Source organism: Pelagimonas sp. (assembly GCF_058892305.1).
The window spans coordinates 1-56,109 of the sequence record NZ_JBZXVN010000011.1; the positions used below are offsets into that span (position 1 = coordinate 1).

The following is a 56,109-nucleotide window of genomic DNA, read 5'->3' on the forward strand; positions in this document are numbered from 1 at the left end:
GAGCCCTTCTCAAGCAAAACCACTTCAAGGTCGGCATTCAATTGCTTTAGGCGGATCGCTGCAGATAGGCCTGCTGGCCCGCCGCCTACGATCACAACATCATATTCCATCGACTCGCGTTGCACGTCGCTCATGCCGGTGTCCTCCCGGGAATTGGCTATTTTTGTTCCGGTGCAGAGGTAGCGCGGCAGCGCAGCATTGGTCAATCCGAACACGGCGTCGGTTTGGACGAATGCAACAGAATGTTAAAGAAAAACCACGTTTTCAGGTAATTTCCTTGCCCGCCCACCGAAACTGACGCCGCGCGCACTTCAAATGCCCCCTATGAAAATGGCTGGGGATTCGCACGCTGTGGCACATATGCCCCTGGTTTTCTTAGGGTCAGGACCCCTGAAATATTCGAACTTAACAAAGAAAACATCACGAGATCAGAAGCTTGCTGGCCGAAGTCCTGACATCTTTTATGACGAGAGAGGCACGCCGTTAAGGTCGTACAACTCCCTTTTCCCGTTGGGTGGCGTGGAATTGGCACCCAAATTCGCCATATCACCTTGAAAAAGAACACCTATACCCGCGGTAACATTCCTTGGGCGCACAGGTTCAATGCCCTTGAGGATGCACAAGTAATGGGTCCAGACCCTAGTAAACCGCGACCGCTTGAACCGATCCGCGATCCGGGGCCACTTTGAACAGACGATAAGCATTGGTGCCAAAGAAGAGCGTGCCGTCTTTGCCCTCTGCCGTCGCCGTTACCCATTCCGCGGGACCGCCGGGCAACCGCTGCGCGGTGAGCAACCCTTGCGCCGCGCCACCATCAACCGGGACAAAGCGCAGATCGACGCCATTGGTTAGAACAAATGTCTTGCCCGCATCATCAATCATCGCGGCGTTGAAGTAATCCTCGCCCAAGTCAATCAACGTCGCCGAGCCATCGGCCCCAACCAAGGCGCTGTCGACGTTCGATCGCAGGATCATCATCTTGCCATCAAGCATCCGCACCTGATGTGGGTAGGACACGCGGTAATGGCTTTGGGTTGTCGTAAACTCGCCCAGATCAAAATCCACCGTGATCACAGACGACACGTAGCCATCGGTCTTCTGCTTGAACTCCGCCTTTTGCAGCTTGGTCATGTCAGCCGGTTCATCCAACATGCTTTCGCTGTCACTTTTGGAGCTTTGCGTCAGGATCAGCGCCGATTTTCCATCCGGGCCAAGCGCCAGCATGTCGGATTTGATCTTGCCCAAGGCAACGCGCGCCTTTTGGCTGCCATCGGCGGCATCTATCAAACGCAGCGAGTCATCTTTCCAATGTTCGTCCAGGACAGCCAGCACGCCATTTGCGGCGTCATAAACCACCTCATCCGCCCCCTCGACGCTCCAGATGCGGGTCATATCCGCTCCATATGCAATGAGGTTTTCTTCGTCGTCGCGCATAAAGATCATCGCGCCATCGTCGCTATGGATGATCTGGCGGACCATTTCGGGGATGTAGCGGCGCTCCGTCACCTCTAGGCTTTCGGCCCCAACCGTATAAACCACACGATTGAGACCGCTCAGCACCACGGTTTGACCGTCGGGGGACACGCTTAGGCCCTCAATCCCCTGAGCATGGGACATTCCGGCGACTAGTATGAGGCCCGCTAGGGCAGGTTTGAAACACGTCATGGCAATTCTCACTTTTGGAAATAATGCCAACCAGCGTAAGACAGCCGCGGAACAAGTCAAATGTCAGGAATGACAGGGTCTATTGTGCACAATGCCCGTTCTTATAGTTCCCAACCTCTCGGATCACCGCCGATGGCTCGGCCTCACGCCGGGTTCCGCTCAGTTCTGATTGCAACACCCGGATCAACAAATCCTTGAGCTTTGTCACCCGATAACAGGCTATCTTTGGCTCGGCATGGCTATTCCCCACCCCGGAATCATCGGTCAGGAACAGATACCGTCCACCGGACAAAACCGAGGCCTGCCGCATTAGGTATTCGCTCTCGGCACCGACGCCGCTGGCCCCAAGGCCAAAGATTTGCACGTCTTGCCCGGCGGCAACTTGCGCGGCGCGAATATAGGACAATGCGTTTTGTTTATGCGGCGGCGCATCAGCGATGTGAAAGATGATCCGCTCGCCTTTGCCTCGACGCCAATCCAAATTCACCGCCGCCTGCATGGCCTTGTCTGCGGCCTCTGGGTAATCCCCACCGCCATCTGCATTGAGCCGCTTGAGCCAGCTTTGCATTTGCCGTTGCTGATCGGTGAAACCGTAGTTTTGCACCTCATAGGCATCGCCCTGATCGCGATACGCCACAAGACCAAAGCGAATGGAAACACCGGGTGCGGATCGGCGCGCCTGACGGACAATCCCGGCAAACTCCTTGGTCAACCAAGCAAGTTCATCCCCCATGCTTCCGGTGGTGTCGAACACAAAGACCAGATCAAGGAAGTCGGGTTGCCAGCCGCTAGCCTTGGGTACGGCGACTTTGCTCCAACCGCCGGTACTGATCACCTGACGCGTCACTTCCTGACCGTCATCAAAGGCGCGTAGTTCAACTTTGTGCTGCCGCCCGGCCCCAAGCGAGGCGGGAAACACTGTGATCCGGCCATCAACGCCGGAATAGCCGGTGTGAAACGCGTCAGAGGCCCCCGACGCGCGCAGGCTATAGGACACGCCCGGCGCAGGTTTGCCATTTGGCCCAACCATCTGAACTTGGATCGGCGTCAACAGATTGGCACGGGGTAGGTCAAGCTCTTTGGCGGTGCGGCTCTGATACGTTTTGAAGGCCGATAGGTTGATCGCATCATCAATGTCACCCGCCGTCACCACACCCCGGCGTGCCGATCGTCCCAGACGCGGTGCCCCCATGTCCGGAACCGCCATCGGCTCCATCATTGCATCCGCCGATTCAAGCGCCGGTTCAACCGCTATGCTGGCGTCGACATCTGCCATGCCATCCGGGATGTCACAGGCAGACAACAGAGCAAGCCCGATAAATGTCATCGCAATGCGCGTTCGTTTTAAACCAAATTCAGAGCCCGTCATATCTGCACCTCAAAAATGTGTTAATTGCACATTATTCATTTTCCTTGCCCCTTGCAACCAAAATGTGCATTTTGCACATCATGTCATCTATGTTCGACTCCCTACTTGCCGCCTTGGCCCGTCTCATGGTTGCCCGCGGCGTGCCCTTTGCCGATTTGGCCGAACGGCTCAAAGGCCATTACGTCCGCGCCGCCCAAGACCAAGCCAGCCGCGATTCAAGCTCTGGCAAAGTCACCGATAGCCGTCTTTCGGTTCTGACCGGTTTGCAACGGCGCGATATTGCCCGGCTGCGCGCCTTTGAACACAAGCCCGCCCGCGCCAATCCGCTAAGCCGGCTTGTGGCCACATGGCAAAGTGATCCGACTTATTCAAAAGACGGGCAACCGATCCCGCTTCCCCGCACCGGACCGCCTCCCTCCTTTGAGGCCCTCGCCCGCCACATCCGCCAAGACATTCATCCCCGCACCATACTCGATACGCTCTCTGCGGCCGGCACGGTTGCGGTGAATGACCATGTGACATTGGTCGACACAGCCTATGTCCCCCTAAGCGGAAGCGACGAGCAGCTGGCCTATTTGTCTGACAACACAGGCGACCATCTGATGGCGGCCTGTGAAAACGTCCAAGGAGCAACCCCGGCCCATTTTGAGCGCGCCGTTCACTACACCGGTCTTACCGCCGATCAAGTCACGGACCTCGACATCGCGTTTCGAGACGGACAGGCCAAGCTTTTGACCCAAATCAACGCCCAGGCCGCCCACCTAAAAGCCGCCGCGCCCAAAGGGGCCAATCACCGGTTCCGCGCCGGGACCTATCTCTATGCCACCAAGGTTGATCCATCATGACATGTCGAATTCTTGCAACCTTGGCCTTGCTAAGCCTCGCGGCTTGCTCCGCCCCGATGGACCACGCCCCAGAGCCTCTAGCCGACCCCCTAGCCGAACCCATGGTCGAGGCCACAGCCCTAGAAGCCCTCGATCCATGCGAGTCGAGCGGTGACGGAATCGGCGGCACAGGGTGCCCCGAACTTTAGACGCAGGCCGGATTTTGCCGCCTTTTGCTGGACTTTGTGTTTGTCCTGTTGCAATGCAACCGGGCATACGCACATTGTGACCGATACGGGAACGGGCCCAAGGGACCGCCCGCCCCTACACGAAGAAGAAGAACGGATAGAACCAGATGGACAAGTTCCCGATGACCCGCACCGGTTTCACCGCATTGGAAACCGAACTCAAGCAGCTCAAATCCGTTGAGCGCCCCACCATCATTCAGGCCATCGCCGAAGCCCGCGAGCTTGGCGATCTGAAGGAAAACGCCGAATACCATTCAGCGCGGGAAAAGCAGGGCTTTATCGAAGGCCGCATCAAAGAGCTTGAGAGCGTGATCGGCCTTGCCGAGGTGATTGACCCGACAACCCTCTCTGGGTCGATCAAATTCGGCGCGACTGTGACCTTGGTGGACGAAGACACCGACGAAGAAAAGACCTGGCAGATTGTCGGCGAACACGAGGCCAATATCGAAGCTGGTCTTTTGAACATCAAATCGCCCATCGCCCGTGGGCTGATTGGCAAAGAAGAAGGTGACAGCGTCGAAGTGCGCACCCCCGGCGGTGTGAAATCTTACGAAGTCCTCACAGTCGTCTTCAAGTAACCCACATCATGGCCGATCGCAAAGAAGCTCGCCCCACCCCTGCCGGTCTATACGACCGCACCGCTGTCTCGGGGGTCACCGCAATTGAAATGGCGGCCCTTGCGGCCACCATCTTGTGGCTGCTGTTATCCGGCAGCTATTTCATGACCGATGGCCCGAATGAGACACAGGGCATGGGCTTCTTGCTGACGGCGATGGTGATCATGATGCCAATCGCTTTGATCTGGGTGGCCGCCATGACGGTGCGCTCGACCCGCGTGATGCGCGAAGAAAGCGCCCGTTTGGCCGCCGCCATCGACGCCATTCGTCAGGCCTATGTCAATCAGGCCCAGAGCGGCCGGAACGAAGCTCCGCATCCTGCGGTTCTCAAACGCCTTGATGAAATCGCCAGCACGCAAAAGAATCAGGAAACCACCTTGGCGATGCTGGTTGGTATGCGCCAAGCCGATCCGACCCCAATGGTCGCGTCTGACAACAGCGCCCCCGTCGAAGAGGACCAGCCGGTCTTGTCGCTTGGCACCCCTGCCGAAGCGCACCGTCCTCCGCTTTCAAACGCCGATTTCATCCGCGCGCTGCATTTCCCGGAAACCGCCGACGACACCGAAGGTTTCGCCGCGCTGCGCCGCGCCCTCAAAGACCGTCAGGCCGCGCAGCTAATTCAGGCCGCGCAGGATGTGCTCACCTTGATGAGCCAAGACGGTATTTACATGGATGACCTGCGCCCAGATCTGGCTCGGCCCGAAATCTGGCGCGCCTTTGCCCATGGCAAACGGGGTCGCGAAGTGGCCGCGCTGGGTGGGGTGCGTGACCGCTCCTCGCTTGCTTTGACCGCAGGCCGTATGAAGCAAGACCCGATTTTCCGCGATGCCGCGCACCATTTCCTGCGTCGCTTTGATCAGAACATCGTGCAATTCGAACAGCACGCCACCGATGCGGAAATCCAAGAATTGGCCGGCACCCGAACGTCGCGCGCCTTTATGTTGTTGGGTCGGGTCGCTGGAACCTTTGACTAACCGCTTTGATCAATTGATCGCATGCGCATCCCAATGTCGATCAAATGGCTCATATCCGTGCCACAACATCCGCCCAACACCGTAATGCCGTCATTGGCCAATTTAAACGCCGACAATTGTTGCGCCAACTCACTTGGATCACCGGCGTCCAACACCTCGGCTTCGTCTAGCTCTGCGTGACTACAGCGCGAGGCATTCGCGACAATCCCCTTTAACCGACTAGGGCAAGATTGGTCGCGCAACACATCGCCAAAGTGATCAGGATGGGAACAGTTGACCATAAAATAGCTGGCGTAATTGCCCGTCTTTTGGTCCACCTCCGCCACCGCATCGTGCAGAGCGCCCCCGCTCGGCAAGCGTCCGTTCGTATCGACGGTAAAAGAGATGACCACCGGGATATTCAAAGCCCGCGCCGCACGCACAATTCCCGTCGCTTCCGCAGGGGAGCCTATTGTATAGGCTGTCACCAAATCCGCGTTGGTTTGGGCAATGGCCGCTATTTGCAAGGCGTGATACACTTCTGCATCGGTTTCTGACATCTCGACCTCGGGCGTATAGGCATCGCCACGCGGCCCAACATTTGCGCTTAGCAAACAGGGCACATTCCAACGGTCTTTATGGCGTTCCGCCTGATAGGCGTCGCGGATATCTTCGATCAGCGCCAGCGCCTGAATGTTGAGATTGTATAGTTGTCGTGGCGTATAGCCCAAGGGCCCGCCGCGCCCCGAATGAGCCGCCCAGGTCGGCGATTCGAGTATAGACCCAAGCCCAAGCGAGCTGCTGATCAACAACTGACGGCTATAGATTTGGCGCAAGATGCTTTGCCCCTGCGCCGTTTCCAAAAGAGGGAAACAAGCAAAACCCGGCAGGTCGATCCCCTTGGAAAACAAAAGATATGTTTCCATACCGGTATAGGTCAGGAAACTACGCGTCTGCGACAAAAGAACATGGGTCACGAGTTACACTCCACAAATGGGCTGTCTGGCAATGTCGCCCTACAACCCGAAGCTAGCATATGGGTAGAACCGCACCAAATCTCCTTCTTTGTAGTCGTGACCCTCATCGCCAAGTTCAACAAGACCCTCTGCCCAACTTAAGCCCGACACCCGGCCCGACCCTTCGGATTTGAACACTTCGGCGTGCCCATTGCGCATTCGGGCGCGCAGGTATTCGCGCCGCCCCGGTTTCTTGCGTTTGCTGAACGCCGCAGGAAGGTCATAATGATCGGGCACGCGCCATCCGCTCCCTGCCAGAACCGAAAGAGACGGGCGCGCAAAAATCAACGTACAGACAAAGGCCGCAACCGGGTTCCCCGGCAGGCCAAACACTGGCACGCCGTCCCATATCCCAAGCGCCAAGGGCCGCCCCGGTTTTAGGGCAATCCGCCATTCTGCCAAGGCTCCGCTTTCTCGCAACAACGCCGAAACATGATCCTCATCGCCCGCGGATGCCCCCCCGGAGGTCAAGATAACGTCCACCTTGGCCGCTGCGTCGTCCAACTGACCTCGCAAAGCTTCGCGGTTATCCGCCACACGGCCCAAATCGACCGCCTCATAGCCGAATCGCGCAATCGCCGCCAAAAGCATCGGGCGATTTGCATCAAAAATCTGCCCCGGCTTGGCCGCCTGCCCCGGTTCGACAAGCTCATCACCGGTCGACAAAACTCCTACGCGCAGCGGGCGATATACCGGCAACGCGCCAAACCCAATCGCCGCGGCCAAGGCCAAATCCGCCGGGGTCAACACCCGGCCAATGGGCAACGCAATATCGCCCTCGGCCATGTCCTCACCTGCCTTGCGGGTGTTCGCCCCCTGTTTGACCGGGCCGTTAAACGCCACTTGCGTATCGCCGATCGCGCAATCTTCCTCGAGCACAACGGTGTCCACGCCGTCGGGAAGTGCCGCGCCGGTCAACACGCGGATGGCATGACCAGCAGGCACAGTTCCCTGAAACGGCACTCCCGCCGCAGCCCGGCCTTCGACCAGCGGAAAGACCGCCTCACCCTCGGGGACCCCACCGGCAAACCCGTACCCATCCACGGCGGTATTTGGCAGCGGCGGGTTGGATCGTTTCGCCACCACATCCACGGCCAAAACTCGACCAGCAGCCTGCATAAGCGGCACGACTTCTTGCCCAACAACGGGTTTCAACCGCCCCCTCAAAGCCTCCAACGCCTCATCAACTGGCGTCCAATTCACACCGGGAGGCAGCGCAAAACAGTCGTTTTTCAACGGCGGAGGTTTTAAAGCGGATGTCGGTTGCGGCGTATCCTCGATCAACCCAACAGAGCGCAAAACAAAATCCGCAATCGCCGCCGTGTCATCCAAATCAAAAACCGGCCGGTCCACGTCCAACGTGACATCCGACGCCACCGCCTTGATCGTCGCATCCTTGGGCGCGATCAAATCATGTCCCGCAACCTCTCGAAACGCCTCAATCTTGGGATGCCCCTCCCGCTTATACCCTTCGATCAACACCAAATCGACGGGTTTGAGCCGCGCCAAAAGCGCATCCAAGGGCGGCTCTGCGTCGCCACGCAATTCGGTCATCTGCGCCACACGCACGCCCGAGGCCAGCATCACCTCTTGCGCGCCCGCCGCGCGGTGCCGGTAACTGTCGCGCCCCTCGTGATCGACGTCAAAGGCGTGGTGTGCATGTTTGACGGTGCTCACCGAAAACCCGCGTGCTGTGATCTCGGACACCAGCCGCTCCATCAACCCGGTTTTGCCCGCATTCTTCCAACCGGTGACACCAAACACTCTCATGTCAAAAACCCTTCGGCCACCGCCAAATCTTCGGGCGTATTGACGTTAAAAAATGGATCAAATCTGTGCACCGGAAACAGCGCCTCGCGGCCATCATGTTTGTCGGTCCAAAGCACCACTTTGCGCAGCCCATCGTTTAACGCTGCGTGTAGATCATCACGCAACGCAACGGGCCAAATGCCAAAGGTTGGGTGCCTGTTCACCTTGCGCCCACCGCCGGATTTTAGCGCTTCACCTTCACCGCGCGGAGTGGTGGCCATAACCAACGGGTGTTCCTGCCCATCAGCGGCCAGCAACAATTGCGGCACCAAATCGCCGGGGAAAAACGGCGTGTCGGCGGCGACGGTGACAACCGTATCGGCCCCGCGCGACGCCGCCCAATCCATCCCGGCCAGAACCCCGGCAAGGGGGCCGGGAAATTCGGCAATGCTATCGGGGACAACCGGCAATCGGAACCGATCAAACCGCGCCGCATCGCCATTGGCATTCAATGCCAACCCCGCCACCTGTGGTTCAATCCGCTCAATCACCCGATCCAAAAGCGTCTGCCCACCCAAGGGCAGCAACCCCTTGTCACCACCACCCATCCGGGTCGCCTGACCACCAGCAAGGATCATTCCAACGGGTTGTTTCATTCAATTTCCTTCGGCCAAGGGGATGCGACAATCAATGAGACAAGGCAGCCAATGAAAAATGGCAGTGCCAACCAAATACCACTGATGCCAATTGCGGCAATGATGACAATGAGAAAAGTCAAAACCGGAAGGGTTCCAAGAAAGGACCAGAGTCGAAACTGTCGCAATGCGCCTGTTGCCGCAGGGCTGCGAGGCACCGCCGGTGGATGGCCCCAAATAAAGAGTCGCAGCAAAAGCACCCGAAATGCCCATCCGTTTCCGACACCACTCAAACGCCCGCTATGGTAGATGTTCATCGGGTTAGCATCGATCCAACCCAAAACCCGCAGCTTTTCCAACGGGGTGTTTTGCATTTCGATGAAGTAACGTGACAAACCGGACCATGATCTCCAAAAGCAGGTAAGGCCCCACACCATCACCCCAACAAAGAGTGAAAACCCAACAAGAACCCATTTTACGGCTTCCGGGTTCATTCCGACGCCTTCCGCCGTGATTTCTTGGCCTCTTCGGGAACGCTATCTGGGTCCATTTCACGGATCAAACATTCCTCGCCACTCAAACAAACGGCCCGCTTTCCACTCGCTCGAACAGCCCGGAAATCTGCTACGGAACGTCCAGAGGGGTGCTTCATTGCGCTTTCCTAAGGTATTTTGACCAACTTGGCGTGGTGAAGAAAACCGATGCGAAAACAACAAATAGAAAAATGTACACCACGGATACCCATATTGAATCTGCTAAGACGACCAGACTAAGCACCAAAAGGCACCATGCAAAACGGCCACTCATACACCAAAATCGATATTCGGATGCCAACTGTATCGAGTGATCCGGAATCCAAGGCAACGGGGGTAGCCCCCAAATACCCATCCGCGCTTTCAACTCGCCCAGAAGTCGCCCACCATTCTCATAGTGGTTTTCCAAAGGCCAGCCAATTTGCTCCAGTTTCTTGGCAGAATTCGGCATTAGGCTTTCGATGAGCTTTTTAGAAATCCTTCCAGCTTTCCAATTTGAGAAAATCGCGACAGCGAAAAAAACAAGCTGACCGAAAGCAATAATCAAAACTAAGACGACACTCATTCCGACGCCTTCCGCCGTGATTTCTTGGCCTCTTCAGGAACGCTATCAGGGTCGATATCGCGGACAAGGCGTTCTTCTCCGCTCAGGCATACAAAGCGTTTGCCGCGCATCCGGCCGATACAGGTCATGCCGACTTGTCGCGCGATTTCAACGCCCCATGCCGTGAACCCGGACCGCGAGGCCAGCACCGGAATGCCCATCAGCGCCGCTTTGATCACCATCTCCGAGGTCAGCCGCCCGGTGGTATAAAGCATCTTGTCACCGCCTAAGACGCCTTCGGACAGCATCCAACCGGCGATCTTATCAACCGCGTTATGGCGCCCGACATCTTCCATATAGACCAAGGGCCTATCACCCTGACAGAGCACCGTGCCATGGATCGCCCCGGCCTCAAGGTACAAAGACGGCGTGGTGTTGATCCGCTGCGCCAGCGCATACAGCCACGAGGTTCGAAGCTCGGATGCAGGCAGTTCAACCTGATCCAACCCCTCCATCATATCGCCAAACACCGTGCCAACCGCGCAACCGCTTGTCCGGGTCTTTTTCTGAAGTTTTTCTTCGTAGGTCGTCTCGGACGCCGTGCGCACCACAACAACCTCAAGCTCTTCGTCATAATCAACGCCGGTGATGTCCTCGCTATCGCCAAGCATCCCCTGATTGCGCAAAAAACCCAGGGCCAGATATTCGGGGTAGTCGCCAATCGTCATCGCCGTCACGATCTCTTGCCGGTTTAGGTAAATCGTCAAGGGGCGTTCCTCGACCACCGACACCTCGACCGGCGCGCCGGTGTGATCTGTCCCCGACACGGCCCGCGTCAAACGCGCGGCGCTGGGATCTGGCGCGATGAGATAATCGTTTTTCGGCAATTGCATATGGCTTGGGCCTTGGCTACGGCTATGGGTCTAGGGTTGGGGGTAAGTCATGGCGCAGAGCGATGTGATGTCAAGCTATAGGAGGGGTTTTCGCGACGGATTACCCTTCTTCTTGGTGATCGTCCCCTTTGCCACCTTGTTCGGCGTTTTGGCCATGGAATCGGGGCTTTCGGTCTTTGAAACCATGGCGTTTTCTGTGGCCGTGATCGCCGGGTCCGCACAATTTGCCGCCCTGCAATTGATGACGGAAAACGCGCCTTTGGTGGTGGTCATCGTCTCGGCGCTTATCGTCAACCTGCGTATGGCGATGTATTCGGTGGCGCTTGTGCCCTATCTCGGGTCACTGCCGTTGTGGAAACGGGTCATCGCCGCCTATTTCATCGTCGATATCACCTATGCGGCCTCGGCCATCGACTATGAAAAACATCCCAAGGAAAGCACCGAACAAAAGTTCGCCTATTTCATGGGGGTCATGACACCGGTCTGCCCGCTTTGGTATGCGTTTACAGGGTTCGGGGCCTTGGTTGGCGCGGCCATTCCGTCTGAAAACGGTTTGGACTTTGCCCTCCCGATTGCCTTTATTGCCATGGTCGCCCCGGCCTTGAAAACCAAGGCCCACCAAGGCGCAGCGGCGACATCCTGTATGTTGGCGTTGGCCCTTGTCTGGATGCCCTTCAACCTTGGTCTGATCTTTGCCGCGCTTGGCGGTATGAGCGTTGGCGCGGAAATGGAACGCAGGGGGCTGGTATGATCGACAAAACCGATTTGTGGATTGTCATCATCGCCTTGGCGATCGGCTCTTTCGGGCTGCGCTTCGTCTTTTTGGGGCTGGTGGGTGACCGCGCCATGCCCGATTGGGTCATGCGGCACCTGCGCTACACGGCCGTCGCGGTTTTATCCGCCTTGGTGACACCGCTGGTGGTTTGGCCTGCGGCAACCGGCGGACAGACCGACCCGGCCCGCCTCTTGGCGGCCCTCGCGGCGGTCGCTGTTGGATATATCACCAAAAGCGTCTACGCGGCCCTGGGAACCGGGGCCGCCGTCATGGGTATCGCCGCTTATTGGCCTTCCTGAGCCAACTCTTTTTCAAACTCGCGGATGGCCACGGCTTTGTCGTCGTGATCCTCTTCGCGAAGGATTCTTTCGTTCACACCGGGAATTTTGCCAAATTGATCTGCCAAATTGTTGGGGAACATTGTGCTCCTGATCCCTTCGAAACCGGGCAGTTGGCGTAGAATCTGCGACGTCGACGATGCACACATCGCCGAGGCGACAGAGCCATTCGTCTGGGCAAGGCGTAGGGCGCGCTGCGCGACCTCTGGCGTCACTTCTAGGCGCTGAATACGCACATGGTACGTATTGCGGGCATGGGCGCTCTCGTAGAACTTTTTGACGCGTGGGGTGATCCCATACAGCACATCGTTAAGCTCTGGCATGGCCTTTAATCGGACCGATCCAGCCGGATCAAACACAACCCGTTGGCTGGGTGCGTTGATCATAAGGCTGGTATGCGCGCCCGATCCCGAACTGTTGGAGATCATCGTATAAAGCGTCAGCGCCGGAGGCCCGTCGTGACGGTAAGCCGCCGCCGCTGCTTGTTCAGGAGAGGCATCAGGATACCCTTTGTTGGTTGCACAGCCAGCCAAGGCCAAAACGGCCACGCAGATAAGTGCCAAGGAACGCAGTCCCATCAGCTTCTCCCAGATGATCAAGTTTTAAAAAGCGATTTACGCGCCAAAGACAGCCAAAAAGACCACAATCGCAAAGATCGCGATCAGACTGCGGATTGTAAACGTGATGAACCCGTCAAAGGTTTTTTCCTGTACGGAGATATCCATGCTGCCATGCTTGTGTTCGGCCATGATGTCTGTCCTGTTCTTCCTGTGTATTTCTCAGCGTTTCCAGCTGGAGTTAGCGCATTTTTGCCCGTCTGTCACGGTTGCAAAAATGCGCAGTTGTCGCGGGTCATTTGGCCCCTAATTCGCTCGCAAGCTTGAAACCAATGCGGCGCGGCGGGCTGTTTTCTTCTTTTGCCGCCTTGGGCAGAGCCCGCAAAATAACGCTGAGTTGGCTGACATGCTGGATCAACTGGGTGCGCGCACCGGTTGGATCGGTGCCGTAAAACGTCACGATATCCGGGTCGAAAAAGCCCAATCCCTCAATGCGCAAAACACCCGCGTCCCCCCCGGCAAAGCCCATGGCGACCTCGTGTTCGTTGTCCAATTGCTTTTCGAAGTTCTGGATATAGAGAATCAGCCGTTCATAGGCCCATTCCGCCGGGCTTTTCTGTTTGACCGGCGTTTTTGTAACCGCTTCGGGCAGATCATCGGTCGTGATGGCCTCCCCCTCGGTATGCACATCAATTCGGCGCGGGATCGCGTCTGCCTCATGCGCCTCGGCGGCGGTGGCGATGGTGTCGTTCATGATCTTCCCCTCAGCGCGGTTATGAACCGTCTGGTGTCACTGTTGCACAGGCATGGGTGACAAAGAATGACGGATTTTGCCAGAGGTGATCAACTTTTTGTTGGGCTGTTTGCGGGCCTAGACCGCCTGAAAGACCCATGCACCGTCGGCACGCTTCTCGCGGGTCGCGCGGCCTTCGTGCCAAAGATGCAAGCAATGCGCCATCGATTCGACGAGGGCCAAACCATATTCACCACCGCGAATATGGCGCTTGAACAACGGCATAAAACATTCACCGGCCGATTTGGGGGTGTCGAGATGTTCCAACAGCCGATCAAGCGCGCCATGGTGGTTGTCGATCAACTGCCGCATTCGTGGCGGCACGCCGGTAAACGGTAGCTTGTGCCCGCCCAGTGCCAGATGCTCAGGTCGCGCCAATTTCGACAAACGTTCGCAAGATTCCAACCATTCGCCCACGGGGTCGGCCTCGGGTTGGGTGGCGTAAACCCCTAGATTTGAACTGATAGACGGCAGGATCTGATCGCCTGCCAAGACCAAATCGCAATCACGCGACCAAAACGTGGCGTGTTCGGGTGCGTGTCCGTTGCCGATGTGGATGTCCCAATCGCGCCCACCGGCGCGGATCACGTCATCTTGTTGAATGCGGGTAAAGCCGAGCGGCATCTCATAAACGCAGTCGGCAAAATTAAACGGGCGACCGGCTTGGCGTTCGGCCAACTCCCCGGCCTCCATCCCGCAACCTTTCCAATATGTTACAGTCTCTTCTGTTGGCAATTCCTGCACATCCATCTGCAACATGCGCGCCATCAGCCACGCGGTGCGGGTCATCACCAATTCCGCGCCATGTTCCCTTTGGAACCAACCCGCCAGCCCGATGTGATCGGGATGATGGTGGGTGCCGATCACACGGCGCACAGGTTTCCCCCCAAGCGGACCATCCAGCATCGTCTGCCAAATCGCACGTGATTTGCGGGTTGAAAAACCGGTGTCAACGATGGTCCAACCATCGCCGTCATCCAGTGCATATATATTGACGTGATTCAGTTTCATCGGCAGCGGTTGGCGCAGCCAAAGCACTCCGTCTGCAACTTCGATAGCCTCGCCGGGGGCGGGCGGTGTTTCAAACGGGTAGCGGATCACATCTGTCATACACGCCCCTTACACCGCCAGATCGTCAGGTGAAATAGCCATCAGGTCATCGCCACCCTCGCGGGTATGGGCCAATAGCCCAACATGTTCCGGCAACAGCCGTTTGATATAAAACGCCGCCAATTTGGCCTCGGCCCCATCTGGTTTGGCCATCGCGGCGCAAAGATGGAAATATCCGCCCAAAACCCGCGCGAACCCCTGCAAGAACGGCACAGCCACGGCAAAGCGATCCGCCATGTCGTGGGCCACAAGGGCTTCGGTGGTTTCGCGAAGGTTCTCCGAGGCCTGCCAAACCGGTTCCGCCAACTCTGGCATCGTTGCCCGCGCGCCTTCGGCAAAGGCCTCAATCTCATCTAGCAACCGATATGCCGCCTCGCCGCCATCCATCAATTTGCGCCCCACAAGGTCCATCGCCTGAATGCCGTTGGTGCCTTCGTAAATGGATGTCACCCGAACATCGCGCACATATTGCGCCGCCCCGGTCTCTTCGATGAACCCCATGCCGCCATGCACCTGAAGGCCCATATTAGCCACGGCGATACCGGTATCGGTGCCAAACGCCTTGGCAATCGGGGTCAAAAATGCGGCGCGGGCCTTCCATTCGGCATCACCCGTGGCGTTGGACATATCAATCGCCACCGCCAAAGAGAGCGCAATCGCACGCGCGGCAAAGGTGTCGGACTTCATCGTCGCCAACATCCGGCGCACATCGGCGTGGCCAATGATTGTGCCCTCGGGCGACCGGCCCTGTTTACGCTCATTGGCATAGGCCAACGCCTGTTGATAGGCGCGCTCAGCAATGCCAACCCCTTGGACACCAACCCCAAGACGGGCATTGTTCATCATGGTGAACATGGCGCGCATTCCGTCATGTTCACCACCAATAAGCCAACCACGCGCGCCCTCAAACGACATCACGCATGTCGGGCTGCCGTGAATGCCCATCTTATGCTCAACACTGACCACCTTGAGGCTATTGGCGGTGCCGGGATTGCCGTTTTCGTCGGGAATATTCCGCGGAACAAGGAACAGGCTGATGCCCTTGGTGCCCGCAACCCCATCAGGAAGGCGCGCCAACACCAAATGGCACACATTCTCGGTGAAATCATTGTCACCCCAGCTTATGAAAATCTTTTGGCCGGTCACCGAATAGGTCCCGTCGCCATTCGGCTCGGCCTTAGACGAAAGCGCCCCGACATCCGATCCGGCCTGAGGCTCGGTCAGGTTCATGGTCCCCGCCCACTCGCCCGTCACCAGTTTCGGCAAATACAGGTCTTTGATCTCATCACTGGCGTGGTGTTCCAACGCCTCGATCTGGCCTTGGGTCATCAACGGGTTCAAATGCAACGACATGCAGGACGACACCATCATGTCGTTCACCGCGCTTGTCACCGTCATCGGTAGGCCCATACCGCCATATTCAGGGTCGGCAGACACCGCGACCCAGCCACCTTCGGCAATCGCCTGATACCCGTCGGCAAACCCCTTTGACGTGCGCACCTTGCCGTTCTCTAGAACCGCCGGGTCGAGATCACCGTTGGTGTTCAAAGGGGCAAGCACCTCTTCGCACATCTTGGCGGCCTCGGACAAAATCGCCTCAACCGTGTCTGTGGTTGCATCGGCGAAACGGTTGGTCCCGGCCACGGCCTCAAAGCCGATAACGTGGTTCAGAAGCAGACGGAAATCATCCAGCGGGGCTCGGTAAGTCATGGGGCCTCCCGTATGGCTTGGCATTGGCCAAGCGCTCTTGTAGCTAAAGGTGTCTAAAAGCAAAATGAATTGGCCTGCCGTTGCCTTCAACCGAAACGCGGCGTCACACAAAACGAGGGCCGCAATGGCAGAAATCGCGACACAGCGTTTGGGCATGGTGGCCCAAGACATCGCTCAGGCGGCGAATGTCCTGCAGAACGGTGGCCTTGTCGCCTTTCCTACGGAAACGGTTTACGGCCTCGGGGCCGACGCCCGCGATGATCGCGCCGTTGCCCGAATTTATGAGGCAAAAGGCAGGCCAAGCTTTAACCCTTTGATCGTGCATATCCCAACGATTGAGGCCGCCAAGGCCCTTGTTCACTGGACCAACGCCGCGCAAAAACTGGCCGATGCCTTTTGGCCCGGACCGCTGACTTTGGTCCTTCCTCTCCGCGCCGATGCGGGTATTTCCAAGCTGGTCACTGCCGGGCTCGACACCTTGGCGATCCGTCTTCCCGATGCCCCTTTGGCGCGTGATCTGCTGACCGCTTTTGGTGGCCCGGTCGCTGCGCCGTCGGCAAATACGTCGGGTCAAATAAGCCCGACTCGCGCGCAACATGTGCTTGATGACCTCACGGGTCGGATCGAAGCGGTGCTGGATGGCGGTGCCTGTTCGGTCGGCCTCGAATCAACCATTCTGGGGTTAGCGGGCGGTCCAACCCTCTTGCGCCCCGGCGGCGTCACCCGTGACGACCTATCAAAAGCCTTGGGGCGACCCGTTCTTTTGCGCGATGAAAACGCGACAATTTCTGCCCCCGGCCAGATCAAATCGCACTACGCACCTCGGGCACAGGTCCGGCTAAACGCAGAGAACTGGAACACCGACGAGGCGCGGCTAGGCTTTGGCGATGTTGATTGCGACCTCAACCTATCGCCCAAACGCGACCTGACCGAAGCCGCCGCCAATCTCTTTGAATTCTTGCATCGCCTCGATGCCTTGAACCGGCCAACCATTGCCGTGTCTCCCATTCCCGACACCGGATTGGGAATTGCGATCAATGACCGGCTTAACCGGGCTGCAGCTGATCGGTGAACCCGGCGGCTTTGATCAACTCTGACAACCCTTCGGCGTTTGTTTCAAAATCCAAAACCGTGATCGTCGCATGATCAACCGGATCGAACTGACAGAGCTGATACATGTCGTCATACACCTCGATCTCAACTTTGGCCTTGCTCCAATGCAAGCAAACTGTCGGCCAATCACCGCGCCCGGCCCAATCCGGAGCGGTCCCTTTGACCGCGTCAAGCAGCCGCGTCGCATTTGAAATCGCTGTTTCAGACGGGGCGTTGTCCGGCGTCCAAGCAATGCGAACCGGGGTCCAATTGGCGGAAAGTTTCATCGTGTCATAAACCTTTGGCAGTTGCTCTTGCGTCACGGCGAACCTTGCCACCCACCAAATACATCACGCGCGCCCCCCTTCGGCCGAAAGGGCAAGGGCCGCAACCCCAATGCTTTCAAGCGCGGCACCCCATCGTTCGCCATCGGGTAAATCGAAAACAATCTTGGGGTCCGATTCGCACACCAACCACCCGTTCGCCGCGATTTCCCCTTCAAGCTGGCCGGGACCCCACCCCGCATAGCCAAGCGCCATCATCCATTTTTCCGGCCCCTCGCCAGCGCCGAGATCCTCAAGAATATCTTGGGTCGCGGTCATGTGGATGTCGTCGCGTACCTCAACCGTCGTCACCAGTGATTTGTAATCGGGCGTGTGCAAAACAAACCCGCGACCCATTTCAACCGGTCCGCCAAAATGGACGTGATGATCGGATAGATCGGTTTTCATTTCGATCGAAAGCTGTGTCAGAAGGGTCGGCATATCAAGATCATCGCTGGATTTGTTGATGATCAGCCCCATCGCCCCTTCGTCCGAGTGGTCGCACATAAATACAACGCTGTGTTCAAATCGCGGATCTCCCATGCCGGGCATGGCAATCAGCATATGACCTGTCAGGTTGGTTGAGGATGTTACGTCTTTCAACGTCATCGCGGGCCTTTCCGTTCTTAGACTCTCAGCATGGCCCGGCAACGGGCGCGACGCAAGGGCAACATGTGCCGCAGCCCGCACATGCAACCATTGGGCGCATCACGCATCCTATCGCCGGAATGTGACTTTTATTTCGGCGCGAAAAACCCCATGTCTGGTCCTATGAAACACCCAATTCTTGCCCTCGCCTGCCTTGCGCTGCCCACCCTTGCCAGCGCCGAAAGCTATGAAAACGTCATCCGCGCCACGCTAAAGCCGGGATGGCGGATGGCGGATGGCTCGCATATGGCGGCGCTGCATCTCGAACTGGCTCCGGGCTGGAAAACCTATTGGCGTGCGCCCGGGGATGCAGGCATTCCGCCACAATTCCGCTGGAAACGCGCCAAAGGCACAACAAGTGTCCGCATCCATTGGCCCGCCCCCGAGGTGTTTCACCAATCCGGCATGCGCTCGGTCGGCTATTCCGGCTCGGTCACGCTGCCATTGCGGGTTCAGTTGAGCACTACCGGGGATTCCCGGCTTAAAGGTGTGATTGATATCGGCATCTGCAAAGAGGTTTGCCTCCCCCACCGCGTTCGGGTCGAGGCGGTCTTGCCCGCCGCCAACACCAATCCAACGCCCTCCATCGCCGCCGCCTTGGCCGATGAACCCTACGCCGCAGAAGAGGCCGGAGTGTCCAACGTCTCCTGTTCGGTGTCTCCGGCATCCAACGGCCTGACCCTCAAGGCGCAGATCGCCATGCCCAAGGGCACCGGGCGCGAAGAGACCGTGATCGAAACCGCCAATCCCGAAGTCTGGGTCGGTGAGCCAAAAACATGGTGGGACGGCAATCGCCTTATGGCCGAGGCCCAGATGGCCCATATGAACGGTGGCGCGTTTGCGCTGGATCGCTCGCGTGTCCGGATCACCGTATTGGGTGGCTCAATGCCCGTCGACATCCGCGGATGCGATAGCTAACCGGCCCGGCGTCTTCTTTCCACAAATATCCCAAGGGTGAATGAAGCCATCGGCTTCAGAGGGGGCTGGCCCCCTAACCTTCCCCTCAAGACATGCTATCCGCGCATCATGCGTTTGACGCCGATCCCAAAGCCGCCAAGCACATAAAATACCACCGCCAAAGCCCCTGAGCCAAGAACAAACACGGCAAAGGCAGCGAGGGTCGGGGCCACTTGCGCCACCGGCCCTTGGGCCAATTGCGCGGGCAGTTCGCCATAAACGGCCGTATGGCCCAAGGTCACAGCCAACCACGCCAACATCGCCGCAAAACCCAAAAGCATCCAAGCCCGCAACGCCAACCCACGGAACCAAAGCCCCCGCTTCAAGGCGGCGACATAGCGCCCGACATCATGCTGGATCGCCACCAATGCCGGCACCACTAGCAAGACCAAGATCATCCCAAAGCCAAGTCCATAGACCAAGGTGATCACCGTCGGCTTAAGAAACTGCGCCTGTGCTGACCGTTCCGTAAGCAAGGGGGCAAGCCCCAAAACCGTGGTCGCCGTGGTCAAAAACACCGGGCGCAATCGGTCTGCGACACCGTCAATGATCGACGGAACCAATCCCCGCTCGGCGGCGTATTCATCAATCTGGGTCACCAAAACAATGGAATCATTGATGATAATCCCCGTCATCCCCAATAGGCCAACCACCGTAAACATGCTGAGCGGCACATCCCAATAGGCGTGACCATAGATTGTCCCGACCAATCCAAAGGGAATAATCGCCATGACAACCAAGGGCCGCGACCAGCTGGCAAAGACCCACGACAGCACGAGGTAAATCCCCAGCAGCACAAGAACCAATCCGGTTTTGGCATCATTGAGGAAATCATCCTCTTGCTCGCTTAGACCAGATAGCCGGTATTCCACCTGCCGCGTTTCGGCGATCCCCGGCAAAACCTGTTCGTCCAATATCGTCATGATCTCTGTGGCGCGGGCCGGGTCATCTTCGGACAAATCACCAGTGACCGAAATCACCCGGATGCCGTTTTCGCGTCGGACCGTCGAAAACCCAGTGCGGCGTTCAACGCTGACAATATCGGCCAGCGGCACATAGGCCCCGTCCGGTGTGCGCATCAATGACCGCTCAAGAAAATCCGCCGTTAGCTCGCCACTGGGAAGCTCAACCCTAATCGCCGCGCTCCGCGGCCCGTCCGGATAGGTGGCCGCCTCGATGCCCCCCAACCGGTCGCGCAACACCCGCCCCAACCCGTCAATTTCAAAGCCAAGGGCCTGCCCCTGCGCCGTCAACTCAAGGATCAGCTCTTCTTTGTCATAAGCAAGGTTGTCTTCGACCGCCGAAATCTCCGGGAACTGTGCCGCCGCTGTTTGCAAATCTTCTGAGGCAGCTTTCAAAACCTCGGCCGATGCCCCGTAAAATTGGACGTCCAAGGCATCACCACCCGGCCCCGACCGCCAACCGCGAAAGGTCAGCGTTTCGACCAAGGGGTGGCGCGGCACCCGATCTTGCAATTCACCGACGAACGCAAAGCTGGAATAGGGGCGCAAATCCGACTCGATAAGCTCAATCGAAATGCCGCCCAATTGGTCGGCGTCCTTGGTATCGGCCCCGCGCAAACCACGCCCGGCATTCCCGCCCACTTCGGCAACCACATAGACCAACGGGTTGCGACCATGTTTTTCTTCATACTCGGCGGCAAGCTCTTCGGTGGCTTGTTGAAACAGGCGCATTTGCTCCATGGAATCGGCCCGCGTCGCCCCCGGTGCCATGGCAAAATTCCCGGTCACTGACGCGCGTTCGGGCGCATTAAAGAACCGCCATTGCACATCGCCATCAATCAGCAAAACCACCTGACTTGCCAATGCCAGAACCGCGCCTGCTATCACCGCATAGCGCATCCCAATAATCAGCCGCATGAACGGGCGAAACAGCCTGTCACGCACAAAGCAAAAACCGCGATCAACCACGCGCGACGGCCAATCATACCAATGTTGTTCGGCGGAATGCTTGAGCGCATGCGCCATATGGTGCGGCAGGATCAAAAAGCATTCGACCAAAGAGGCCAGCAAAACCACAATCACAGTGAACGGAATATCCCCGATCAAATCGCCAAACCGGCCGCCAATCGCCGTCAAACCAAAAAAGGCAATCACCGTGGTCAAGGTCGCCGAAAACACCGGCAAAGCCATGCGCCGCGCCGCAGATTCCGCCGCCTGATAGGGGTCCAAACCCCGGCGGGACAGGTGATCGGCATGTTCGCCAACCACAATCGCGTCATCCACCACGATGCCCAAAGTGATGATAAGCGCAAAGAGCGAGATCATGTTGATCGTCAGCCCCGACAAATACATCAGCGCAATCGCCGCAAACATCGCGGTCGGAATACCCGCCGCCACCCAAAGCGCGGTGCGGGCATTGAGGAACAAAAACAACAACCCGACAACAAGGGCCAAACCGGTTAGCCCATTGGTCAAAAGGATGTCCAACCGGCCCGAAATCGCCTCGGCCCGCGTGCGGATAAGGTCGATGCTGACCCCATCGGGCAGTGAGGTTTTGAACTCTTCCGCGACGTCTTCGACGGTGTGCTGAATGCCAATCGCGTCGCCCTGTGCGGTGCGATCAACCCGGATCGAAATGGCCGGGTTTTCGCCGACGAAATAGCTACGTTCGCGGTCAATGCCTTCGACTTGAATCTCGGCCACATCCGCAATGGTGAGCTTGGACCCATCCGGGTTTGAGCGCAGCGCAATCGCCCCGATATCGCGCGCCGTGCGTTTTTCGACACCGGTGCGCACCCGCGCGCCGGCGCTCCCCACGTCACCGGCGGGGTCGGTATCAACCTCGGCGGCGATTGCCGTTGCGATGTCGCGCATGGTGATGTCAAAGGCGATCAAATTCGACGATGGCACTTCGATCATCGTTTGTGGTGCCGCCAGCCCGCGGATTGTCGTACGCGTCACCCCTTCGGCAAACAGGCGCACCACCAATTCGTCGGAAAAACGCGCCAATTGATCGACGCCAACCGGGCCGGTGATAACCAAATCGGTGACCCTATCGCGCCACGCCGCGCGGCGCACGCTTGGGTCATCGGCATCTTCGGGGAGCGTTGTGACCGCGTCGACCGCCGCCTGCACATCATCGGCGGCGCGGGCCATATCCCAACCCGGTTCAAACTCAAGCGCGATAAAGGCGCTGCCTTCGCTTGACGAAGCACCAGATTGCTCAACCCCTTCCACCGTCAACAACGCCGGTTCAAGAACCTGCACAATCGCCGCGTCGACGTCTTCGGCCCCCGCCCCTTCCCAGGACACACGCACCGTGACGTCATCCAAAACCACATCAGGAAAGAACTGCGCGCGCATGTTTGGCGCGGCCATCAACCCGGCGGCAATCAGGATCACAAAAACCAGATTGGCAATTGTCGGGTGCCGGGTGAAATAGCTTAAAATGCCACCAGCGGCCTTGGGAACGCGGCGGGCCATCGCTTAGCCCCCCATCCGGGATTCGATCCGTTCGACCATTTGCACCGGCACCTGAGGTTTGTCCAACTGGCCCAAAATCCGCGATTTCGCCTCGGCTGGCATCCGGTTATTGGCCTCAACAAAGGCGCGGATTTTTTCGCGCCGCTCATCCGTAAGCTCAACCATCTCTGGCCCGGCGGCGGGTTTGGGCGCATCTTTGCGGATCGGTTTGACGCGAATACCGGCGCCCAAAAGTGGCGTGCGTTCGGCCACAACTTCGCGGCCTTCCAAATCGCGCGCCCGGATCAGAACGTCGTCACCCTGTCGGCGCAACATCGTAACGGGAACAACCTCAAGCCGGTCATCGGCCCCAATCGCAAGAACCTCAGACGCGGCATTCAGCGCCGAAGACGGCAAACGCACCACACGTCTCAGCTCCTGTTCCTGTAGCTTCACAGTCACAAAATCACCGGGTTTGAACCCGCGCGGCGTATCGAGATCGGCAAACAGCAATCGCCCTGTCTGCCCTTCACCAACTGCAGCCCCCTCGCGGCTCAGCTTGCCGCTGGTGATGATATTGGTGCCAAACACGTCAAGGCTCACATTCACCGGGGCGACACGCAAATCACCGTTTTCATCAAGCAAACGCGCGTATTGCTGGGTCGACACCCGAAACGCCACCTCAAGCAAATCCGGATCCACCAATTGCGCCAAGCGTTCGTTGGCCGACACCAAGCGCCCCGCCACAACGGTCACATCCGACAAGGTTCCTGAAAATTCCGCCCGAATTTCCGTATCCTGCAAAAGACGCTCCGCCTCTTCCTTGGCGATACCGGCGCGGCGCAAACGGGTCACGGCCTGATCAATTCGGGCCTCGGCGGTCGCAACCGCGCGACGATGGGTCAACACCGCTTGGCGCGCCGAAGATAGCGCCAGTTCCGCTGTTTCAACGGCTGCTGCTGTACCAACCCGGCGATCTTTGAGATCATTTTGACGTTTCAACGCCTTTTCACGCAGGCCAACCTGCTCCTGAGCCGCGCCCAATTCGTCTTGGGCCAACCCCAAGGCGCGCGCTGCTTCACGCTGTTCCGCTTCGGCATCCAAAAGATCACTTTCAGCGCGATCCAAATTGAACTGCGCGCTCGCCTGATCAACCTGGGCCAACAATTGTCCGGCCTCAACGCGCCCGCCTTCGACAAAGACCGTATCTAGTGACCGCAGTGCACCACCAACCGCCGCGCGCAATTCTAGTGTTCGACGGCTATGCACCTCACCAAAGGCTGACAGCTCTGGCACCACAGGACCCGAAACAACCGGCACAACATTGACCGCAAACACCCGTTCACGGGCCGGACGCGACCGTGGTTCTTCGTCCAAACGGGCCTGCACGGCATCGCGCACCATAATGCCAGCATAGGCCAACATGCCCAGCGCCAAAGACACTAGGAACAGGCCAGTCAGGCTTTTGCGTAGAAAACGCATGGCTTTCCTCACTGCGAACGGTTTCTTCAAATGTAGCGGCTAGACGAAAGATTCCAAGCAGCTCAGGCTTATACGCGGCTTCCCGCTACTTCCGTCGCTGATGTTCGTCCAAACGTGGAAAAATTTCGACAAAGTTGCAGGGTCGGTGCCGATAATCGAGTTGAAGCACTAAAATTTCGTCCCACGCATCTTTGCAAGCCCCCGGACTTCCCGGCAAAGCAAAGAGGTAAGTGCCCCCCGCGACACCCCCCGTGGCCCGGCTTTGAACCGCCGATGTGCCGATTTTCTGCATCGACACCATGGTGAAAACGGTGCCAAAGGCCTCGATCTCTTTTTCATAGACGTCGCGATGGGCTTCGACCGTGACGTCACGTCCGGTCAAACCGGTGCCCCCGGTTGAAATGATCACGTCGATGTCTTTATCCGCAATCCAATCGCGCAACTGCGCCGAAATCATGTCGCGTTCGTCCTGCACAATCTTGCGATCAGCCAAGACATGCCCCGCCTTTTCCAATCGGGCGACAAGCGTATCCCCCGAGCGATCCTCGGCCAGCTGCCGCGTGTCGCTCACCGTTAGAACGGCGATGCGTACCGGGATAAACTCTTTGTTTTCGTCAATGCGGGACATAGGTTTCCTCACAAACAGGGGTTGGCCACGACAAATCGCGGCGAGCTGAGTAAATCGGACAAGCTGTCCGCCACGGCAAGCCCCAAGGCGGTCACATCGGGCCCTAGCCGTTTCGGGCAAACACCATAGTACTCCGCCACGATCTGCTCAAACACATCTTTGCCGCGCAAGCCATACTCTTCAATGCGGCGCTTTTGCGCCTCCTCTGACAACGGCGGATAGGAGTTAGCCAATTCGAACGCCATCAACATGCGGTCGGCGTCTTGCAAAAGATCTTGTTGCGTCTCTGGGAACGTGCCGTTGCAGATTTCGGCGACCGCCCGCAGCGTGGTGATTATTACGGCCGCGCATCCAACGGCCCCCTGCTCTGACCAATCCACCCCCCAATTGGACCATCCGTTGTCGTCTTTGCTGCGGTACAAAGTGACCTCGCCCACCGTCTGCAGACTGTGCAGCCCCTTGTCATCGACCACCACGCCATCGGCGCGATCCGCAAATAGGGCGTCATAGTCGATCCCTTGTGACCAAGCCGGAGAGGCCAGAGCCAATATCCCCCAAACAAGACATGTTTTGTACATATTGCCTATAGTGCCAGCCGAACCGCCAAGCCTCCAAAGAGTGTCGCCGTGATCCAACGAGTGACCCGCTCGGTCATGCTTCCGCTTGTCAAACGATGGCGCAGTTTTCCAGCAAATTGCCCGACCAAGCCGTTTACGAAGAGCCCACCCGCCGCGAGCAACACACCAAAAATCAGGAATTGCGGAAGGACGGCGCGGCTAGGGTCCACAAATTGCGGAACAAAGGCGAGGATGAACAAAATCACCTTGGGATTGGTCAGGTTAACGACAAACCCTTGCCATGCCGCGCGGCGTGACGTGAGCGGTTTTGCGTCGGATGATCCAATCGGGGTGCGCAGGGTTTTCCAAGCGATATAAAGGAGATAGGCGACGCCAGCCCAGCGGATCACGTCAAAAGCCGCGGGGTGTGCATTGACCAAAGCCCCAAGGCCTATCCCCGCCAAAAACGTATGCACAAAGGCCCCAGCCGAGATACCGGCCGACGCCGCCCAACCGGGCCGCGCCCCGCCGCGCAACCCTTGGGCAAGGCAAAACATCATATCCGCCCCCGGCGTCAAATTCAGCGCAAGGCCAGCCGGAATAAAGGCAAGCAAAACAATGGGATCAATGATCATTTTAGCCCTTCTAGTTTGGCTCGCACTTCAAGTAAATCCGCCCAAGTATCGCGTTTTGCAGCCGGATTGCGCAAAAGATAAGCCGGATGAAACATCGGGATCGCCGGTTTGCCTTCGGCCTGAGCCCACTGGCCCCGCAACCGGGTGATCCCGCGTTTACCCAACAAGGCCTGACAGGATATATTCCCTACGATGACAATGACTTCTGGCTTCGCCAAGGCGATATGACGCTGCAAAAACGGCAACATCATTGCAATCTCTTCGGGCTTGGGGTCGCGGTTTTGCGGTGGCCGCCAAGGCAAAACATTGGTGATATAGGCGTTTTCATCACGCGATAGACCAATTGCCGCTAGCATTTTATCTAATAACTGTCCGGCACGACCGACAAAGGGTTTGCCCTGCAAATCCTCGTCCCGCCCCGGCGCTTCGCCAACGAACATCACCTTGGACCCGGCGATACCGTCGGCAAAAACCAAGTTGCGCGCGCCTTTCTTCAACGGACAATGTGGATAGGCCGCCATCGCCGCCTCTAGCGCGGCCAAGTCGGGCGCGGCTTGCGCGGCCTTCACCGCTTCTTCGATCGGGTCGATCCGGGTTTCCACAATCCTAACAGGGGCTTGACCGCCTTGAGGTTGCGCCCGCGCGGCCTCGGCCTTGGCGCGTGCCTCTTCCTCGGCTGCAAACCGATCTACGGGCGTGGCAAGGATTGCCTCGTCCACTCCCATCTCCGCCTGCCACTCAAGCATGGCGCGCGCCGTATGCCAATCAATCGCCGATTCCATGCGCGCACCCTACCCGCGCTTGGCACCAGAGGAAACGGTAAGAAACACTGTGACGCTCGGGGGAGGGCGGGTGGGCCGAGTGTCACAGTGTTTCTGAGCCCTTGCCCCCACGTCCCGCCCTTTCTATGAAGGCTCAAACCGTCAGGGAGTTCTATATGCGTTTCGACCAGCGCCACCTTCTCGGCATTGAGCCGCTTCGCCCCGACGAGATCACCACGATCCTCGATCTGGCCGACCAATACGTCAACTTCAACAGAAGCCGCGACAAACATGCCAATGCGCTTGCCGGGCTAACGCAAATCAACATGTTTTTCGAAAACTCTACTCGCACGCAGGCGAGTTTTGAGATCGCCGGAAAACGTCTTGGCGCGGATGTGATGAATATGGCGATGCAGGCCAGCTCGATCAAAAAGGGCGAAACCCTGATCGACACGGCCATGACGCTCAACGCCATGCACCCCGATCTTTTGGTGGTGCGGCACCCGCATTCCGGCGCGGTGGACCTTTTGTCGCAAAAAGTGAATTGCGCGGTTCTGAATGCCGGTGATGGCAAACACGAACACCCGACCCAAGCGCTTTTGGATGCGCTGACCATCCGTCGCGCCAAGGGCCGATTGCACCGCCTCAATATCGCCATTTGTGGTGACATCGCCCATAGCCGCGTGGCGCGCTCCAATATCTTGCTGTTGCACAAGATGGAAAACCGCATCCGTCTGGTTGGTCCATCCACTTTGATGCCCTCGGGCATCGAGCATTTCGGTGTCGAAGTTTACGACGACATGCGCAAGGGCCTCGAAGATGTGGACGTTGTCATGATGCTACGCCTGCAACGCGAACGCATGGATGGCGGCTTTATCCCGTCAGAACGGGAATATTATCACCGCTACGGCTTGGACGCCGCCAAGCTTTCGGTTGCCAAAGACGATGCCATTGTGATGCACCCCGGCCCGATGAACCGCGGCGTGGAAATCGACGGCACCTTGGCCGATGACATTAATCGTTCAGTCATTCAGGATCAGGTCGAAATGGGTGTGGCCGTGCGCATGGCCGCAATGGACCTTTTGGCGCGCAACCTGCGGGCCAACCCCAAAGAGGTGATGGCCTGATGCAGATTGATGTAAACGGATCAGATCGCAGCACTTTGCGGGTCTTTCAGCTCGACCTTCCTGCCGAAGCCGTCGAACGGTTCACCGTGCAAGCGGGCACCGGGGAATGGCCGCTGAAATATGCGCTTGGGGCAACCACACTGCGCAACGGATTTGTGGACGTTGTCGATATTCGCGACCTCGAAAAGATGAGCGTGTCTAAATACCTTGCCGAGGCACACAGCGCCGCCGGAGAAGATTTCAAAGCCGACCGGTCGCGTCTGGATGCGTTGACCGGACACCTTGTCATTCTCCCAGCGCAGGCTTTTGACAACACCTCGCAAACCCTGACCATCGCCCCGCAATTGCGCCTAATTGGGAGCTACGCCGAAGAGGCCGCCGCCACACGCGGCCCAAAACTGCGCAGCGCATCCGCCAAAGGGCTTACCGGCCAAGGCGCGCCGATTGATCGCGAAAACAGAACATCTCTGTTTGTGCTCTTGGCCCTGATTGGGCTTGGCATTGTGGCCCTTTTGATAATGGCGGCGATCCTACGATGACAGTGTTTTCCCCAGACCGCGATACATATATCAAGACCCACAAGATCATGGGCGTTGTGGCCATGGCACTTGGTTTTGCTGTGCTTTGGATTGCTGGCAATCCGCACGCTTGGACCGGCCTGATTGGTGGCGCTGCTGCCGTTGCCTTGCGCGGCTGGTACCTCAAGGACGAAGAGCTTGGCCATGATTGGGTGATGGAAGACGGTGCCCTAAATGGCCCCGGCGGACGACGGGTTTTCCTTGCTGATTTGGTCAAGGTCAAAACCATCGGCTCGGCCGTTCAGCTGATCAACACCGCCGGTGACAAGCATCTGATCAAGTTTCAGGCCGACCCAGAGGCCACGATCAACAAAATCAACGCCGCCCGCTCTGCCGTGGGAGAGACGACATGACCAAGACCCTCATTACCAATGCCAAACTGATTGATCCCGAAGCCGATAGCGTCTCACCCGGTGCGATTTTGATCGAAAACGGTGTGATTGCCGACCGTTTTGACACCCCGGCCCCGGATGTTGCGGGTGCGGATATTGTTGACGCGGGCGGAAAATGCCTTGCCCCCGGTATTGTCGACATCGGTGTCAAAGTCGGCGAACCCGGCGAGCGTCACAAGGAAAGCTATGGCACCGCCGGGCTTGCTGCGGCGGCTGGCGGGGTGACGACAATTGTTACCCGCCCCGACACAACCCCCTGTATCGACACGCCCGAGGCGCTGGAATTTATCCGTCGCCGCGCCAATGAGGCCGCGCCGGTGCATGTATTGCCCATGGCCGCCTTGACCAAGGGCCGCGATGGCCGTGAGATGACCGAATTTGGGTTCCTCATGGACGCCGGGGCCGTGGCTTTTACCGATTGTGACAACGTCGTTGGCGACACCAAGGTTCTGGCCCGCGCCATGACCTACGCCCGAAGCCTTGATGCGCTTGTTATGGGCCACCCTCAGGAACCGACGCTCTCCAAAGGCGCGGCGGTGAGTTCCGGCAAGTTCGCCACGCTGCGCGGCCTTCCGGCTGTGTCACCAATGGCCGAGCGGATGGGGTTGGATCGCGACATCGCCTTGGTCGAAATGACTGGCGCGCGCTATCATGCCGATGTGATCACCGCCGCCCGCGCCTTGCCCTCGCTTGAGCGGGCCAAGCGCAATGGCTTTGACGTGACCGCAGGCACCTCGATGCACCACCTCACCTTGAACGAGCTGGACGTCGCCGATTATCGCACCTTCTTTAAGGTCAAACCGCCGCTCCGTTCCGAAGATGACCGTCAGGCGATTGTGGCGGCGGTGCGCGACGGGTTGATTGACATCATCGGCTCGTTCCACACTCCGCAGGACGAAGAGAGCAAGCGCCTTCCTTATGAAGAGGCCGCAAGCGGTGCCGTGGGTCTTGAAACCATGCTGCCGGTTCTTCTCCGTCTCTACCATTCTGGCGAGCTTGAGCTACCGACCCTGTTCCGCGCCTTGTCTTTGAACCCGGCCAAACGGCTTGGGCTTGATGCCGGGCGTCTGGCCAAAGGGGCACCTGCGGACCTGGTCTTGTTTGACGCGGACAAACCCTTTGTTCTGGATCGGTTCAAACTGAAATCGAAATCCAAAAACACCCCCTTTGATAGCGCGCGGCTTCAGGGCAAGGTGCTTGGCACATGGGTCTCTGGCAAGCGGGTCTTTGAGGCCTAAGCGAAGGAAAAGACAATGTTCAACACCGATCCGACCACCATCGTGATTTGGGCGCTCTTTGGCTATCTATTGGGGTCAGTGCCCTTTGGGATTGTGATCACCCGGCTGCTTGGGCTTGGCGATCTGCGCAAAATCGGATCGGGCAATATCGGCGCGACCAATGTTTTGCGCACCGGTAACAAACCCGCCGCTCTGGCAACTTTGATCTTGGATTCTTCCAAGGGCGCGATTGCGGTTTTGATCGCACAGGCCGTAGCCGGCGACACATCCGCGATGCAGATCGCCGGGTTTTCCGCGTTCGTCGGCCATTGCTATCCGGTCTGGCTCAAATTCAAAGGTGGCAAAGGGGTCGCAACCTATCTGGGTGTTGTGCTGGCGATTAGCCTCCCGGTGGGTTTGCTATGCTGTGCGACTTGGGCGGTTGCCTTTGCCGTCACGCGCATTTCATCGGTTGGGGCGCTCACGGCGGCTTTGTCGACCACGATCTGGATGGTTTTCATGGGGCGCGGCGATCTCTTCCTGATGGGGCTGTTGTTAACCCTGCTTATATTTTGGCGTCACCGCGAAAATCTTGCCCGTCTCAAGGACGGCACAGAGCCAAAAGTTGGGAAAAAGAAATAGGGCCAACCAAGTCCGGCCCTCTTCTCGATGCCTAAACGGCGGCCACTGTGGCCAATTGCGCGGCCAAGGCTTCGCTCACCGGCGCGGGGTGGCTAATTGGCAGCATATGCCCGGCCTCCTCGATTACCACGTCACGCGCCTGCGGAATCCGCGACATGAGATTGGCATGGATTTGCGCCATCACTGGCTGCGATTGCCCGCCGCGCAAAAACGTCACCGGCATCAATAGTTTTTCGAGCCGACCCGCCGCCAACAAACCACAGGAATCCTCCGTCAGGCTTGCCTCTGAGGCTGCCACCATCGGCATAAGACCAACAATCGCCTGTTGCGTCGGTTTTGGTACGTTGTCCCACGGTGCCCCGCCGCCCCATGAGGTATGAAATGCCAAGGCCATAGCCGGCCAATCCTCGACCGCACGCGCATCCAAATAGGGGCGCAGCGCCACTCTGTAGCTCTCATAGTCAGGTGTGCCTTTTGCGGCGGCAAACAGCACCGGTTCAATCATCGTGAGTGACCTAACTTTGTCCGGTGCCTCAAGCGCCAATCGCAAAGCAACGGTCGCGCCAAAGCTATGCCCCACGAGATGATACCCATCCGTCAACAGAGGTCGAATACCGGCTGTCACGGCATCATGGACGTCACCTTGGCCATCCCAAGGCGCAGACCGGCCGTGGCCCGGCATATCCGGGGCAAACCCGGTCACCTTGTCCGCCAAGGGGCTGACAATAGACTTCCACATCCCCCCATGGGCCAAAGAACAATGCATGAAAAGGGCCGTTTCAGGCCCCTTTCCAAATTGCGTTACGTTCAGCTTGGTCAAAGATCACCCGCCAAATGCGCGTCCAAATCGTCCAAACGATCCTGACCCCAAAAGCGTTGTTCGCCGTCCACGACAAAGAAGGGCGACCCAAAGACACCATTGTTCACCGCCTCTTCGAGGTTGCGGGCGTATGTTTCGGCCCCGGTCAGCAAACCGCTATCGGCAAGCTTGGGGTCAAAACCAGCGGCCTCGAGGGCGGATTTCACCACCTCATCCGTGGCAATGTCCTTTTCCTCGGCCCAACAGGCTCGGAAAATACCTTGCACCAACTTGCCCATATCACCACCACCAGCGTTTTGGGCCGCAATGATTGCATAAGAGGCCGGAGCGCCATTTGTTGGCCAAAAGGCCGGCTTGGGCGTCAATGCTAGGCCGGTCTTTTTCTTAGCCCGGAGCAGTTCTTGCATTCGATATTCCATACGGCTTGGATGACGATCTTTCGGCAATGTGCCACCCGTCCGCCCGAACAATTGACCAATATCCAGAGGTTTATAGGTGAGGCTGGCCCCGTGTTTAGCGGCGATTTCTTCGACTCTGGAACCGCAAAGATAGGCCCATGGGGACAGAGTCGTGAAATAGTAATCGATATGAGCCAATGCTCTTCTCCTGATGGTGTTGCTGGTGTGAATGCTAAGCACATGTTAAGGCGACCGCAACGTCACGAATCCGTCATCTTCCGGAGCCCCACTCATGCCCACTGTCGTTGAACCCAAAATCATCTCAGGCAATGCCAACCGCCCCTTGGGCGAAGCCGTTGCCCGCCGCATGTCGCTATATCGCGGCATGAGCGTTAACCTTGTCGATGCGCGCATCGAACGTTTCAACGACGGCGAAGTTTTCGTCGAAGTGTTCGAAAACGTCCGCGGCGAAGACATGTATATCATGCAAAGCACGTCGAACCCAGCCAATGACAACCTGATGGAGTTGTTGGTCATGGCCGATGCGCTGCGGCGCTCCTCTGCGGCGCGGATCACCGCCGTGATGCCCTATTTCGGCTATGCCCGTCAGGATCGCCGTACCAAGGCCCGTACGCCGATTACGGCCAAGCTGGTCGCCAATATGATCGCCGAAGCCGGGATCGAGCGGGTCTTGACCATGGACCTGCACGCCGCCCAGATTCAGGGTTTTTTCGACATTCCAGTTGATAACCTCTATGCCTCGCCGATTTTCGCGCTCGACATCAAGAAACAATTCGCAGGTCAGCTCGAAGACGTGATGGTTGTCTCACCCGATGTTGGCGGCGTGGCCCGGGCCCGCGAATTGGCCAAACGCATCAACGCGCCACTTTCGATCGTTGATAAACGCCGCGAAAAGCCCGGTGAGATCGCGGAAATGACCGTGATCGGCAATGTCGAAGGCAAGAAATGTATCATCGTTGACGACATGTGCGACACCGCCGGCACGCTTTGCAAAGCTGCTGAGGTGATCCTTGAGCACGGCGCCACCGAGGTTCACGCCTATATCTCGCATGGTGTGATGTCCGGCCCTGCGGTTGATCGCGTCACCAAATCGGTTCTCAAAACGCTGGTTCTAACCGATTCAATCCAGCCAACAGAAGCCGTCAAAGGCGCCGCCAATATTCGCGTCCTGCCAACGGCCCCCTTGTTTGCGCAATCTATCCTGAACATCTGGAACGGCACGTCGGTGTCGTCGCTGTTTGAAACCGACGTGCTCGGGCCAATCTACGAAGGTATCTTGTAAGATTTGACCGAGGTCATGGCCTAGTTTGCCAGACCTGACACAGTACAAAGACCGGCGCGCCACTTGCGGCGCGCCTTTTTTGTTGGAGGTCAACATGAAACCTTCCATTGCCGCCATGTTCGGTTTCGCCGCAATGCTTGGGGCCAGCACCGGCCACGCCCAACAGATCGATCCGCATATTTTGTATGAGAGCAAATGCGGAACCTGCCACGTTCCTCATGCCGGAGAGTTTGTAAGTCAAAGCGTTGTCGTCGATGGGACAGAGTTGATCGGCAATTCAACGCAAATCCCGGTTCGCACGTTCTTGCAAACCGGTCACGGGCGATTGTCAAACAGTGAAATCGACACAATGATGGAACACTTAGAGACCATCCAAGACAGTGGTCAGCTTTTCATTCGCAAATGCACAATTTGCCATGGACGCGCCGTTGTTTTGTCCGAGCTGAACCTGATCATGAAGGAAGGCGAGCCCTGGGGCCGCTACACCGGCCGCAAGATCGAAGTCTTTCTCCAAGATCACGGTCGTCTGACCCAGGACGAAATTCCGATCATCATGGGGGCGTTTGTGCGTCAACTCGTTCCTGCCGACGGTGTTGAAAACTAGATTTAATACAGTTCCCAATCATCATCCGACGCCACTTCACCAATCGCAGTCCAGCTCATGCGGACGCGGGCAACACGGGTGTCAGACCAAGTGCGAAACACCAAGTCACAGCCCTTTTCGGTGATCTTGTCGGCGGTGATGTCGGCGCGCACATTAGCCCCTTGGTCCATGTCCCATAGGGACAAGGTGACCTGAACGGTTGGAATGCTGCGGAAGGGTTCCGAGAACTTGACCTTTTTGCGCCTCTCGCGCGCCCCATGGCCAGTCCACATGTCGCCACCCGATGCGAAATCGGAAAAGACTTCTTCGTTGCCTTGATCCACCCCGATGAGTGAGCCCACATATTTGCGCATAGTCGTTCTCTTACGTTACTGCCGGGGCGTCCGCCTTTCCCGTCAAACGGGTATATCGCCCTTCGCCCCTAAAAGGGAATGCCAAAGAGTGGTTTCAAAAGCGTTGCCATTCACCTTGTGGCGCTTTTGGCATATACATCTTGGCCTTTGCGCTATATAGGCCAGCGCTTAGCCCCCTCCTCCGCTGAAAGATTCCCTGATGATTGCCCCATTGCAAGATGCCTTAACCGAACGCGGTTACGACACCCTGACAGACGTTCAAACCGCCTGTTCTAACCCTGACCTCCAAGGCAAGGATCTGCTCGTCTCTGCCCAGACCGGATCGGGTAAGACAGTTGGATTTGGTTTGGCGATTGCGCCAACTCTGCTAGGTGATGCTGTGCATATGGGCCGCGCCGAAGCGCCGGTTGCTTTGGTGATTGCACCAACCCGCGAATTGGCGCTTCAGGTCAAGCGTGAGTTGACATGGCTATACGCTAAAACCGGAGCCTGGATCGCGTCCTGTGTTGGGGGCATGGATATGCGCGATGAACGCCGGGCACTATCACGCGGGGCACATATTGTTGTCGGCACGCCGGGGCGTTTGCGCGACCATATCGAACGTGGATCGTTGCAGATGGACGGCCTCAAGGCCGTGGTTCTGGACGAAGCGGACGAGATGCTCGACCTTGGCTTTCGCGAAGATTTGGAATTTATGCTGGGTGAGGCACCGGAAGATCGCCGCACCTTGATGTTCTCGGCCACTGTGTCGCCGATGATTGCCAAGCTGGCCAAGAACTTCCAAAACGATGCCGAGCGGATTTCGACCGTGTCCGGCAAAGAGCAGCACGCCGATATCACCTATCAGGCGGTGCGTGCCGCCCAGCAAGACGCAGAACATGCCATCATCAACATTCTGCGTTACCACGAGGCTGAAAAAGCCATCGTGTTCGCCAACACCCGCGCCGCTGTCAATCGCCTGACCGCGCGCTTTTCCAATCGTGGTTTCGCGGTTGTGAGCCTCTCTGGGGAGCTGTCACAGAACGAACGGACACACGCGCTGCAAGCGATGCGTGACGGACGTGCCCGCGTCTGTGTGGCCACAGACGTTGCGGCCCGAGGTATTGACCTGCCCAAGTTGGAGTTGGTTATTCACGCCGACCTTCCTACCAACACCGAAGCGTTGTTACACCGGTCTGGTCGGACAGGTCGCGCCGGTCAAAAGGGGATTTCGGCGCTAGTTGTGACGCCTAAAATCGCCAAGAAGGCCGAACGGTTATTGAAATGGGCCAAGCTCAAGGCCGAGTGGGTCGAAGCCCCAAGTGCCGAAGAGATCATGCGCAAAGACGAAGAGCGTCTTTTGACCGATCCAGTTTGGACCGAAGAAGCATCGGACGAGCACAAAGAATTCGCGGCCAAGCTTCTTGAGCTTCATGCACCTGAAACCATCGCCGCCGCCTATTTGAAGTTGTACCAATCGCGCAAATCGGCCCCAGAGGAATTGGCCGACCCCAATTCACGGCCTGAGCGTAAGGAACGCAAAGAGCGCGCTCCCTTTGGACCGTCGACGTGGTTCTCGGTTTCCGCCGGGCGCAAGGATCGTGCCGAGGCCCGTTGGTTGTTGCCTTTGGTCTGTCGCGCCGGTGACATCACCAAGGATTCGATTGGCGCGATCCGCGTCCAAGAGAAAGAGACCTTTGTTGAATTGGCCCAACCCGCAGTGGCCGGTTTCCTCGATAAGGTTGGCGATGGTGGTGAACTTGAGGAAGGCATGACCATCCGCAAGCTCGATAAGGCACCTGACCTTGAGCGCCGCCCGTCAGGGGGGCCGCGTGGCCCGAAACCCGGCGGCAAAAGACCCTTTCGCGAGCGAGATGACTTTGAACCGCGTGGTGAGCGCAAGCCCAAACGGGACTATGATGATCGCCCCAAGCCAAAGTCCGATTACAAACCGAAGCGCGACGACGACAAGCCGCGTGAAAAGCCTCATGTCAAGAAAAGCGGTAAAGCCGTTTGGGGTGGCGAAGCGCAGGCGGCCGAGGCCGAGTTCCGCAAGCCACGCGAGCGTCATGATGATGCAGAGAGACCTACGAGCAAAGGGCCTCGGAAAGAGGGTGGGAAATCCTTTGACAAGTCTGATCGCAAACCTGATGGCAAACGGTCGGGCAAGCCCGGCGGTAAACCTGGCGACAAGCCATTTTCCAAAGGACCAGGTGGGAAACCGGGCGGTAAACCCTTTGCCAAAGGTCCCGGTGGAAAACCCGGAGGAAAACCCGGCGGCAAACCAAAGGGCAAGCCGGGTGCAACGTCGACCAGCAAACGCCTAGGCCCGCCCCGCAAAGGCGGTGACGCCCGCCCGACGCGCAAGAAATAGAGGGCGGGAGCGAGGGGCCAGCCCCTCGCACTCCCCGGAGTTTACTTTGCAAGATGACAGGGCAGAAGCCCCTTGATTTGAAGAGTTCGAACAAGAAAAAGCCCCGGTCGCATCTCAGCGCCGGGGCTTTTTGTATCTTTGCGTTATCGCGCTCTTTACAGAGATGCGGCTTTCGCAGTCAGGCCAACAGCACCAGCAATCGCAACCATGTCGTTCAGCAGCTTGGCTGCGTCATCCACGGAAGCACCGGCTTCTTTGGTCTGGGTGTAGACGGCCTGAGCCTCATCTACCAATGCGTCATAGGTTGCCTGATCAACGTCGCCCTTAGGCAGCGCTTTTTCAGCCAGCACCGACAGGCTTTCACCGATTTCGGCAAAGCCACCCGTGACCACAAATTCCTGAACGCCTTTGTCGGTGTCCACAGTCAGGACGCCGGGGCGCAGGGTGGTGATCAGCGGAGCGTGGTTCGGCATCGCGGTCAGGTCGCCATCGGCACCTGGGATCTGCACCGAGGTGACCTGTGCAGTGAGCAGGCTACGTTCGGGGCTGACCAGATCGAATTGCATCGTGTCTGCCATTTTTTATGTCTCCGTCTCCGGGGTGGCGGTGCGAGCACCGCCGGCCCCGTCGGTTAAGGAAAGATGTAGGGTGGGGTTTTACCCCACCGCCACTTAGGCAGCTTCCGCAGCCAGCTTCTCGGCTTTTGCCAGCACTTCGTCAATGCCGCCAACCATGTAGAAGGCACCTTCTGGCAGGTGGTCATATTCACCGGCCACAACAGCTTTGAACGAGCTGATGGTATCTTCCAAAGGAACCTGAACACCGTCGGAGCCAGTGAAGACCTTCGCAACGTCGAACGGCTGCGAGAGGAAACGCTGGATCTTACGCGCCCGGGCAACGGTCAGTTTGTCTTCTTCAGACAGTTCGTCCATGCCGAGGATCGCGATGATGTCCTGAAGCGACTTGTAGCGCTGGAGGATACCCTGAACATCACGAGCAACATTGTAGTGCTCCTCGCCAACGATCTGTGGGTCCATCAGGCGCGAAGACGAATCGAGCGGGTCAACCGCTGGGTAGATGCCCAGCTCGGAGATCGCACGGTTCAGAACGGTTGTCGCGTCCAAGTGAGCAAAGGTGGTTGCAGGCGCAGGGTCGGTAAGGTCATCCGCAGGCACGTAAACGGCCTGAATGGATGTGATCGAACCGTTTTTGGTCGATGTAATCCGTTCCTGCATCGCACCCATGTCGGTGGCCAGTGTTGGCTGGTAGCCCACCGCCGAAGGAATACGACCGAGCAGAGCCGAAACCTCGGAGCCCGCCTGAGTAAAGCGGAAGATGTTGTCAACGAAGAACAGAACGTCGGTACCGGATTGGTCCCGGAACTGTTCCGCCAGGGTCAGACCTGTCAGGGCAACACGCGCACGCGCACCGGGAGGTTCGTTCATCTGGCCGTACACCAGAGCAACCTGCGATTCTTCGAGGTTGTCAGGCTTAATAACGTTGGATTCGATCATCTCGTGGTAAAGGTCGTTGCCTTCACGGGTACGCTCACCAACACCCGCGAATACGGAGAAGCCCGAGTGCACTTTGGCGATGTTGTTAATCAGTTCCATGATCAGAACGGTTTTGCCAACACCGGCACCACCGAAGAGACCAATTTTACCACCCTTGGAGTATGGAGCCAGCAGGTCGATAACCTTAATGCCGGTAACCAGAACTTCGGATTCAGTCGCCTGCTCGTCAAACTCAGGAGCGGGCTGGTGAATGGAGCGGTATTCCGTTGCGTTGAGAGGTTCACCTTCGTCAACCGGCTCACCAACAACGTTCAGGATGCGGCCCAGAGTAGCGTTACCAACGGGAACCGAGATCGGTCCGCCGGTGTCTTCTACAGCCTGACCACGAACGAGACCTTCGGTCGCGTCCATAGCAATACAACGAACGGTACCTTCGCCGAGGTGCTGGGAAACTTCCAGAACCAGTTTCTTACCGTTGTTGCTTGTGTTCAGGGCGTTCAGAATTTCAGGCAGGTGGTCGCCGAATTGGACGTCAACCACGGCGCCAATCACCTGAGTGATTTTGCCTTGTGCGTTAGCCATTTCTATTCTCCGATTCTTAGAGCGCCTCGGCGCCCGAGATAATTTCGATCAGTTCGTTCGTGATGACGGCCTGACGCGAACGGTTGAACTGGATGGTAAGATTATCAATCATATCACCAGCGTTCCGCGTTGCGTTGTCCATAGCCGACATCCGGGCGCCCTGTTCCGAGGCACCATTCTCGAGCAAGCCCGAGAAGATTTGTGTCGCTACACCACGTGGCAGCAGGTCATTCAGAATGGCCTCTTCATCGGGCTCATAGTCATAGAGCGTCGATGAAGCACCTTCCTCGCCGGTGCTTTCGTAAGCAGCGGGAATGATCTGCAGCGCAGTCGGGTCTTGGCTGATGACGGAGTTGAACTTCGAGAAGAAGATCGTCGCCACGTCAAATTCATCAGCGTCAAAGCGCGCCAGCACATCACGAGCGATGTCCTGAGCGTTGCTGTAACCAAGACGTTTGACCTCGGACAGGTCCACATGGCCAACGAAGTTCGCTTCGTAGTCACGTTTCAGCTGTTCGCGGCCTTTCTTGCCAACAGTGAGAATTTTCACTGTTTTACCTTCGGCCAACAACGCCTCAATCCGGGTCCGCGCCAGCTTGACGATGGAGCTGTTGAAGCCCCCGCACAGCCCACGCTCGGCGGTCATAACCACCAAGAGCTGTACGTCGTCTTTGCCTGTGCCCGCCAAAAGGCGAGGGGCGCTATCACTGGTGCCAACACCGGCAGCCAGCGATCCCATCACGGCGTTGAAGCGCGCGGCGTAGGGCCGCGCAGCTTCTGCAGCTTCCTGGGCGCGGCGCAATTTTGCTGCCGCGACCATCTGCATAGCCTTGGTGATCTTGCGGGTCGATTTGACCGACTCGATCCTGGTTTTTAGGTCCTTGAGATTCGGCATCTGCTCTCCTCCTTACGAGAAGTCAGCGGCGAAAGCATCCAGCGCAGCTTTGACCTTGTCTGCAAGCTCACCTTTAACCTTGCGGTCATTGTCGGTGATGTCAGCCAGCAAATCAGCGTGTTTGCCGCGCAGATGCGTCAGCAGACCAGCTTCGTAGCGGCCAACGTCGCTTACGTCCACTTTGTCCAGATACCCATTGGTACCGGCAAAAATGGTGCAGACGATTTCAGCATTGGTCAGAGGCGAGTACTGGGCCTGCTTCATCAGCTCGGTCAGACGCGCACCACGTGCCAGCAACTGCTGGGTTGCGGCGTCAAGGTCGGAACCAAACTGCGCAAAGGCAGCCATTTCGCGGTACTGAGCCAGCGAGAGCTTAACAGGGCCAGCAACCGAAGACATGGCTTTGGTTTGAGCCGAGGAGCCAACGCGCGAAACCGACAGNNAGATCTGACCGTCGGTGATCGAAATCACGTTGGTTGGAATAAACGCGGAAACGTCACCACCTTGGGTTTCAATGATCGGCAGAGCGGTCAAAGAACCGGAACCGTTGTCTTCGTTCAGCTTGGCCGAACGTTCCAGCAGGCGCGAGTGGAGATAGAAAACGTCACCAGGATAGGCTTCACGTCCGGGTGGACGACGCAGAAGCAGCGACATCTGACGATAAGACACAGCCTGCTTGGAGAGATCATCATAGATGATCAGCGCGTGGCGGCCATTGTCACGGAAGTGCTCGGCCATCGCGGTCGCGGCATAGGGTGCCAGGAACTGCATAGGCGCTGGGTCGGACGCGGTCGCGGCAACAACGATCGAGTAGTCAATCGCGCCGGTCTCTTCCAGCTTTTTCACCAGCTGAGCAACAGTCGAACGTTTCTGACCAACGGCAACATAGATGCAGTACAGCTTCTTGTTTTCGTCGTCGCCAGCGGCGTCGTTGTATGATTTCTGGTTCAGGATCGCATCCAGAGCAACGGCTGTTTTACCGGTCTGACGGTCACCAATGATCAGCTCACGCTGGCCACGGCCAATTGGGATCATCGCGTCAACGGCTTTGAGGCCAGTCGCCATCGGTTCGTGAACCGATTTACGTGGGATGATGCCTGGGGCTTTCTGGTCCGCGATGCGGCGCTCAGATGTGCCGATAGGGCCTTTGCCGTCGATCGGGTTACCCAGACCGTCAACAACGCGACCAAGAAGCTCGTCACCGGCAGGAACGTCCACAATGGAGTTCGTACGCTTAACGGTGTCGCCTTCTTTGATGTCACGGTCGGACCCGAAGATAACGATACCGACGTTGTCGGTTTCGAGGTTCAGGGCCATGCCCATGATACCACCGGGGAATTCGACCATTTCACCGGCCTGGATGTTGTCCAGACCGTGGACACGGGCAATACCGTCCCCCACGGAAAGCACACGACCAACCTCAGCAACTTCGGCATCTTGGCCAAAGTTCTTGATCTGGTCCTTTAGGATCGCAGAAATTTCTGCTGCTTGGATACCCATTTATCCGACCTCTTTCATTGCATTCTGGAGGGAGTTGAGCTTGGAGCGGATCGACGTGTCGATCATCTTCGAGCCCACCTTAACGACAAGACCGCCAATGAGGCTTTCATCGACGGTCGCATTGATTTTGACGTCCTTGCCAACGGAGGCTTTGAGCGTCTCGGCGAGTTTGGCTGCCTGAGCATCGCTCAGCGCGGTGGCTGATGCGACGTCTGCGGTTACTTCGCCTTTTTCTTCTGCCAGCATATCGCGCAGAACGGCGATCAGCTGAGGCAGAACAAACAAGCGGCGCTTTTGGGCCATCAGGCCCAGCGCGTTGGTGACGGCCGGGATAAGGCCCATCTTATTGGCAATTGCCGACACCGCCTGGCCTTGCTCTTCACGGCTGAAAACCGGCGACGAAATCAATTCGCGCAGGTCGGCGCTGTTGTCCAGCGCAGCCGATAGATCATCAAGGTTGGCTTCGAGCTTGGGGAGATTCTTATTCTCCTGAACAATCTCGAAGATGGCGGTGGCATAGCGCACGGCGATGCCGGAGGAAATCGATGCAGATTCTGACACGTCCACCCTTTCGATATTCAGCCCCCGTGACGCGACGGGGATCCGGCGCATCCGAGGGCAAGTCGAACTCTTGAAATGCTCCAAGAGACATAAATCGACGCGGATGTAGCAGAGCTATTCGCACCTAGCAACATGCTAAGGTATTTTTAACTTTAGGGCTAAACCCATGTAAAACAGGGACTTGGGCAAAAGTGCGACTTTGTGCGCGCCTTCAAGATGCATCTATTTTCGATATTTTTGAGAGAATCCCCCCTTTGGCCCCTCGAAAACCGCGTTTTTGCACCTAAGCAAAACGCCTCACGACAATGACGACGGGAAACAATAACCGGTATTGCGCTGGCATTGCCTCCGCAGACGCCAAGTAACGTCACACCCCTTGAAAACTTGGGTGAAAACAGGAATAAATCCGCATAACTTGCGTTTTCACAACTTACTCTCGTCAAAATGGCAATTGATGACGTGAGGCTGGGATAGTGCAGATTGCGCACGAACCGACATACCGCCGTTCTGTGACGTGATTTGGAATTTGGTAAAGGGCGATTTCGATGTTTTTGGCACTTCTAGGTTTGGCAATGGTTGGCTTGCTTGCTGCAATGGTGGGCGACGATTCGGACAGCGATGCGGATAACAACGCCCCCCAAGATTCACTGCCTGACCCAGTAGATCCGCCAGTCGACCCCGATGATGAACTTGATCTTGGTGCATCTATCACGGCAAATCAGGACGGGACTTTCACGGTCGAACTTGGCGAAGACGAAACCGGAAGCCTTGTTGCGGTTCATTCCACCGAGGAAAGCATCCCCACCAATGCTTGCTGTTCTTTCGAGAATTCTCATTCCTTGAGGCTATATCTCGTACCACAGGGGACCGACCTTCCCGAAAGTCAGCAAGAATATTGGGACGACTATTACGCATTTAACGCAGACCGGGACGAACCGGTCTCCGGCGATGAAACGGCCGCAATATATGGCCTGACATTAATCGAGGAATTTGACCTTGGGGATGTTGGAGATATTGACAGAAGTCAGGACGGGGGCGTTTCAAGCTTTTGGGACACCCGAGTTGCCCTTCCCACGCTGATCTCATCCTCAGAAATCACCTATGTCGATGGCGGTGACTCAGAAGCGGTGCTCTCTGATCTTCCAACTTTTGACGGCCCGGAGGATGCCCCCTATGTCACGCCCACCCACGGAACGGACGGCGACGATGTTCTGGCAGCGCGTGGCACTGCCACATCGGGCTTTGCAGGCGATGATAGCATTTCCGGTCGAGCCGGAGATATTAGGGGTGGCGAGGGCGACGATCTTATAATTTCGGATGGGTCTACGATTATTCGTGGTGGCGACGACAACGACACGATCATTGCCGAAGGTTCTGAGTTCATTTTGGGGGGTGATGGCGACGATGTGATGCGTCTGAATGATCCCGACCGAGACGCCATGACCTTGACCGCCCGGGGCGATGGCGGCGACGACTATATTGTGACCTCTGGTCAAACACTTGCAGAAGGGGGTAACGGTGACGATACCTTGTCCTCGACCCAGTCTGGCAACCTTTCGCATCGAGCGGCCCCAACCATGACGGGTGGTGCGGGTGCCGACACCTTCCAGGTGATGGCTTCGGATGATGGCGTGTATGGCGGAACGCCGGATGATCCATTGCATTTGGCCACGATCACCGATTTTGACGCCGCCGAAGACACGCTTGTGCTTTCCTCAAACCTTCCTGGCCCAATCTCGGCCACCTATGCCGAGGGCTCTGTGTTGCTCGAACTGGGTGATGGCAGTTTCGCCAGCGTCGCCCTTGGCGTTGAGAGTTTTGATGTCAATTCAATCACCTATGCGGATGTCGAAGCAGACGTCGATGAAACATTTGCCAATGTGCCTGTTCTCGAACCCACAGCCACCAAAAACGAAGATGGGTCAATTACCATCGAGCTGCCAGAGGGTGATACGGGCTCTGTCTTTGCGGCTGTTGTCGAAGCCACCTACCCAATACGCGGTGCGGGCGGTGACTACGAAGCCTATGAGATGCACCTTTACTATGCGCCCGAAGGCACCGATCTTCCGTCATCCTACGCGGATTTCCCTGACGAACAAATTGCTGAAGACGGCCGCCTTTATCCTGACAACATGTATAGCCACCTCGACTTGACCTATCTTGGCGAATGGAACCTCGGCTCGGTTGTCAGCGATTATCTAGAGCTTCCCGAAGATCGTTACAGCGATACACGTATCGCACCGCCGACACTTCATTCGGAGGCCAATGTGCATTCCGTCTTTGTGTCTATGCCAAGTGACTCAGACGACAACATTTATGTTGGGCGCTTCTATGAAACAACCTCTGTCCAAGACATCCCCTATAGCCTGCCTCAAGAAGGCACGAGCGGCGATGATCTGCTGACCGGTGGCTCTGCCCGCATTTCCGGTGGCGAGGGCAACGATACCATTGATGCTCCAAATGGCTTCATTCTTGAAGGTGAGGCCGGGGATGACGTCATAAATGGCGGCCAAATCGGCGTGATAGATGGCGGCAGCGGCAATGACACGATCACGATTGACCAACCATTCTATGTGCAGGCTGGCGACGGTGACGATGTTGTTCTAGGCCGATCCTTCGATGAAACCCTTATTGTAGGTGGCGCCGGCAATGACTACATCGCAACCAACGGCGATGCGCAAGTAATCGGCGGTGACGGCGACGACACGATAACCACGCTGTATGACAGTGACGAGGCCGTCTTTGGGGCATACACAACGGGTGGTGAGGGCTCGGACACTTTCCAAGTCCAACTGCCGACCGATCTCCCGTCGTCTAGCGCAGACGATCCGCTCCGTATTGCGACGATCGCCGATTTTGACGCCGCCGAAGATACATTGATCATCGATACAACCCTTGGCACGCCGACGGCTGTCGCGTTTGTCGGGTCGAATGTGACCCTAAGCTATGCCGACGGTTCGACCCTACAAATCCTATTGAGCGATGTTGAAACCTTTGACCCCAGCACGATCATATTTAGCGATGTAACCGCCGACGTTGACGGCAGGTATGCGGCCGTGGGCGCGTAAAATGGAGTGAGATAGTGTATTTAGCGATATTGGGTTTGGTGATGGCGGGGCTTTTGGCCTAGGCCTTTTCAAGTGAGTCAGACGACGGATCAGATGGCGATTCAAACAGTCCAGACATCCCTGATGTTCCCGAGGTGCCGGAGCTTCCAGAAGAGCCTGACACCGGAGCCACGCTATCCCAAAACGAAGATGGCAGCGTAACAGTCGAGTTGGGGGAAGACGAAACCGGATCGTTGGTGACCATTGTCACGGACGAACAATACGTTCCCTATCCAACAAATTCGGGGCACTCTTCTGCAAGCGAACATACGGCCACGTTGTTCCTAGTNNACGAATACCAAGATTTTTTGACCTCAGAAGACGATGAGTTTACCGATTACCTTAGCGCTCAAGGCGCGTCGGTTCTTGACGCCTTTGACTTGGGAAACGAGGGCTTTCTAAGGGCTGAACAGACTGACCCGATGGACCGCTTCGAAGCGTTTGATACGCATATCCCTATACCGGAGATTTTGTCCGATCAGCCGGTCGCCTATTACGCCCCCCTAGGAGACGACATAGGACAATTTGATCCGTCAGAGGGTTTCCCCTATGACCCACCGCCCCCTGCAACAGATAATGCCGATGCACTTGTTGCGGCTGGAACCGTGACCAACGGGCTTGCTGGCGACGATACGATAACCGGAACCGAAAATAACCCTGTGCGTTTGGTCGAAGGCGGCGAAGGTGACGATCTGATCTATGATGTTGCGTCAGTGGCCATTCATGGCGGAACCGGCGATGACACCATTGACGTTGGCCCAACAGAGTTTGTTTTCGGAGAGGACGGAAACGACGTCATCCGGCTGGATGATCCTCAGGCGGATACCGAACAGACCTACATCGGAGGCGGTTCCGGCGACGATTATTTGGTGGCAACGGGCGAAACCACAATTTCCGGTGGTGAGGGCGATGACACCCTCACAGCTGGTGGGGTTTCCGAAGATTCATCCGGGCTTTATCGACAAACCTTGATCGACAGCCAGGGGATCAACACGTTCCAAGTGATGGGTCCCCTGGGCGAACTAACTGGCGGTACGCTCGATGATCCCATTCAACTCGCTTCCATTCTCGGATTTGACCCTACCGATGATACGCTTGTTCTGTCCCCCAACCTGCCCGGCCCGATCACCCCGACCTATTCGGATGGCACTTTGCTGTTGGAACTAGGCGATGGCAGCTTTGCCAGTGTCTTTTTAGGTGTCGAAACCTTTGATGTCTCGACGATCCAATTGGCGGATATTGAGGCCGAAGTTGACGCGGCTTTTGTGGCCACCCCTTAGCCTGATCTTGGGGCAACTGTGACCGAGAATACGGATGGAACCGTCAACATCGAACTCGGCGAAGACGAAACCGGATCGCTGGTGGCACTTCAAATCCCGAACGGGGCAATTTGGGGAACCAGGCGGATGAAGTCGACCACTCAGTCAATCTTTACCTCTTGCCGGAAGGTGCCAAATTCCCTGAAACACGCGAAGAGGGCGCAGGGTTTGGCAACGTTGAAACATACTCCTATTTAAACGAAATCACTGATGATCTGGGTATGCAGCTTGTGGGGTCTTGGGATCTCGGTAGCACCGGATCAAATGAGGACGATTTCAACAACGGAGACGAACCGATGCGCATTTGGGATGCGCGCCTGCCAAGTCCTGAATTCATCTCTGACACTCCGATTTCCGGTTATGATATCGAGGTGGATGAAATCGTTGAAGGCATCACACCAATTGCCCGCCCTGATCTGTTGGTTGATGGTCATGTAGGAGTCGTATCAATACAGCCGAATGACTACTCAACGGCGTTTTGTCTAGTGGGTCTTCGTTTGACGGAACGGCAGGGAACGATACGATTAGCGTCAATGCATATGACGAAGACGGCCTACGGATCACACCGGGTGCCGGCGAAGATCAGATCACCATTGGCCTGTCTTCGTCGTTTGTGGATGCGAGCGGAGATGGAGTGGCCGACACGGTTGCTATGCAGGTCACTGACAACCACAGCTTTGACAGCGTTTCGCTTGCGCCAAGTGTTTCTGCCGGCAATTCAGACACGATCGAAATTGAGTTCCCAGAAGACACCGACGGCCAGTTAATCGCTATTCATTCACGCACCGATACAACCGACGAAAGCCCTCCCAGAGGTGATCGCGAAGATTGGAACATTGAGGTGTTCCTTGTCTCAGACGGGTTTCTCAGACGGGTTGGAAATACCCGAGCAAGTCGACGGCTATGCGGACATCTTGGCCCTTATCCAAGGCAAGAGTCTCGGCCTTGCAAACATCCATCTAGGTGAATTCAACGCTCTTAAACCCACATCTCTGGGCATGGACTATGACTCAACCTTCTCTCCGGAGCTCGTGACTGATCGCAGCATTTCCCACGTAGTCGTTACCACGCAGATTGGCTGAGGCGGTCAAACTGGCTCGGCCACTTTGCCCGGTTTTGGTGTCAAAACATCCAGCGGGCTCAACACCCTTGCTGCTTCGCCAACACCGCGATGGCGCGGCGGATGGCGTTTGGACGCCAAAACCATCATCACTCCTCCGGCCATAACGGCGGGAATGGCGCGACCGGTTTTTTCCCAGAACGGCCCGGTTTTCATCCAAAACCGCCGGGTGGACGGCGGTTGGTATAGCACCGACACATGCGCTTCGGGAACAAAATCATGGCGCTTTAACTGAGCCTCAAGCTGACCCGACGTGTAGGGCCGCCCAAAGCCAAACGGCGTTTGATCCGCACGCGCCCAAAGTCCGGTCCGATTTGGTACAATAAATAACGCCTGACCACCGGGGCCCAACACGCGATACGCCTCTTCCAAGACCTCGGTCGGATTCTGCGACGTCTCCAACCCATGCATTAACACCAGCTTATCCGTATGCCCGGTCTCCAGCGGCCATTGGGTTTCTTCGCACAACACGCTGACATTTTGCATTCCAGCGGGCCATGGCATCACCCCTTGCGGGCCGGGCATCAACCCGACGACGCGCCGCGCATCCGGAAGGTACGGGCGCAACAAAGGCACCGCAAACCCATACCCGGCCACGGTTTGCCCTTTGGCCTCTGGCCAAAAGTCCAACACTTGGTTGCGAATGATTTTCTGCGCGGCCCGCCCTAGCGCGCTGCGATAATAGAAATCCCGCAAAACTTGTACGTCCAGATGCATGTCAGCCCCATTGAAGCCCAGTGGCGGATGCGTCACTCTGGGGTTAGTTTGTCATTGCCCGCGAGGAAAGACCATGCCCTTTGAAGTTGTCACCGTGCCCTGCCTTGAAGACAACTATGCCTATTTGGTGAACGGGCCAGATGGTGTCGCGGTTATTGATGCCCCCGAGGCCGAGCCCATCATCGCCGCCCTTGAGGCGCGCGGCTGGACGCCCGGCGTGATCATGTTGACCCACCATCATTGGGACCACGTTCAAGCGGTCGATGCGCTCAAAGCCAAATACAACTGTATGGTCATGGGCCCGAAGGATGAAGAAGACCAATTGCCCAAACTTGATTTCGCCCTGCCCGACGGTTTTTCCGGTGGCAAGGATGAGGGGCTGTGCCAAGTCATCTCTGTTCCCGGTCACACATTGGGGCATGTGGCGTTTTACTATCCCAAAGGCGGCGCGGTTTTCACCGCCGATAGTCTTATGGCCTTGGGCTGTGGTCGCTTGTTCGAAGGGACCGCCGACATGATGTGGGAAAGCATGAAAAAGCTCGCCGCGTTGCCGCCGGAAACCATGGTTTACTCTGGCCACGAATACACCGCATCCAACGCGAAATTTGCGCTGACTATTGACCCTGAGAATGCGCAGCTTATCTCCCGAGTCCAAGATATCGAAACAGCACGCGCTGAAAATCGCCCCACAGCGCAGGTGCCTTTGGCACTGGAATTGGCAACAAACCCGTTTTTGCGCGCCTCTGATCCGGCAATTCGCAAAGGGTTGAACATGGAAGACGCCACCGATGCCGAGGTCTTCGCCGAAATTCGCGCCCGCAAGGACCAATTTTAGCGGAAATCACGCCCGGTTACGGGAATGCGGTGGAAAGTGAACCGCTTTTGGGCAGAAAAAACTTGAAGCTTGGCGGTAATCGACCAAACTTTAACCTTAAGAAGACATGCTGGCGGTCAACGACAGCGCTTAAAACAAGAGGAGCACCCTCGTGCCTTCATTCTCGAATACGCTTGAGCAGGCAATCCACGCAGCTTTGGCCTTGGCCAATTCGCGCAGCCATGAGTTCGCCACGCTGGAACATTTGCTATTGGCGCTGATTGACGAACCGGATGCGGCCCGCGTGATGAAGGCGTGTTCCGTCGACACAGAAGAGCTTCGCACCACATTGGTTGAGTTCGTGGATGAGGATCTGTCGAACCTTGTCACTGACATCGAAGGCTCTGAGGCGGTACCAACCGCCGCGTTCCAACGGGTCATTCAACGTGCCGCGATCCATGTGCAATCCTCTGGCCGGACCGAGGTTACCGGGGCCAATGTTTTGGTCGCGATCTTTGCCGAACGCGAATCCAATGCCGCCTATTTCCTGCAAGAACAGGATATGACGCGCTATGACGCCGTGAATTTCATCGCCCATGGCGTTGCCAAAAATCCGGCATACGGCGAAAGCCGCCCGATCACCGGTGCCGAAGAGGAAGAAGAAGCGCCTCATGTTGAGCCACAGCAATCCAGCGCCGAAAAGGAAAGCGCGCTGGCCAAATACTGTGTCGATCTCAACGTCAAAGCCGGTGAGGGTGATATTGACCCATTGATTGGCCGCGATTCCGAAGTTGAGCGTTGTATTCAGGTGCTATGTCGCCGCCGCAAGAACAACCCGCTTTTGGTCGGTGATCCCGGTGTTGGTAAAACCGCCATCGCCGAGGGGTTGGCGCGCAAAATCGTTGCCGGAGAAACGCCCGAGGTCCTGTCGAAAACCACGATTTATTCGCTCGATATGGGGGCTCTTCTGGCCGGTACCCGCTATCGAGGCGATTTCGAAGAGCGCCTGAAAGCGGTGGTTAATGAGCTAGAAGACCACCCTGATGCGGTCCTTTTCATTGACGAAATCCATACTGTAATCGGTGCCGGTGCCACGTCGGGTGGTGCCATGGATGCCTCTAACCTGCTGAAACCTGCCTTGCAGGGCGGCAAACTGCGCACCATGGGCTCGACCACCTACAAAGAGTTCCGCCAGCATTTTGAGAAAGATCGCGCTCTAAGCCGTCGGTTCCAAAAGATTGATGTGAACGAGCCGTCGGTCGAAGATGCCGTCAAGATTCTCAAGGGCTTGAAACCCTATTTCGAAGAGCATCACAGCGTTAAATACACGGCCGATGCGATCAAATCCGCCGTTGAACTCGCCGCGCGATATATCAATGACCGCAAGTTGCCGGACAAGGCGATTGACGTGATCGACGAAGCCGGTGCCGCACAGCACTTGGTTGCAGAAAGCAAACGTCGCAAGACAATTGGCGCCAAGGAGATCGAGGCCGTCGTCGCAAAAATTGCGCGCATTCCTCCGAAAAACGTCTCCAAAGACGATGCGGAAATGCTCAAAGATCTTGAGAAAACACTTAAACGCGTGGTCTTTGGTCAGGACAACGCCATTGATGCGCTGTCCTCGGCGATCAAACTGGCCCGTGCCGGTTTGCGCGAACCTGAAAAACCAATCGGCAACTATCTGTTTGCCGGTCCAACCGGTGTTGGTAAAACCGAGGTCGCCAAACAACTGGCTGACAACCTTGGCGTCGAACTCCTGCGCTTTGACATGTCCGAGTATATGGAAAAACACGCGGTTTCGCGCCTGATTGGGGCGCCTCCCGGCTATGTCGGGTTTGATCAAGGCGGACAGTTGACCGATGGAGTTGATCAGCATCCGCATTGCGTGTTGCTCCTAGATGAAATGGAAAAAGCGCATCCGGATGTCTACAACATCCTGTTGCAGGTCATGGACCACGGCACCTTGACTGACCACAACGGTCGCACGGTTGATTTCCGTAATGTCATCTTGATCATGACGTCCAACGCCGGGGCCGCAGAACAAGCGAAATCCGCTATCGGATTTGGTCGGGATCGTCGTGAGGGCGAAGATACCGCCGCGATCGAACGGACCTTTACGCCGGAATTCCGCAACCGTCTCGACGCTGTGATTAGCTTCCAGCCACTGCCGAAAGAAGTCATTCTACAGGTGGTCGAAAAGTTTGTGCTTCAGCTCGAAGCGCAACTCATGGATCGCGGCGTAAGCATTGAACTAACCCGGCCTGCGGCTGAATGGCTGTCGGACAAGGGGTATGACGACAAAATGGGGGCCCGTCCGCTCGGACGTGTCATCCAAGAATACATCAAAAAGCCACTCGCCGAAGAGCTACTGTTCGGAAAGCTGATGAAAGGTGGCCTCGTCAAAGTGTCAGTCAAAGACGGTGAACTGGTGTTGAACTTGGAAGGGCCCGACAAGCCCAAGATCAGCACCAAGAAAAAGCCACCACTTTTGACGGCTGACTAATGCGCATTGCCCTAATCGGGGCAATCGCCCTTTTGTCACAATCAGCCCAGGCGGAGGATTTTCGTCTGGGCTTTCCTTTGGACTGCACGCTTGGCGAAACCTGTTACATTGAAGACTACGTTGATCACGACCCAACCAAAGGCGTGCAAACCGATTACCAATGCGGCCTGAACGCACGTGACGGGCACAAAGGTACCGACTTTGCGCTTCTGTCTTTTGATGACATCAAAACCGGCGTCGCCGTTTTTGCCACCGCCCCGGGCCGCGTTTTACGCATTCGCGATGAAATGCCTGATGATCGGGAAATGCGGGGCGTCACCAGCCAAAACGCCTGTGGCAATGCGATCGTCATCGAACATGCACAGGGTTGGGTCAGCCAATACTGTCATCTACGGCTGGGGTCAGTCACAAAACAGCCTGGCGACATCGTCGAAACCGGTGATGTGTTGGGGTTGGTCGGCCTATCCGGTCAAACCAATCATCCTCACCTGCACTTCTCATTGTATCAGGGCAAGACATTAATCGACCCCTTTCAACCCGGCCCGCTGGATAGCTGTCAAATTGAAACGGACTCGATGTGGGCCGACCCAATCCAATATGTGCGGACCGGCATTTTGACAGCAGGCTTTGCCGACCATGTCCCTAACCTAAACAGCGTCCGAAACGGATCTGCGCGGTTGGACACCGGTAAACCGACGCGCCCAATCGTGATCTACATGCATGCAGGACATGCCGAGCACGGCGATGTTTTGCAGTTTCTAGTTACCGGCCCCGAGGGTGAGGTTTTCAACCATGACATGGTGCTCAAGCAACCAAAAGTGAGCCAAATGCGGGCGTTTGGCCGCAAAGCCCCAAGCGCGGGTTGGGCAAAAGGTGACTACCTTGGCGAAGCCACGCTTCTTCGCAAGGGCAAGATTATTGCCCATCGCTTTGCACATATCACCATCGAATAATCTCTACCGTTCGGTCAATTTAAGCTCAATCCGGCGGTTTTGCGCGCGCGCCTCGGCCGAGTTTTCCGGATTGACCGGCTGAAACTCCCCAAACCCATTCGCTGCCAAGCGCTGTGGCGGGATGCCGTAGGAATCGATCAGAACACGCACAACAGACAAAGCGCGTGCTTGACTGAGCTCCCAATTGTCCGCAAAGGCCGCGCCCGGACGAACCTGAACATTATCTGTGTGGCCATCGACTCGAATGACCCAATCAATCCCATCTGGAATATCGCTCGCGATGGCGCGCAGGACGTTGGCAACCTTTGAAATCTCACGTTTGCCCAAGGCGGACAATTCCGTTTCTCCGGGCGGGAAGAGAACCTCGGACGAAAACACAAACCTATCGCCTTCGATCCGAACCCCTTCTCGGGCACCAACAACATCGCGCAAACGGCCAAAGAATTCAGAGCGATAGCGTTCAAGGTCCTTCTTTTCCTCCTCAAGACGTTTGCGCTCCGCTTCTTCTAGCTTGCGACGCCTACGTTCCTCCGCCGCCAAGCGCGCCACCGCCGCGTTTAGATCGGACCCGAGATTTTGCAATTGCACCTGCGCCTCGATATCGCGAACTTTGGCGTCGTCCAAAAGCGCCTGAAGCTCGCCCAATTGCTGGCGCAATGCCGCAACTTGTTGGTTCAGAAGCTCTGCTTGCTTCTCAGCAACACTCGCCCGCTCCTGATTTTGAGCCAGTTCCGTACGCGCTTGCGACAACAAAGCCTGCTTTTGCTCAGCGTCCGACAATTGCGTATCAAGCTCGGCTTCGGCTGCCTTTTGGGCAGCCAAGGCGGCAATCAACTTGGCACGAACATCTTCGGCGGACCCCTGAGCCTCAAGCCGTGCGGCCAAAGCCGCAGCGAGACGTTCTTCCAAGGACCGGCTATCGTCCTCTTGCTCCAAGGCTCGGGCCTCGGCAACCGCCAAAGCTTGGCGCAGGCCAGAAATCACAGCATCCCGGTCGGTGTCGCGTGCCGTCGCAGCTGCCAGTTCCGCCTCAAGGCGATCGGCACGGTTTCTCGCACCAATCAATTCCGCCTGATCCGCGGCCTGCGCGCTCAATGACCCCAATTGCGCCGAAAGCTCCTCGTTTTCATTTGCAAGCGCATCAATTCGAAGCTGGCGATCACCAGAGCGTTTTTCAGATGCTTCAAGTTGCACCTGCAACTCTGCCGCTTGGCCCTGCAAATCTGCCAATCGTTCATCGCCCAAATCACCGCGCTCCCGTGCAGCCCCAAGTCGGGCCGCAAGGTCTGCTGACTGGGCTTCCAAATCCTCTAAACCGGTCTGGGCAGCGGCCAATTGAGCCTGTGCATCCGCTGCGGCGGCTTCCAGCGCGCTCCGTTCGCTTTGCACATTCGCAAGTGCCGCTGCGGCATCCTCGCTTTGTTGTGTTGCCAGCGCCAACGACGTGCTCAACTCGCTATTTGTGTCTCGCAAAGCACTCAACTCGCCCCTAAGACTGTCGGCTTCGGCCAGCCCCGCCAACGCAGCGGCCAGTTTAGCCGACAAATCTGACAGGCGCGTATCAGTGGCATCTGCCGACTGCTGCGCTTTGGCCAATGCACCTTCGGCATCACTACGCGCCTTTTCCTCATCACTCAAAGCCGCTTCGGCCTGTTGCCGCGCAGCTCGTTCTGCGGCCAGCTCCTCTTGCAGAGCGGTCAATCGTTTGCCCGCATCGGCCCCTTGATCGCGGACCTCGCCAAGGGCGGTTTCAAGACGGATCAGCTCCGCGTTTGCACTGTCCAGCTGAGCTTGCAATGTTTGAGCTTCGCTTTGCCCAGCAATCAACGCCGCCGCAAGTTGCGCGTTCAAATCTGCTTCGGCTTGGCGTGCCGCCGCCAAAAGCGTCAAGGTGTCTTCTGCCTTTTGACGCTCATCTTCCAATGCCAAGGTCATAGCAGTCAGCTCCGCATCCGCGTCTTCAAGCCGTTTGCGCAACAGTTCTGCGGCCTGCGCCTCGGCCAGCTTTTGCGCCTCTTCCCCGCTCAGCGCCTCCTGCGCTTCACTCAACTCGCCAGTCAAGGCACCGATCTGCAATTCCTGCTCTGCACTTTTGGCCTGAAGATCGGCGAGCACGGCCTCCAACGCTTCGCGTTTAGCAGCAGCAAGCAAGGCTGCCTCGGCTTGGGCGTCAATCTCCCCGCGCGCTTTGCCCAACTCGGCCGACAAATCATCCCGTTCGGACAGGAGTGCGGCCACTTGTTCCTCGAAACTGGCAATGCGCGTCGCCGCCGCTGCGAGATCCGCGGCTTGGCGATCACGCGTAGCAGATAGCGATGCGATGATCTGGGCTTGCTCGGTTAACCGCGTTTCGTTGTCATTCAACGTCGCCTGAAGTTCACCCATTTCATTGGTCAACGCGGTGTTGCGCCGTTCTTGCAACCCCAACGCCTGCGCCAAGGCCGCGACTTCGGTGGAAAGCGAATCCAGTTCCGTTTCCTGCCCGGAAATCGTTTCCCGCAGGACAAACTGAACCGCCATAAAGATAGATAAAACAAAGGTCAGGACCAACAAAAGCCCGGTCATCGCGTCCACAAAACCCGGCCAGATCGAGGCCTGTAACCGGGCACCAGTGCGACGGGACAGCGCCATGGCTTAGTCCTCGCCCAAACGGCTACGTGGGGTTTGCGCCAATTTTCGGCCAAGTGCCGCCAAATCGGTGCGCAATTCGGCCATGCTTTCCTGACGGCCGGCGGCTATCTCTTCGAGGATGCGCAGCATTTGCACGTCAATCGAACGGAGCCTCATGCGGCTTTCGGCATCCAAGCCTTCGCTGCTTTCTTTCTCTCGGATCGCTTCGGCCAAAAGCTCTTGGCCTTCGGCGATGCGCGCCATCGAATTTGCGGTGGGTGCGGTGGCTTCGATGCGTTCGGTCAACCGTTCAAGCGAATCCGCAAGCTGGGCAAGCCGGTTGTCAACATCCGCCCGCCCCTGTTCCGAGCGCGCGAAAAGCAACTGCAAACGTTCCATTTGCTCGGCCATTTGGTCCAAAACCAAACCGGCGGCCCCAAGGTCAGGGCCGTCGCCTTCACCCGAGGAAAAGCCGATTTTGGTGATCGAGCTAAGCCATTCTTCTAGCTCACGATAAAACCTATTTTGGCCATGACCTGCAAAGAGTTCCAACAAACCAACTATCAAAGAACAGGCCAAGCCCAACAAAGACGAGGCAAAAGCAACGCCCATGCCGCCCAATTGACTTTCAAGACCTGTCATCAAGCGATTGAAAACCGCAACGCCTTCTTCGCCCTCTTGCGGGGCAAGTCCGCGGATCGTGTCGACCAAAGCCGGAACCGTGGTTGCCAGACCGTAGAATGTGCCGAGCAGGCCCAAGAAGATCAGCAAAGACACGATATAGCGGGTGATTTCACGGGCTTCGTCGATCCGGGTGGCAACAGAATCCAAAATTGACCGGGTCGAGGTGGTGTTGATTTGCATCCGACGATCATGCCGCCCAAGCAATGTCGCCAAGGGCGCAAGAAGTTGCGGCGCTTTGGCCCGCATGCCTTGATCGCCTGGTCGGGCGAAGTTCAGAATCCAACGCACCGAGGTGATCAGTTGCGCGACTTGCCAAAAACAAGCCAACACCCCAATCACAAAGACAAAAAGGATAAATCCATTCAGGTATGGGTTGGCCTCGAATACCGGCAAAACCCGCGGCAGCGCCAAAACGGCACCGGCGATAGACAGCCCCAAAACCGACAGCATCAAAAAGACCTGACGGACGGGTTGAGAGAAATGCGGCTCGGCCTCGAGGTCGGGCTGGTCCATCGGACACCTGACACGTTGTTCTGTTTGAGCAGAGCCTAAGCGTTTAGGTGCATTTCGCCAAGCCCTTATGCGCGCAAGGCTTTGACCCGATCA

Annotated in this window: 55 protein-coding genes and 2 pseudogenes (1 of these 57 only partly in view); 22 read left to right on the forward strand and 35 right to left on the reverse strand. The window is 57.1% G+C overall.

Features of this window, described 5'->3' with window-relative positions; all coding sequences use genetic code 11:
• The 3 genes from AC5EFR_RS04180 to AC5EFR_RS04190 form a co-directional block, all read right to left on the reverse strand.
• Positions 1-134: FAD-dependent oxidoreductase (locus AC5EFR_RS04180; protein ID WP_493574792.1), on the reverse strand; the 134-nt coding region annotated here is incomplete at its 3' end.
• 505 nt (positions 135-639) lie between these two features.
• Entirely contained in the window at positions 640-1,665 is a 1,026-nt protein-coding gene (locus tag AC5EFR_RS04185; protein WP_493574703.1) for a hypothetical protein, read from the reverse strand.
• A 79-nt stretch (positions 1,666-1,744) separates the two neighbouring features.
• Positions 1,745-3,034: a vWA domain-containing protein gene (locus tag AC5EFR_RS04190; protein WP_493574704.1), complete on the reverse strand. Its 1,290-nt coding sequence runs from the start codon at positions 3,032-3,034 to the stop codon at positions 1,745-1,747.
• 89 nt (positions 3,035-3,123) lie between these two features.
• Between AC5EFR_RS04190 and AC5EFR_RS04195 the strand changes: the two genes are divergently transcribed.
• The 3 genes from AC5EFR_RS04195 to AC5EFR_RS04205 all read left to right on the forward strand — a co-directional run bounded on the left by AC5EFR_RS04195 (position 3,124) and on the right by AC5EFR_RS04205 (position 5,697).
• Positions 3,124-3,879 carry a DUF6502 family protein gene (locus AC5EFR_RS04195; protein WP_493574705.1) on the forward strand — a complete coding sequence of 252 codons (756 nt, stop codon included), beginning with the start codon at positions 3,124-3,126 and terminating at the stop codon, positions 3,877-3,879.
• 334 nt (positions 3,880-4,213) lie between these two features.
• Entirely contained in the window at positions 4,214-4,684 is a 471-nt protein-coding gene (gene greA / locus AC5EFR_RS04200; RefSeq protein ID WP_493574706.1) for a transcription elongation factor GreA, read from the forward strand.
• An 8-nt stretch (positions 4,685-4,692) separates the two neighbouring features.
• Positions 4,693-5,697: a hypothetical protein gene (locus AC5EFR_RS04205; RefSeq protein ID WP_493574707.1), complete on the forward strand. Its 1,005-nt coding sequence runs from the start codon at positions 4,693-4,695 to the stop codon at positions 5,695-5,697.
• Here the strand turns inward: AC5EFR_RS04205 and AC5EFR_RS04210 are convergent.
• From AC5EFR_RS04210 to AC5EFR_RS04235, 6 genes are all read right to left on the reverse strand, one after another.
• Positions 5,694-6,653, reverse strand: coding sequence for a homocysteine S-methyltransferase family protein (locus AC5EFR_RS04210; protein ID WP_493574708.1), 960 nt, complete (start codon positions 6,651-6,653; stop codon positions 5,694-5,696). The two genes, AC5EFR_RS04205 and AC5EFR_RS04210, sit on opposite strands and share 4 nt — an antisense overlap.
• A 39-nt stretch (positions 6,654-6,692) precedes the next feature.
• Positions 6,693-8,462 carry a bifunctional molybdopterin-guanine dinucleotide biosynthesis adaptor protein MobB/molybdopterin molybdotransferase MoeA gene (locus tag AC5EFR_RS04215; protein ID WP_493574709.1) on the reverse strand — a complete coding sequence of 590 codons (1,770 nt, stop codon included), beginning with the start codon at positions 8,460-8,462 and terminating at the stop codon, positions 6,693-6,695.
• Positions 8,459-9,097, reverse strand: a complete 639-nt coding sequence (gene mobA, locus AC5EFR_RS04220; RefSeq protein ID WP_493574710.1) for a molybdenum cofactor guanylyltransferase MobA — start codon at positions 9,095-9,097, stop codon at positions 8,459-8,461. The genes AC5EFR_RS04215 and mobA overlap by 4 nt, the downstream gene beginning before the upstream one ends.
• The gene (locus tag AC5EFR_RS04225) at positions 9,094-9,570 is read right to left on the reverse strand and encodes a hypothetical protein (RefSeq protein ID WP_493574711.1); all 477 of its coding nucleotides are present in this window, start codon (positions 9,568-9,570) and stop codon (positions 9,094-9,096) included. Before AC5EFR_RS04225 ends, mobA begins: the two co-directional genes overlap by 4 nt.
• Positions 9,571-9,724: 154 nt before the next feature.
• The gene (locus AC5EFR_RS04230; RefSeq protein ID WP_493574712.1) at positions 9,725-10,174 is read right to left on the reverse strand and encodes a hypothetical protein; all 450 of its coding nucleotides are present in this window, start codon (positions 10,172-10,174) and stop codon (positions 9,725-9,727) included.
• Positions 10,171-11,046: a formate dehydrogenase accessory sulfurtransferase FdhD gene (locus AC5EFR_RS04235; RefSeq protein ID WP_493574713.1), complete on the reverse strand. Its 876-nt coding sequence runs from the start codon at positions 11,044-11,046 to the stop codon at positions 10,171-10,173. The genes AC5EFR_RS04230 and AC5EFR_RS04235 overlap by 4 nt, the downstream gene beginning before the upstream one ends.
• A gap of 49 nt (positions 11,047-11,095) precedes the next feature.
• Here AC5EFR_RS04235 and AC5EFR_RS04240 point away from each other — a divergent pair, with 49 nt between their 5' ends.
• Both AC5EFR_RS04240 and AC5EFR_RS04245 read left to right on the forward strand, forming a co-directional pair.
• Positions 11,096-11,797 carry an AzlC family ABC transporter permease gene (locus AC5EFR_RS04240; protein ID WP_493574714.1) on the forward strand — a complete coding sequence of 234 codons (702 nt, stop codon included), beginning with the start codon at positions 11,096-11,098 and terminating at the stop codon, positions 11,795-11,797.
• Positions 11,794-12,120: an AzlD domain-containing protein gene (locus AC5EFR_RS04245; RefSeq protein ID WP_493574715.1), complete on the forward strand. Its 327-nt coding sequence runs from the start codon at positions 11,794-11,796 to the stop codon at positions 12,118-12,120. The genes AC5EFR_RS04240 and AC5EFR_RS04245 overlap by 4 nt, the downstream gene beginning before the upstream one ends.
• On the opposite strand, the gene AC5EFR_RS04250 is transcribed toward AC5EFR_RS04245, so the two are convergent.
• The 5 genes from AC5EFR_RS04250 to AC5EFR_RS04270 form a co-directional block, all read right to left on the reverse strand.
• Positions 12,105-12,737 (reverse strand): hypothetical protein, encoded by a 633-nt coding sequence (locus tag AC5EFR_RS04250; RefSeq protein WP_493574716.1) that lies wholly within the window; start codon positions 12,735-12,737, stop codon positions 12,105-12,107. The two genes, AC5EFR_RS04245 and AC5EFR_RS04250, sit on opposite strands and share 16 nt — an antisense overlap.
• 36 nt (positions 12,738-12,773) lie before the next feature.
• Positions 12,774-12,908, reverse strand: coding sequence for an aa3-type cytochrome c oxidase subunit IV (locus AC5EFR_RS04255; RefSeq protein WP_493574717.1), 135 nt, complete (start codon positions 12,906-12,908; stop codon positions 12,774-12,776).
• A 103-nt stretch (positions 12,909-13,011) separates the two neighbouring features.
• The gene (locus AC5EFR_RS04260; RefSeq protein ID WP_493574718.1) at positions 13,012-13,470 is read right to left on the reverse strand and encodes a DUF6173 family protein; all 459 of its coding nucleotides are present in this window, start codon (positions 13,468-13,470) and stop codon (positions 13,012-13,014) included.
• Positions 13,471-13,587: 117 nt separating this feature from the next.
• Positions 13,588-14,619 (reverse strand): MBL fold metallo-hydrolase, encoded by a 1,032-nt coding sequence (locus tag AC5EFR_RS04265; RefSeq protein WP_493574719.1) that lies wholly within the window; start codon positions 14,617-14,619, stop codon positions 13,588-13,590.
• Between the two features lie 9 nt (positions 14,620-14,628).
• Positions 14,629-16,329 carry an acyl-CoA dehydrogenase gene (locus tag AC5EFR_RS04270; RefSeq protein ID WP_493574720.1) on the reverse strand — a complete coding sequence of 567 codons (1,701 nt, stop codon included), beginning with the start codon at positions 16,327-16,329 and terminating at the stop codon, positions 14,629-14,631.
• 124 nt (positions 16,330-16,453) lie between these two features.
• Between AC5EFR_RS04270 and AC5EFR_RS04275 the strand changes: the two genes are divergently transcribed.
• Complete coding sequence (locus tag AC5EFR_RS04275) at positions 16,454-17,401, forward strand: L-threonylcarbamoyladenylate synthase (protein ID WP_493574721.1); 948 nt, start codon at positions 16,454-16,456, stop codon at positions 17,399-17,401.
• Here AC5EFR_RS04275 and AC5EFR_RS04280 read toward each other — a convergent pair.
• The gene (locus tag AC5EFR_RS04280; RefSeq protein WP_493574722.1) at positions 17,376-17,708 is read right to left on the reverse strand and encodes a hypothetical protein; all 333 of its coding nucleotides are present in this window, start codon (positions 17,706-17,708) and stop codon (positions 17,376-17,378) included. The genes AC5EFR_RS04275 and AC5EFR_RS04280 overlap by 26 nt on opposite strands.
• Before the next feature lie 63 nt (positions 17,709-17,771).
• Positions 17,772-18,353 (reverse strand): YqgE/AlgH family protein, encoded by a 582-nt coding sequence (locus tag AC5EFR_RS04285; RefSeq protein ID WP_493574723.1) that lies wholly within the window; start codon positions 18,351-18,353, stop codon positions 17,772-17,774.
• A gap of 162 nt (positions 18,354-18,515) precedes the next feature.
• Here AC5EFR_RS04285 and AC5EFR_RS04290 point away from each other — a divergent pair, with 162 nt between their 5' ends.
• The gene (locus AC5EFR_RS04290; protein WP_493574724.1) at positions 18,516-19,310 is read left to right on the forward strand and encodes a protein-disulfide reductase DsbD domain-containing protein; all 795 of its coding nucleotides are present in this window, start codon (positions 18,516-18,518) and stop codon (positions 19,308-19,310) included.
• Between the two features lie 95 nt (positions 19,311-19,405).
• Here AC5EFR_RS04290 and AC5EFR_RS04295 read toward each other — a convergent pair whose 3' ends face one another.
• The 6 genes from AC5EFR_RS04295 to AC5EFR_RS04320 form a co-directional block, all read right to left on the reverse strand.
• A complete protein-coding gene (locus tag AC5EFR_RS04295) occupies positions 19,406-22,795 on the reverse strand; it encodes an efflux RND transporter permease subunit (protein ID WP_493574725.1) in 3,390 nt (1,129 codons plus the stop codon).
• A 3-nt stretch (positions 22,796-22,798) separates the two neighbouring features.
• The gene (locus tag AC5EFR_RS04300; protein ID WP_493574726.1) at positions 22,799-24,256 is read right to left on the reverse strand and encodes an efflux RND transporter periplasmic adaptor subunit; all 1,458 of its coding nucleotides are present in this window, start codon (positions 24,254-24,256) and stop codon (positions 22,799-22,801) included.
• A gap of 85 nt (positions 24,257-24,341) precedes the next feature.
• On the reverse strand, positions 24,342-24,884 hold the full coding sequence (gene moaB / locus AC5EFR_RS04305; protein WP_493574727.1) for a molybdenum cofactor biosynthesis protein B: 543 nt from the start codon (positions 24,882-24,884) through the stop codon (positions 24,342-24,344).
• A gap of 8 nt (positions 24,885-24,892) precedes the next feature.
• Positions 24,893-25,462: a hypothetical protein gene (locus AC5EFR_RS04310; RefSeq protein WP_493574728.1), complete on the reverse strand. Its 570-nt coding sequence runs from the start codon at positions 25,460-25,462 to the stop codon at positions 24,893-24,895.
• A 5-nt stretch (positions 25,463-25,467) separates the two neighbouring features.
• Positions 25,468-26,076, reverse strand: a complete 609-nt coding sequence (locus AC5EFR_RS04315) for a LysE family translocator (RefSeq protein ID WP_493574729.1) — start codon at positions 26,074-26,076, stop codon at positions 25,468-25,470.
• Positions 26,073-26,858 carry a uracil-DNA glycosylase gene (locus tag AC5EFR_RS04320; protein WP_493574730.1) on the reverse strand — a complete coding sequence of 262 codons (786 nt, stop codon included), beginning with the start codon at positions 26,856-26,858 and terminating at the stop codon, positions 26,073-26,075. The genes AC5EFR_RS04315 and AC5EFR_RS04320 overlap by 4 nt, the downstream gene beginning before the upstream one ends.
• 155 nt (positions 26,859-27,013) lie before the next feature.
• Between AC5EFR_RS04320 and AC5EFR_RS04325 the strand changes: the two genes are divergently transcribed.
• From AC5EFR_RS04325 to plsY, 5 genes are read left to right on the forward strand one after another with little or no spacing between them, the layout of a single operon-like run.
• Positions 27,014-27,964, forward strand: a complete 951-nt coding sequence (locus AC5EFR_RS04325) for an aspartate carbamoyltransferase catalytic subunit (RefSeq protein ID WP_493574731.1) — start codon at positions 27,014-27,016, stop codon at positions 27,962-27,964.
• Positions 27,964-28,503, forward strand: a complete 540-nt coding sequence (locus AC5EFR_RS04330) for an aspartate carbamoyltransferase catalytic subunit (RefSeq protein WP_493574732.1) — start codon at positions 27,964-27,966, stop codon at positions 28,501-28,503. The genes AC5EFR_RS04325 and AC5EFR_RS04330 overlap by 1 nt, the downstream gene beginning before the upstream one ends.
• Positions 28,500-28,895, forward strand: coding sequence for a hypothetical protein (locus AC5EFR_RS04335; RefSeq protein WP_299935965.1), 396 nt, complete (start codon positions 28,500-28,502; stop codon positions 28,893-28,895). Before AC5EFR_RS04330 ends, AC5EFR_RS04335 begins: the two co-directional genes overlap by 4 nt.
• Positions 28,892-30,172 carry a dihydroorotase gene (gene pyrC, locus AC5EFR_RS04340; protein ID WP_493574733.1) on the forward strand — a complete coding sequence of 427 codons (1,281 nt, stop codon included), beginning with the start codon at positions 28,892-28,894 and terminating at the stop codon, positions 30,170-30,172. Before AC5EFR_RS04335 ends, pyrC begins: the two co-directional genes overlap by 4 nt.
• 15 nt (positions 30,173-30,187) lie before the next feature.
• A complete protein-coding gene (plsY, locus tag AC5EFR_RS04345; protein WP_493574734.1) occupies positions 30,188-30,793 on the forward strand; it encodes a glycerol-3-phosphate 1-O-acyltransferase PlsY in 606 nt (201 codons plus the stop codon).
• Between the two features lie 31 nt (positions 30,794-30,824).
• On the opposite strand, the gene AC5EFR_RS04350 is transcribed toward plsY, so the two are convergent.
• Together AC5EFR_RS04350 and AC5EFR_RS04355 are read right to left on the reverse strand one after the other, a co-directional pair.
• Complete coding sequence (locus AC5EFR_RS04350; RefSeq protein ID WP_493574735.1) at positions 30,825-31,613, reverse strand: alpha/beta fold hydrolase; 789 nt, start codon at positions 31,611-31,613, stop codon at positions 30,825-30,827.
• Positions 31,610-32,209: a 2-hydroxychromene-2-carboxylate isomerase gene (locus AC5EFR_RS04355; RefSeq protein ID WP_493574736.1), complete on the reverse strand. Its 600-nt coding sequence runs from the start codon at positions 32,207-32,209 to the stop codon at positions 31,610-31,612. Before AC5EFR_RS04355 ends, AC5EFR_RS04350 begins: the two co-directional genes overlap by 4 nt.
• 94 nt (positions 32,210-32,303) lie before the next feature.
• Between AC5EFR_RS04355 and AC5EFR_RS04360 the strand changes: the two genes are divergently transcribed.
• Positions 32,304-33,314 (forward strand): ribose-phosphate pyrophosphokinase, encoded by a 1,011-nt coding sequence (locus AC5EFR_RS04360; RefSeq protein ID WP_493574737.1) that lies wholly within the window; start codon positions 32,304-32,306, stop codon positions 33,312-33,314.
• 94 nt (positions 33,315-33,408) lie between these two features.
• A complete protein-coding gene (locus AC5EFR_RS04365) occupies positions 33,409-33,918 on the forward strand; it encodes a hypothetical protein (protein ID WP_493574738.1) in 510 nt (169 codons plus the stop codon).
• A gap of 2 nt (positions 33,919-33,920) precedes the next feature.
• Here the strand turns inward: AC5EFR_RS04365 and AC5EFR_RS04370 are convergent, their stop codons facing one another.
• A complete protein-coding gene (locus AC5EFR_RS04370) occupies positions 33,921-34,271 on the reverse strand; it encodes an H-type lectin domain-containing protein (RefSeq protein WP_493574739.1) in 351 nt (116 codons plus the stop codon).
• Between the two features lie 199 nt (positions 34,272-34,470).
• Here AC5EFR_RS04370 and AC5EFR_RS04375 point away from each other — a divergent pair, with 199 nt between their 5' ends.
• The gene (locus tag AC5EFR_RS04375; RefSeq protein ID WP_493574740.1) at positions 34,471-36,624 is read left to right on the forward strand and encodes a DEAD/DEAH box helicase; all 2,154 of its coding nucleotides are present in this window, start codon (positions 34,471-34,473) and stop codon (positions 36,622-36,624) included.
• A 155-nt stretch (positions 36,625-36,779) separates the two neighbouring features.
• On the opposite strand, the gene AC5EFR_RS04380 is transcribed toward AC5EFR_RS04375, so the two are convergent.
• From AC5EFR_RS04380 to AC5EFR_RS04405, 6 genes and pseudogenes are all read right to left on the reverse strand, one after another.
• On the reverse strand, positions 36,780-37,202 hold the full coding sequence (locus AC5EFR_RS04380) for a F0F1 ATP synthase subunit epsilon (protein ID WP_299935980.1): 423 nt from the start codon (positions 37,200-37,202) through the stop codon (positions 36,780-36,782).
• A 93-nt stretch (positions 37,203-37,295) separates the two neighbouring features.
• The gene (atpD, locus tag AC5EFR_RS04385) at positions 37,296-38,720 is read right to left on the reverse strand and encodes a F0F1 ATP synthase subunit beta (RefSeq protein WP_493574741.1); all 1,425 of its coding nucleotides are present in this window, start codon (positions 38,718-38,720) and stop codon (positions 37,296-37,298) included.
• A 16-nt stretch (positions 38,721-38,736) separates the two neighbouring features.
• Positions 38,737-39,615: a F0F1 ATP synthase subunit gamma gene (locus tag AC5EFR_RS04390; protein ID WP_493574742.1), complete on the reverse strand. Its 879-nt coding sequence runs from the start codon at positions 39,613-39,615 to the stop codon at positions 38,737-38,739.
• 12 nt (positions 39,616-39,627) lie between these two features.
• A pseudogene (locus AC5EFR_RS04395) lies at positions 39,628-40,056 on the reverse strand (F0F1 ATP synthase subunit alpha); the annotation flags it as partial.
• Positions 40,057-40,058: 2 nt separating this feature from the next.
• A pseudogene (gene atpA, locus AC5EFR_RS04400) lies at positions 40,059-41,115 on the reverse strand (F0F1 ATP synthase subunit alpha); the annotation flags it as partial.
• Positions 41,116-41,727: a F0F1 ATP synthase subunit delta gene (locus AC5EFR_RS04405; protein WP_493574743.1), complete on the reverse strand. Its 612-nt coding sequence runs from the start codon at positions 41,725-41,727 to the stop codon at positions 41,116-41,118.
• A gap of 494 nt (positions 41,728-42,221) precedes the next feature.
• Here AC5EFR_RS04405 and AC5EFR_RS04410 point away from each other — a divergent pair, with 494 nt between their 5' ends.
• The 4 genes from AC5EFR_RS04410 to AC5EFR_RS04425 all read left to right on the forward strand — a co-directional run bounded on the left by AC5EFR_RS04410 (position 42,222) and on the right by AC5EFR_RS04425 (position 47,184).
• The gene (locus AC5EFR_RS04410; RefSeq protein WP_493574744.1) at positions 42,222-44,744 is read left to right on the forward strand and encodes a calcium-binding protein; all 2,523 of its coding nucleotides are present in this window, start codon (positions 42,222-42,224) and stop codon (positions 44,742-44,744) included.
• Between the two features lie 134 nt (positions 44,745-44,878).
• Positions 44,879-45,072: hypothetical protein (locus AC5EFR_RS04415; protein ID WP_493574745.1), on the forward strand; the 194-nt coding region annotated here is incomplete at its 3' end.
• Positions 45,073-46,221: 1,149 nt separating this feature from the next.
• Positions 46,222-46,869: a hypothetical protein gene (locus tag AC5EFR_RS04420; RefSeq protein WP_493574746.1), complete on the forward strand. Its 648-nt coding sequence runs from the start codon at positions 46,222-46,224 to the stop codon at positions 46,867-46,869.
• Between the two features lie 81 nt (positions 46,870-46,950).
• Positions 46,951-47,184 carry a hypothetical protein gene (locus tag AC5EFR_RS04425; RefSeq protein WP_493574747.1) on the forward strand — a complete coding sequence of 78 codons (234 nt, stop codon included), beginning with the start codon at positions 46,951-46,953 and terminating at the stop codon, positions 47,182-47,184.
• 5 nt (positions 47,185-47,189) lie between these two features.
• Here the strand turns inward: AC5EFR_RS04425 and AC5EFR_RS04430 are convergent, their stop codons facing one another.
• A complete protein-coding gene (locus AC5EFR_RS04430; protein WP_493574748.1) occupies positions 47,190-47,939 on the reverse strand; it encodes a methyltransferase domain-containing protein in 750 nt (249 codons plus the stop codon).
• A gap of 73 nt (positions 47,940-48,012) precedes the next feature.
• Here AC5EFR_RS04430 and gloB point away from each other — a divergent pair, with 73 nt between their 5' ends.
• The 3 genes from gloB (at position 48,013) to AC5EFR_RS04445 (ending at position 52,209) form a co-directional block, all read left to right on the forward strand.
• The gene (gloB, locus tag AC5EFR_RS04435) at positions 48,013-48,774 is read left to right on the forward strand and encodes a hydroxyacylglutathione hydrolase (protein ID WP_493574749.1); all 762 of its coding nucleotides are present in this window, start codon (positions 48,013-48,015) and stop codon (positions 48,772-48,774) included.
• 151 nt (positions 48,775-48,925) lie between these two features.
• On the forward strand, positions 48,926-51,256 hold the full coding sequence (clpA, locus tag AC5EFR_RS04440) for an ATP-dependent Clp protease ATP-binding subunit ClpA (RefSeq protein WP_493574750.1): 2,331 nt from the start codon (positions 48,926-48,928) through the stop codon (positions 51,254-51,256).
• Positions 51,256-52,209 carry a M23 family metallopeptidase gene (locus tag AC5EFR_RS04445; RefSeq protein ID WP_493574751.1) on the forward strand — a complete coding sequence of 318 codons (954 nt, stop codon included), beginning with the start codon at positions 51,256-51,258 and terminating at the stop codon, positions 52,207-52,209. The genes clpA and AC5EFR_RS04445 overlap by 1 nt, the downstream gene beginning before the upstream one ends.
• Positions 52,210-52,212: 3 nt before the next feature.
• Here AC5EFR_RS04445 and AC5EFR_RS04450 read toward each other — a convergent pair whose 3' ends face one another.
• From AC5EFR_RS04450 to AC5EFR_RS04460, 3 genes are all read right to left on the reverse strand, one after another.
• Positions 52,213-54,840 (reverse strand): peptidoglycan -binding protein, encoded by a 2,628-nt coding sequence (locus AC5EFR_RS04450; protein WP_493574752.1) that lies wholly within the window; start codon positions 54,838-54,840, stop codon positions 52,213-52,215.
• 3 nt (positions 54,841-54,843) lie between these two features.
• Positions 54,844-56,016 (reverse strand): biopolymer transporter ExbB, encoded by a 1,173-nt coding sequence (locus tag AC5EFR_RS04455; protein ID WP_493574753.1) that lies wholly within the window; start codon positions 56,014-56,016, stop codon positions 54,844-54,846.
• Positions 56,017-56,081: 65 nt separating this feature from the next.
• A protein-coding gene (locus tag AC5EFR_RS04460) for a gamma-glutamylcyclotransferase (RefSeq protein WP_493574754.1) crosses the window boundary here: on the reverse strand, positions 56,082-56,109 show its 3' portion. Its footprint extends 503 nt past the window's final position; 28 of the gene's 531 nt are visible here — the last part of the coding sequence; the start codon falls outside the window, past its right edge; the stop codon is at positions 56,082-56,084.

What these genes read in the sequence shown, in the direction of transcription:
- AC5EFR_RS04380 (WP_299935980.1), bottom strand. Translation starts at nt 37,202, where the DNA reads ATGGCAGACACGATGCAATTCGATCTGGTCAGCCCCGAACGTAGCCTG.
- AC5EFR_RS04360 (WP_493574737.1), top strand. Translation starts at nt 32,304, where the DNA reads ATGCCCACTGTCGTTGAACCCAAAATCATCTCAGGCAATGCCAACCGC.
- AC5EFR_RS04230 (WP_493574712.1), bottom strand. Translation starts at nt 10,174, where the DNA reads ATGAGTGTCGTCTTAGTTTTGATTATTGCTTTCGGTCAGCTTGTTTTT.
- plsY (WP_493574734.1), top strand. Translation starts at nt 30,188, where the DNA reads ATGTTCAACACCGATCCGACCACCATCGTGATTTGGGCGCTCTTTGGC.
- AC5EFR_RS04250 (WP_493574716.1), bottom strand. Translation starts at nt 12,737, where the DNA reads ATGGGACTGCGTTCCTTGGCACTTATCTGCGTGGCCGTTTTGGCCTTG.
- AC5EFR_RS04285 (WP_493574723.1), bottom strand. Translation starts at nt 18,353, where the DNA reads ATGACGTTGAAAGACGTAACATCCTCAACCAACCTGACAGGTCATATG.
- AC5EFR_RS04255 (WP_493574717.1), bottom strand. Translation starts at nt 12,908, where the DNA reads ATGGCCGAACACAAGCATGGCAGCATGGATATCTCCGTACAGGAAAAA.
- AC5EFR_RS04270 (WP_493574720.1), bottom strand. Translation starts at nt 16,329, where the DNA reads ATGACTTACCGAGCCCCGCTGGATGATTTCCGTCTGCTTCTGAACCAC.
- AC5EFR_RS04405 (WP_493574743.1), bottom strand. Translation starts at nt 41,727, where the DNA reads ATGCGCCGGATCCCCGTCGCGTCACGGGGGCTGAATATCGAAAGGGTG.
- AC5EFR_RS04325 (WP_493574731.1), top strand. Translation starts at nt 27,014, where the DNA reads ATGCGTTTCGACCAGCGCCACCTTCTCGGCATTGAGCCGCTTCGCCCC.
- AC5EFR_RS04240 (WP_493574714.1), top strand. Translation starts at nt 11,096, where the DNA reads ATGGCGCAGAGCGATGTGATGTCAAGCTATAGGAGGGGTTTTCGCGAC.
- mobA (WP_493574710.1), bottom strand. Translation starts at nt 9,097, where the DNA reads ATGAAACAACCCGTTGGAATGATCCTTGCTGGTGGTCAGGCGACCCGG.
- AC5EFR_RS04190 (WP_493574704.1), bottom strand. Translation starts at nt 3,034, where the DNA reads ATGACGGGCTCTGAATTTGGTTTAAAACGAACGCGCATTGCGATGACA.
- AC5EFR_RS04280 (WP_493574722.1), bottom strand. Translation starts at nt 17,708, where the DNA reads ATGAAACTTTCCGCCAATTGGACCCCGGTTCGCATTGCTTGGACGCCG.
- AC5EFR_RS04315 (WP_493574729.1), bottom strand. Translation starts at nt 26,076, where the DNA reads ATGATCATTGATCCCATTGTTTTGCTTGCCTTTATTCCGGCTGGCCTT.
- AC5EFR_RS04310 (WP_493574728.1), bottom strand. Translation starts at nt 25,462, where the DNA reads ATGTACAAAACATGTCTTGTTTGGGGGATATTGGCTCTGGCCTCTCCG.
- AC5EFR_RS04410 (WP_493574744.1), top strand. Translation starts at nt 42,222, where the DNA reads ATGTTTTTGGCACTTCTAGGTTTGGCAATGGTTGGCTTGCTTGCTGCA.
- AC5EFR_RS04260 (WP_493574718.1), bottom strand. Translation starts at nt 13,470, where the DNA reads ATGAACGACACCATCGCCACCGCCGCCGAGGCGCATGAGGCAGACGCG.
- pyrC (WP_493574733.1), top strand. Translation starts at nt 28,892, where the DNA reads ATGACCAAGACCCTCATTACCAATGCCAAACTGATTGATCCCGAAGCC.
- AC5EFR_RS04290 (WP_493574724.1), top strand. Translation starts at nt 18,516, where the DNA reads ATGAAACACCCAATTCTTGCCCTCGCCTGCCTTGCGCTGCCCACCCTT.
- AC5EFR_RS04390 (WP_493574742.1), bottom strand. Translation starts at nt 39,615, where the DNA reads ATGCCGAATCTCAAGGACCTAAAAACCAGGATCGAGTCGGTCAAATCG.
- AC5EFR_RS04450 (WP_493574752.1), bottom strand. Translation starts at nt 54,840, where the DNA reads ATGGCGCTGTCCCGTCGCACTGGTGCCCGGTTACAGGCCTCGATCTGG.
- AC5EFR_RS04375 (WP_493574740.1), top strand. Translation starts at nt 34,471, where the DNA reads ATGATTGCCCCATTGCAAGATGCCTTAACCGAACGCGGTTACGACACC.
- AC5EFR_RS04430 (WP_493574748.1), bottom strand. Translation starts at nt 47,939, where the DNA reads ATGCATCTGGACGTACAAGTTTTGCGGGATTTCTATTATCGCAGCGCG.
- AC5EFR_RS04225 (WP_493574711.1), bottom strand. Translation starts at nt 9,570, where the DNA reads ATGAACCCGGAAGCCGTAAAATGGGTTCTTGTTGGGTTTTCACTCTTT.
- AC5EFR_RS04295 (WP_493574725.1), bottom strand. Translation starts at nt 22,795, where the DNA reads ATGGCCCGCCGCGTTCCCAAGGCCGCTGGTGGCATTTTAAGCTATTTC.
- AC5EFR_RS04335 (WP_299935965.1), top strand. Translation starts at nt 28,500, where the DNA reads ATGACAGTGTTTTCCCCAGACCGCGATACATATATCAAGACCCACAAG.
- gloB (WP_493574749.1), top strand. Translation starts at nt 48,013, where the DNA reads ATGCCCTTTGAAGTTGTCACCGTGCCCTGCCTTGAAGACAACTATGCC.
- greA (WP_493574706.1), top strand. Translation starts at nt 4,214, where the DNA reads ATGGACAAGTTCCCGATGACCCGCACCGGTTTCACCGCATTGGAAACC.
- AC5EFR_RS04330 (WP_493574732.1), top strand. Translation starts at nt 27,964, where the DNA reads ATGCAGATTGATGTAAACGGATCAGATCGCAGCACTTTGCGGGTCTTT.
- AC5EFR_RS04320 (WP_493574730.1), bottom strand. Translation starts at nt 26,858, where the DNA reads ATGGAATCGGCGATTGATTGGCATACGGCGCGCGCCATGCTTGAGTGG.
- AC5EFR_RS04205 (WP_493574707.1), top strand. Translation starts at nt 4,693, where the DNA reads ATGGCCGATCGCAAAGAAGCTCGCCCCACCCCTGCCGGTCTATACGAC.
- AC5EFR_RS04365 (WP_493574738.1), top strand. Translation starts at nt 33,409, where the DNA reads ATGAAACCTTCCATTGCCGCCATGTTCGGTTTCGCCGCAATGCTTGGG.
- AC5EFR_RS04185 (WP_493574703.1), bottom strand. Translation starts at nt 1,665, where the DNA reads ATGACGTGTTTCAAACCTGCCCTAGCGGGCCTCATACTAGTCGCCGGA.
- AC5EFR_RS04300 (WP_493574726.1), bottom strand. Translation starts at nt 24,256, where the DNA reads ATGCGTTTTCTACGCAAAAGCCTGACTGGCCTGTTCCTAGTGTCTTTG.
- moaB (WP_493574727.1), bottom strand. Translation starts at nt 24,884, where the DNA reads ATGTCCCGCATTGACGAAAACAAAGAGTTTATCCCGGTACGCATCGCC.
- AC5EFR_RS04195 (WP_493574705.1), top strand. Translation starts at nt 3,124, where the DNA reads ATGTTCGACTCCCTACTTGCCGCCTTGGCCCGTCTCATGGTTGCCCGC.
- AC5EFR_RS04245 (WP_493574715.1), top strand. Translation starts at nt 11,794, where the DNA reads ATGATCGACAAAACCGATTTGTGGATTGTCATCATCGCCTTGGCGATC.
- AC5EFR_RS04455 (WP_493574753.1), bottom strand. Translation starts at nt 56,016, where the DNA reads ATGGACCAGCCCGACCTCGAGGCCGAGCCGCATTTCTCTCAACCCGTC.
- atpD (WP_493574741.1), bottom strand. Translation starts at nt 38,720, where the DNA reads ATGGCTAACGCACAAGGCAAAATCACTCAGGTGATTGGCGCCGTGGTT.
- AC5EFR_RS04235 (WP_493574713.1), bottom strand. Translation starts at nt 11,046, where the DNA reads ATGCAATTGCCGAAAAACGATTATCTCATCGCGCCAGATCCCAGCGCC.
- AC5EFR_RS04215 (WP_493574709.1), bottom strand. Translation starts at nt 8,462, where the DNA reads ATGAGAGTGTTTGGTGTCACCGGTTGGAAGAATGCGGGCAAAACCGGG.
- AC5EFR_RS04445 (WP_493574751.1), top strand. Translation starts at nt 51,256, where the DNA reads ATGCGCATTGCCCTAATCGGGGCAATCGCCCTTTTGTCACAATCAGCC.
- AC5EFR_RS04275 (WP_493574721.1), top strand. Translation starts at nt 16,454, where the DNA reads ATGGCAGAAATCGCGACACAGCGTTTGGGCATGGTGGCCCAAGACATC.
- AC5EFR_RS04370 (WP_493574739.1), bottom strand. Translation starts at nt 34,271, where the DNA reads ATGCGCAAATATGTGGGCTCACTCATCGGGGTGGATCAAGGCAACGAA.
- AC5EFR_RS04265 (WP_493574719.1), bottom strand. Translation starts at nt 14,619, where the DNA reads ATGACAGATGTGATCCGCTACCCGTTTGAAACACCGCCCGCCCCCGGC.